49 protein-coding genes (1 of these 49 running past the window's edge) are annotated in these 57671 nt (G+C 62.2%); 35 read left to right on the forward strand and 14 right to left on the reverse strand.

Annotated elements, in window-relative coordinates:
* Positions 1-332 precede the first annotated feature (332 nt).
* On the reverse strand, positions 333-1265 hold the full coding sequence (locus tag BLV20_RS28890; protein WP_092305780.1) for a TIGR03571 family LLM class oxidoreductase: 933 nt from the start codon (positions 1263-1265) through the stop codon (positions 333-335).
* Between the two features lie 246 nt (positions 1266-1511).
* Here BLV20_RS28890 and mrdA point away from each other — a divergent pair, with 246 nt between their 5' ends.
* Positions 1512-3404: a penicillin-binding protein 2 gene (gene mrdA, locus BLV20_RS28895; RefSeq protein WP_092305781.1), complete on the forward strand. Its 1893-nt coding sequence runs from the start codon at positions 1512-1514 to the stop codon at positions 3402-3404.
* Position 3405: 1 nt separating this feature from the next.
* On the opposite strand, the gene BLV20_RS28900 is transcribed toward mrdA, so the two are convergent.
* Complete coding sequence (locus BLV20_RS28900; protein WP_092305782.1) at positions 3406-4392, reverse strand: LysR family transcriptional regulator; 987 nt, start codon at positions 4390-4392, stop codon at positions 3406-3408.
* A gap of 155 nt (positions 4393-4547) precedes the next feature.
* On the opposite strand from BLV20_RS28900, the gene BLV20_RS28905 reads away from it, so the two are divergent.
* Genes BLV20_RS28905 through BLV20_RS28915 form a run of 3 tightly spaced genes read left to right on the forward strand, consistent with a single transcriptional unit; the run spans position 4548 to position 7527 of the window.
* A complete protein-coding gene (locus BLV20_RS28905) occupies positions 4548-5849 on the forward strand; it encodes an MFS transporter (protein ID WP_092305783.1) in 1302 nt (433 codons plus the stop codon).
* Complete coding sequence (locus BLV20_RS28910) at positions 5846-6601, forward strand: class II aldolase/adducin family protein (RefSeq protein WP_009044870.1); 756 nt, start codon at positions 5846-5848, stop codon at positions 6599-6601. The genes BLV20_RS28905 and BLV20_RS28910 overlap by 4 nt, the downstream gene beginning before the upstream one ends.
* Positions 6598-7527, forward strand: coding sequence for a 2-hydroxyacid dehydrogenase (locus tag BLV20_RS28915; RefSeq protein WP_092305784.1), 930 nt, complete (start codon positions 6598-6600; stop codon positions 7525-7527). The genes BLV20_RS28910 and BLV20_RS28915 overlap by 4 nt, the downstream gene beginning before the upstream one ends.
* Here the strand turns inward: BLV20_RS28915 and BLV20_RS28920 are convergent.
* Positions 7521-8456, reverse strand: a complete 936-nt coding sequence (locus tag BLV20_RS28920) for a LysR family transcriptional regulator (RefSeq protein ID WP_092305785.1) — start codon at positions 8454-8456, stop codon at positions 7521-7523. The genes BLV20_RS28915 and BLV20_RS28920 overlap by 7 nt on opposite strands.
* Before the next feature lie 182 nt (positions 8457-8638).
* On the opposite strand from BLV20_RS28920, the gene BLV20_RS28925 reads away from it, so the two are divergent.
* The 8 genes from BLV20_RS28925 (at position 8639) to BLV20_RS28960 (ending at position 19890) form a co-directional block, all read left to right on the forward strand.
* Positions 8639-9943 carry an MFS transporter gene (locus tag BLV20_RS28925; RefSeq protein ID WP_092305786.1) on the forward strand — a complete coding sequence of 435 codons (1305 nt, stop codon included), beginning with the start codon at positions 8639-8641 and terminating at the stop codon, positions 9941-9943.
* A 28-nt stretch (positions 9944-9971) separates the two neighbouring features.
* Complete coding sequence (locus BLV20_RS28930) at positions 9972-11201, forward strand: Zn-dependent hydrolase (RefSeq protein WP_092305787.1); 1230 nt, start codon at positions 9972-9974, stop codon at positions 11199-11201.
* Between the two features lie 10 nt (positions 11202-11211).
* Complete coding sequence (locus tag BLV20_RS28935; protein WP_092305788.1) at positions 11212-12237, forward strand: histone deacetylase family protein; 1026 nt, start codon at positions 11212-11214, stop codon at positions 12235-12237.
* A 285-nt stretch (positions 12238-12522) separates the two neighbouring features.
* Entirely contained in the window at positions 12523-13209 is a 687-nt protein-coding gene (locus BLV20_RS28940; RefSeq protein ID WP_092305789.1) for a cysteine hydrolase family protein, read from the forward strand.
* Between the two features lie 6 nt (positions 13210-13215).
* Positions 13216-14103, forward strand: a complete 888-nt coding sequence (locus BLV20_RS28945; RefSeq protein WP_092305790.1) for a LysR family transcriptional regulator — start codon at positions 13216-13218, stop codon at positions 14101-14103.
* A 161-nt stretch (positions 14104-14264) separates the two neighbouring features.
* A complete protein-coding gene (locus BLV20_RS28950; protein ID WP_092305791.1) occupies positions 14265-15482 on the forward strand; it encodes an EAL domain-containing response regulator in 1218 nt (405 codons plus the stop codon).
* A gap of 143 nt (positions 15483-15625) precedes the next feature.
* Entirely contained in the window at positions 15626-16252 is a 627-nt protein-coding gene (locus BLV20_RS28955; RefSeq protein WP_092305792.1) for a response regulator transcription factor, read from the forward strand.
* Positions 16252-19890: a transporter substrate-binding domain-containing protein gene (locus BLV20_RS28960; protein ID WP_092305793.1), complete on the forward strand. Its 3639-nt coding sequence runs from the start codon at positions 16252-16254 to the stop codon at positions 19888-19890. The genes BLV20_RS28955 and BLV20_RS28960 overlap by 1 nt, the downstream gene beginning before the upstream one ends.
* Before the next feature lie 528 nt (positions 19891-20418).
* Here BLV20_RS28960 and BLV20_RS31235 read toward each other — a convergent pair.
* The 4 genes from BLV20_RS31235 to BLV20_RS28980 form a co-directional block, all read right to left on the reverse strand.
* The gene (locus BLV20_RS31235) at positions 20419-21015 is read right to left on the reverse strand and encodes a DUF1120 domain-containing protein (RefSeq protein WP_139192763.1); all 597 of its coding nucleotides are present in this window, start codon (positions 21013-21015) and stop codon (positions 20419-20421) included.
* Between the two features lie 12 nt (positions 21016-21027).
* Positions 21028-23523: a fimbria/pilus outer membrane usher protein gene (locus tag BLV20_RS28970; RefSeq protein ID WP_092305795.1), complete on the reverse strand. Its 2496-nt coding sequence runs from the start codon at positions 23521-23523 to the stop codon at positions 21028-21030.
* An 82-nt stretch (positions 23524-23605) separates the two neighbouring features.
* Entirely contained in the window at positions 23606-24322 is a 717-nt protein-coding gene (locus tag BLV20_RS28975; protein WP_092305796.1) for a fimbria/pilus chaperone family protein, read from the reverse strand.
* Positions 24323-24486: 164 nt separating this feature from the next.
* Entirely contained in the window at positions 24487-25137 is a 651-nt protein-coding gene (locus tag BLV20_RS28980) for a DUF1120 domain-containing protein (protein WP_092305797.1), read from the reverse strand.
* A gap of 669 nt (positions 25138-25806) precedes the next feature.
* Here BLV20_RS28980 and BLV20_RS28985 point away from each other — a divergent pair.
* From BLV20_RS28985 to BLV20_RS29015, 7 genes are all read left to right on the forward strand, one after another.
* Positions 25807-28356: an autotransporter outer membrane beta-barrel domain-containing protein gene (locus tag BLV20_RS28985; protein WP_175540278.1), complete on the forward strand. Its 2550-nt coding sequence runs from the start codon at positions 25807-25809 to the stop codon at positions 28354-28356.
* Positions 28357-28546: 190 nt separating this feature from the next.
* Complete coding sequence (locus BLV20_RS28990; protein ID WP_092305799.1) at positions 28547-29752, forward strand: EAL domain-containing response regulator; 1206 nt, start codon at positions 28547-28549, stop codon at positions 29750-29752.
* Positions 29749-30186, forward strand: coding sequence for a hypothetical protein (locus tag BLV20_RS28995; protein ID WP_092305800.1), 438 nt, complete (start codon positions 29749-29751; stop codon positions 30184-30186). The genes BLV20_RS28990 and BLV20_RS28995 overlap by 4 nt, the downstream gene beginning before the upstream one ends.
* Positions 30187-30314: 128 nt before the next feature.
* Positions 30315-31064 carry a carbonic anhydrase gene (locus tag BLV20_RS29000; RefSeq protein ID WP_092305801.1) on the forward strand — a complete coding sequence of 250 codons (750 nt, stop codon included), beginning with the start codon at positions 30315-30317 and terminating at the stop codon, positions 31062-31064.
* A 275-nt stretch (positions 31065-31339) separates the two neighbouring features.
* Positions 31340-31756, forward strand: coding sequence for a DUF4398 domain-containing protein (locus BLV20_RS29005; protein WP_256577911.1), 417 nt, complete (start codon positions 31340-31342; stop codon positions 31754-31756).
* Between the two features lie 10 nt (positions 31757-31766).
* Positions 31767-32540: an OmpA family protein gene (locus tag BLV20_RS29010; protein WP_092305802.1), complete on the forward strand. Its 774-nt coding sequence runs from the start codon at positions 31767-31769 to the stop codon at positions 32538-32540.
* A gap of 59 nt (positions 32541-32599) precedes the next feature.
* The gene (locus tag BLV20_RS29015) at positions 32600-33295 is read left to right on the forward strand and encodes an outer membrane protein (RefSeq protein WP_092305803.1); all 696 of its coding nucleotides are present in this window, start codon (positions 32600-32602) and stop codon (positions 33293-33295) included.
* Positions 33296-33456: 161 nt separating this feature from the next.
* Here BLV20_RS29015 and BLV20_RS29020 read toward each other — a convergent pair whose 3' ends face one another.
* A complete protein-coding gene (locus BLV20_RS29020; protein ID WP_092305804.1) occupies positions 33457-33720 on the reverse strand; it encodes a hypothetical protein in 264 nt (87 codons plus the stop codon).
* A 432-nt stretch (positions 33721-34152) separates the two neighbouring features.
* On the opposite strand from BLV20_RS29020, the gene BLV20_RS29025 reads away from it, so the two are divergent.
* From BLV20_RS29025 to BLV20_RS29055, 7 genes are all read left to right on the forward strand, one after another.
* Positions 34153-35538, forward strand: a complete 1386-nt coding sequence (locus tag BLV20_RS29025; RefSeq protein ID WP_092305805.1) for a hypothetical protein — start codon at positions 34153-34155, stop codon at positions 35536-35538.
* Entirely contained in the window at positions 35535-35921 is a 387-nt protein-coding gene (locus BLV20_RS29030) for a hypothetical protein (RefSeq protein ID WP_092305806.1), read from the forward strand. The genes BLV20_RS29025 and BLV20_RS29030 overlap by 4 nt, the downstream gene beginning before the upstream one ends.
* A gap of 21 nt (positions 35922-35942) precedes the next feature.
* Positions 35943-36329 (forward strand): hypothetical protein, encoded by a 387-nt coding sequence (locus BLV20_RS29035; protein ID WP_092305807.1) that lies wholly within the window; start codon positions 35943-35945, stop codon positions 36327-36329.
* Positions 36330-36774: 445 nt separating this feature from the next.
* A complete protein-coding gene (locus tag BLV20_RS29040; protein ID WP_092305808.1) occupies positions 36775-38688 on the forward strand; it encodes a sigma-54-dependent Fis family transcriptional regulator in 1914 nt (637 codons plus the stop codon).
* Positions 38688-40406, forward strand: coding sequence for an ABC transporter ATP-binding protein (locus tag BLV20_RS29045; protein WP_092305809.1), 1719 nt, complete (start codon positions 38688-38690; stop codon positions 40404-40406). The genes BLV20_RS29040 and BLV20_RS29045 overlap by 1 nt, the downstream gene beginning before the upstream one ends.
* A complete protein-coding gene (locus BLV20_RS29050) occupies positions 40396-41073 on the forward strand; it encodes a subtilisin-like serine protease QhpE (protein ID WP_092305810.1) in 678 nt (225 codons plus the stop codon). The genes BLV20_RS29045 and BLV20_RS29050 overlap by 11 nt, the downstream gene beginning before the upstream one ends.
* A complete protein-coding gene (locus tag BLV20_RS29055) occupies positions 41070-42377 on the forward strand; it encodes a flavin-dependent monooxygenase QhpG (RefSeq protein ID WP_092305811.1) in 1308 nt (435 codons plus the stop codon). The genes BLV20_RS29050 and BLV20_RS29055 overlap by 4 nt, the downstream gene beginning before the upstream one ends.
* A gap of 273 nt (positions 42378-42650) precedes the next feature.
* Here BLV20_RS29055 and BLV20_RS29060 read toward each other — a convergent pair whose 3' ends face one another.
* The gene (locus BLV20_RS29060; RefSeq protein WP_092305812.1) at positions 42651-44564 is read right to left on the reverse strand and encodes an amidohydrolase; all 1914 of its coding nucleotides are present in this window, start codon (positions 44562-44564) and stop codon (positions 42651-42653) included.
* Positions 44565-44813: 249 nt separating this feature from the next.
* Positions 44814-46304: an aldehyde dehydrogenase family protein gene (locus tag BLV20_RS29065; protein ID WP_092305813.1), complete on the reverse strand. Its 1491-nt coding sequence runs from the start codon at positions 46302-46304 to the stop codon at positions 44814-44816.
* A gap of 230 nt (positions 46305-46534) precedes the next feature.
* On the opposite strand from BLV20_RS29065, the gene BLV20_RS29070 reads away from it, so the two are divergent.
* Together BLV20_RS29070 and BLV20_RS29075 are read left to right on the forward strand one after the other, a co-directional pair.
* Positions 46535-46927, forward strand: coding sequence for an MliC family protein (locus tag BLV20_RS29070; protein WP_092305814.1), 393 nt, complete (start codon positions 46535-46537; stop codon positions 46925-46927).
* 157 nt (positions 46928-47084) lie between these two features.
* A complete protein-coding gene (locus BLV20_RS29075) occupies positions 47085-47528 on the forward strand; it encodes a hemerythrin domain-containing protein (RefSeq protein ID WP_092305815.1) in 444 nt (147 codons plus the stop codon).
* Between the two features lie 167 nt (positions 47529-47695).
* On the opposite strand, the gene BLV20_RS29080 is transcribed toward BLV20_RS29075, so the two are convergent.
* The 3 genes from BLV20_RS29080 to BLV20_RS29090 form a co-directional block, all read right to left on the reverse strand.
* Positions 47696-49261 carry a methyl-accepting chemotaxis protein gene (locus BLV20_RS29080; RefSeq protein ID WP_092305816.1) on the reverse strand — a complete coding sequence of 522 codons (1566 nt, stop codon included), beginning with the start codon at positions 49259-49261 and terminating at the stop codon, positions 47696-47698.
* Positions 49262-49464: 203 nt separating this feature from the next.
* Positions 49465-49878, reverse strand: coding sequence for a DUF1090 family protein (locus BLV20_RS29085; protein WP_092305817.1), 414 nt, complete (start codon positions 49876-49878; stop codon positions 49465-49467).
* A 125-nt stretch (positions 49879-50003) separates the two neighbouring features.
* Complete coding sequence (locus tag BLV20_RS29090) at positions 50004-50672, reverse strand: HAD family hydrolase (RefSeq protein WP_092305818.1); 669 nt, start codon at positions 50670-50672, stop codon at positions 50004-50006.
* Positions 50673-51064: 392 nt separating this feature from the next.
* Here BLV20_RS29090 and peaA point away from each other — a divergent pair, with 392 nt between their 5' ends.
* The 4 genes from peaA (at position 51065) to peaD (ending at position 55631) form a co-directional block, all read left to right on the forward strand.
* On the forward strand, positions 51065-52645 hold the full coding sequence (peaA, locus tag BLV20_RS29095; protein WP_092305833.1) for a quinohemoprotein amine dehydrogenase subunit alpha: 1581 nt from the start codon (positions 51065-51067) through the stop codon (positions 52643-52645).
* Positions 52646-52724: 79 nt separating this feature from the next.
* Positions 52725-54158, forward strand: a complete 1434-nt coding sequence (peaB, locus tag BLV20_RS29100; protein WP_092305819.1) for a quinohemoprotein amine dehydrogenase maturation protein — start codon at positions 52725-52727, stop codon at positions 54156-54158.
* 1 nt (position 54159) lies between these two features.
* On the forward strand, positions 54160-54483 hold the full coding sequence (gene qhpC, locus BLV20_RS29105; protein ID WP_007921889.1) for a quinohemoprotein amine dehydrogenase subunit gamma: 324 nt from the start codon (positions 54160-54162) through the stop codon (positions 54481-54483).
* A gap of 23 nt (positions 54484-54506) precedes the next feature.
* The gene (peaD, locus tag BLV20_RS29110) at positions 54507-55631 is read left to right on the forward strand and encodes a quinohemoprotein amine dehydrogenase subunit beta (RefSeq protein WP_092305820.1); all 1125 of its coding nucleotides are present in this window, start codon (positions 54507-54509) and stop codon (positions 55629-55631) included.
* A 56-nt stretch (positions 55632-55687) separates the two neighbouring features.
* Here the strand turns inward: peaD and BLV20_RS29115 are convergent, their stop codons facing one another.
* Entirely contained in the window at positions 55688-56086 is a 399-nt protein-coding gene (locus BLV20_RS29115) for a lysozyme inhibitor LprI family protein (protein ID WP_092305821.1), read from the reverse strand.
* Between the two features lie 184 nt (positions 56087-56270).
* Here BLV20_RS29115 and BLV20_RS29120 point away from each other — a divergent pair, with 184 nt between their 5' ends.
* The 3 genes in view from BLV20_RS29120 to BLV20_RS29130 are tightly spaced (at most 49 nt apart) and all read left to right on the forward strand, a layout consistent with a single transcriptional unit that may run on beyond the window.
* Positions 56271-56726: an SRPBCC family protein gene (locus BLV20_RS29120; protein WP_092305822.1), complete on the forward strand. Its 456-nt coding sequence runs from the start codon at positions 56271-56273 to the stop codon at positions 56724-56726.
* 49 nt (positions 56727-56775) lie between these two features.
* Positions 56776-57072, forward strand: coding sequence for an ArsR/SmtB family transcription factor (locus BLV20_RS29125; RefSeq protein ID WP_092305834.1), 297 nt, complete (start codon positions 56776-56778; stop codon positions 57070-57072).
* 15 nt (positions 57073-57087) lie between these two features.
* Positions 57088-57671: the 5' portion of an aminoglycoside phosphotransferase family protein gene (locus BLV20_RS29130; RefSeq protein ID WP_092305823.1), read on the forward strand. The gene runs 235 nt beyond the window's last position; only the first 584 of its 819 coding nucleotides appear in the window; the start codon lies at positions 57088-57090; its stop codon lies off the right edge, out of view.

The raw sequence follows: 57671 nt of genomic DNA on the forward strand, positions 1-57671 counted from the left end.
ATGGTAGTGTGGGGTTTCCCCATGTGAGAGTAGGTCATCGTCAAGATTAAATTCCGAAACCCCAATTGCGAAAGCAGTTGGGGTTTTGTTTTTGCGCGCAGAAAAGCCATTCCCAGCCACGGGGGAGGAGCGCGCTTCGACTCAAGACTGTCTCAAGCCGAAGGCATCCTTAATCTGCGTTAACGCACCAGGCTGCTGTGGCTTAGCCGGGCCACCCATTTGCCATGCTGCTCGCCACTTTTCAACACCAACAGTTTCTGTGGCAGTTGATGGAAGTCGAATTCGATCAGCGGTGCAGGCCAGCGCCTGCGCTCCAGCCCCAGGCGTTGTATTCAGTTGGCATGGTGAAACCTCGGCAATACGAATTCGGCAATTTCCTCGATGGCCTCGGCTACCGGGCGTTCGCTGCGCCGCAGGTGCAGGCCGACATGCTGCACGCCCGCCTCACGTAGTGCCTGCAGTTCGTCAATCAGTGCCAGGCGTCCGCAGTACCCACCAAAACGCAGGCGTTGCATGGGCGCATGCGGGTCAGCGGCGAGGTCCAGGTGGACGAAGCTGATGTAGGGCTTTTCGCCACCGACCTCACGCCAGAGCGCGACGCGCCGGTGGTGCTCCTGCGGGGTGCCCGGGTAGGCCAGCCAGCCGTCCATGTGCTTACCAATCCAAGCTGGCGATTGCTGGCCCAGCCCGGCCACCAGCAGCGGTACGGCTTCAGCGCGCTGCGGCAGCAACTGCGCGCCTTCGGGCAAGCGATCCTGACCCTGGCTGTGCAGCAGCTCGACCGCATCGCGAAAGAGCTCCCCGCGCCGGGCGTAATCGACACCGAACAGCGGATACTCCATCGGCCGGTCACCACTGGCGACCCCCAGCAGCAAGCGGCCGTCACTCAACTCGTCGATGCTATTGGCGGCCTTGAGGGTCAGCCACGGCTGACGCAGCGGCAGGACCACCGCAGCAGTCCCGAGCATGATGTTCTGCGTGATGCCGGCCAGGTAGCCGAGGTAGGAAAAGGTCTCGAAGACCTGAGCGGCATCGCCGAAGTTCGGGTCGTACACCGGCACGTCGCGTACCCACAGCGCGCGAAAGCCTGCCCGGTCCGCCAGGCGGGCGAGGGTCGCGTGCTGCTTGAGATCCGGCACGCCGAAAGGACGACCTTCGGCCTGGCGCAAGCGCTGGCCATCGCTGGACCAGTCGTTGTCCAGGGGCAGTTCCAGGCCGATGGAGAAGTTATTCCTGCCGAGCAGGCGTTGAAAGCGAGGGTGCATGAGAGGCTCCAGCGTCTCGCCGTTTTGCGAGACGATCACAGGGATACAAGGCAGCAGTATCCCCAGGCCCGGACCTCAGAAAAATGCATGAATCGGAACAACAATCTTGAGCGGCCGTCACGAATCGGGCGAATTCTTCATGAAAGCGGTGCAGCGGTTTTTGCTATGGTGCAGCTCGTTTTTCAAGGGACCGACATTGACTCGCATGGATCAGCGCCCACTGTATTTCCACGAGAAGCTGTAGCAATGCCTGAACCGATACCGATCAAGGACCACGAAAAAGAAACGCGGCTGGTCAACAAAAGGCTGCTGGCCTGCGCTCTGTTGGTGGTCGCCATCACCTGCATCCTGATCGGGCGCCTGTACTTCCTGCAGGTGGTCGAGTTCGACTATCACTCGACCGTCTCCGAAAACAATCGCGTGCATGTGCTGCCCATTGCCCCGACCCGCGGCCTGATCTACGACCGCAACGGCGTGCTGCTGGCCGACAACCGCCCCAGTTTCAACCTGACCGTCACCCGCGAACGCGCTACCGATCTCAACGGCGAACTGGACCAGGTGATCAGCCTGCTGCACCTGCCCGCCGAAGACCGCGCCCTGTTCGACAAGGCGCTGAAACAGGCGCGCCATCCATTCGTGCCGGTCACGCTGTTCTATGAATTGAGCGAAGAACAGATCGCCGTGCTGGCAGTCAACGAATACCGCTTGCCCGGGCTGGAAGTCGAAGCGCAGTTCGTGCGGCATTACCCCATGGGCGCGCATTTTGCCCATTCCATCGGTTATGTCGGGCGCATCAACGAGAAGGAAGCCAAGACCCTGGATTCGGTGGAATACCGGAGCACCCAGTCGATCGGCAAGACCGGCATCGAGAAATTCTACGAGCCCGAACTGCATGGCCATGTCGGCTATGAAGAGGTGGAAACCAACGCCCAGGGCCGGGTCATGCGGGTGCTCAAGCACACCGATCCTGTCCCTGGGAAAAACATCGTGCTCAGCCTCGACGTGGCGTTGCAAGAGGCAGCCGAGGCGGCCCTGGGCGAGCGTCGGGGCTCGGTGGTGGCCCTCGATCCACGGACCGGCGAAGTGCTGGCCATGGTCAGCAAGCCGAGCTTCGACCCGAACCTGTTCGTCACCGGCATCAGCTTCAAGGAGTACGCGGCACTGCGCGATTCCGTCGATCGGCCGCTGTTCAACCGGGTGCTGCGCGGCCTGTATGCGCCGGGTTCGACCATCAAGCCGGAGGTGGCGATCGCTGGCCTGGACTCCGGGGTGGTCAACGCCTCGACGCGGGTCTTCGATCCCGGTTACTACCAACTGCCGGACGTCGACCACAAATACCGCAACTGGAACCACAGTGGCGATGGCTGGGTGGATCTGGACGCGGCGATCATGCGTTCCAACGACACCTATTTCTACGACTTGGCGCACAAGCTGGGTATCGATCGCCTGCACGATTACCTGGCGATGTTCGGCCTGGGCGAAAAAGTCTCGCTGGACATGCTCGAAGAAGCGCCGGGGCTGATGCCATCCCAGGCCTGGAAGCGCGCCACGCGGCGCCAGCCGTGGTTTCCCGGCGAGACGGTGATTCTCGGCATTGGCCAGGGCTACATGCAGGTCACGCCACTGCAACTGGCCCAGGCGACGGCGCTGATCGCCAACAAGGGCATCTGGAATCGCCCGCACCTGGCCAAGACCGTGGACGGGCTGCCGCCTGTGGATGCGCACCCGATGCCGAATATCCAGCTCAAGGACCCGCTCGACTGGGACCTGGTCAGCCACGGCATGCAGATGGTGATGCACGCGCCTCGGGGCACTGCGCGCGATGCGGCGACTGGTGCGCAGTACCGCATCGCCGGCAAGAGCGGTACGGCGCAGGTGGTGGCGATCAAGCAGGGCGAGCGCTACAACCGCCTCAAGACCCGCGAGCGGCACCGCGACAACGCCTTGTTCGTCGGTTTCGCCCCGGCCGAGCATCCGCGCATCGTGGTGGCGGTGATGATCGAAAACGGCGAGGCCGGCGGCCGGGTCGCCGGCCCCGTGGTGCGACAGGTCATGGATGCCTGGCTGCTCGATCAGCAAGGCCACCTGAAGCCGCAGTACGCCAGCCCAGGCAAGGGGCCGGACGTGCCTCACGCCTGAGTCATTTGAACATCAGGCTGTCCGGGATCTGCTCACGAATACTGAGCATGTGCTGGATGCTGTTCAGGAACAGGGTTTCGGCCTGGCTCATCTTCTGCTCCCGGTGCCATAGCAGCTGGATATCGAAATCCACCACGCCCTCGTCCGGCGGCAAACGCCAGAGCAGCCCTTGCTCGACATCCCGCCTGACCAGGTGGATCGGCAGGCAGCCGATACCGAATCCCGCGCAGATCAGGCGGTAAATCTCCTCGAAACTGGTGGAGGAGGCGACGATCTTGCCAGTAAAGCCCTGCTGGTCGCGAAACAGCGTCAGCGGTGACAGGTTGCCCCCCAACTGGTCGCTGGTGAAGCTGACGAAGTTCTCGTTGGCCAGTTGTTGCAGGCTCAGGTCCTGCTGGCCGAACAGCCAGTGGCGCTGGCCGCAGAAGTAGGCATACCGCTCGCGAAACAGCACCCGTTGTTCCAGCCTGGGTTGTGGCAGGCGGCACAGCCCGACCCCCAGGGTCGCGGTCTTTTGCAGCAGCGAACTGATAATGTCCGAGCTGCCCATCACCTCGACTTCCAACTCGATTTTCGGGTGGGCTTCATGGAAATCGGCGAGGAACTCGTCGTAATGCGGCGCCTGCACACCGCTGACGGTAAGGATGCGGATCTTGCCCACCACGTCGTCGTTGCGGCTCTCCAGCACCGTGCCCAAGCGCGAAATATCGCCGTAGATATCGGTGGCGATGCGCAGCACTTCCTCCCCGGTCTCCGTCAGCTCGAAGCGCCGTCCGCTGCGCGCGATCAACACGCAATCGAGCTGTTCCTCCAGGCGCTTGAGGGCCTGGCTGACCGCCGACTGGGTGATGTGCAGGCGTGCGGCGGCGCGGCTCATGCTGCCTTCCTGGCCGATCACCAGGTAGGTGCGCAGCAAGTTCCAGTCCAGGCGATCGTTGAGGAAACGCCGACCGACCCAGGGGTTGGAGGTGGAGAGCGGTGCGGGCATGGCGGCTCCATGTAGTAGCAGTGCTAATAGCAAAGATAAGAATTTGAAAATTGACTAATCCTGGCACGACGGCGATAAAGCCCACAAGCGCCAGAGAGCGCCGCGTGATCAGCCTTCCGCACCTGCCCAAAACTACAAATACACAGGGTCCTTGCATGCACAGCACTCCTCAGCCGCGCCGAGCGGCGGCGGCGGCCTTTATCGGCACGACCATCGAGTTCTACGACTTCTACATCTACGCCACGGCCGCGGCGCTGGTCCTCGGCCAGGTGTTCTTTCCCAGCAGCGATCCGGTGATGAGCACCCTGGCGGCCTTCGGCAGCTTCGCCGTGGGCTTTATCGCCCGGCCCATGGCCGGCATGGTGTTCGGTCACCTCGGCGATCGTCTCGGGCGCAAGAAGATGCTGCTGGTGACCATGGCGCTGATGGGCCTGGCCACCACCGGCATCGGCCTGCTGCCCAGCTACGCCAGCGTCGGCATCTGGGCGCCCATCAGCCTGATCGTGCTGCGCATCATCCAGGGCATTTCCGTGGGCGGCGAGTGGGGCGGGGCGGTACTGATGGCCAGCGAACATGCCCCGGCCAAACGCAAGACCTTCTACGCCTCCTTCGCCCAGCTCGGCAGCCCGGCCGGCCTGCTGCTGGCATTGATCGCTTTCCGCCTGGTGACCAGCCTGGACCAGCAGGACTTCCTTGAGTGGGGTTGGCGCCTACCGTTCCTCGCCAGTGGCGTGCTGATGATGTTCGGCCTGATGATCCGTTCCGGCGTGCATGAGTCGCCGGAGTTCGCCAAGGCCCGGGACAACAACGAAACCGCCAAGTACCCGGTGATGGAAGTGCTGCGCAGCTGCTGGAAGCAGATCCTGTTCGCCGCCGCTGCGGTAACCATCGGCTCGGCCGGTTTCTTCTTCACCAACACCTTCATGATCACCTACGTCACCCAGTACCAGGGCATTTCCCGGGCAACGATTCTCGATTGCCTGTTCCTGGTGACGATCATTCAGCTGCTGTCCCAGCCTGTCTCCGCGTTGCTGGCCGAGCGTATCGGCGAGGGGCGTTTCCTCAAGTGGGTGGCGCTGCTGTGCATGGCCACGCCGTACCCGATGTTCCTATTGGTCGGCACTCAGAACATTGTGCTGATGACCCTTGGCATCGCCCTGGCGGTGGTGATTCTCTCGGCGTTGTACGCGGTGATCGCCGGCTACATGACCCAGGCCTTCCCGGTGCACCTGCGCTACTCGGGGATTTCCATCGCCTACCAACTGGCCTGTGCGGTCGCCGGTGGCAGCACGCCGCTGATCGGCACCCTGCTGGCCAGCAAGTTTTCCGGACAGTGGCTGCCGCTGGCGGTGTTCTTCAGCCTGCTGTCGGCCCTGTCATTGATTGGCGTCTGCGGCCTGGCCCGGCTGCGCGCCAACCCGCCTGTCCACCACGCTGCCAAAGAGGTGTATTCGTGAGCAAACCCGAACACATGAGCCCGATTGAATGGCAGGCCCGCTGCGAGCTGGCGGCCCTGTATCGACTGGTCGCGCACTTTCGCATGACCGACCTGATCGACACCCACATCACCCTGCGCATTCCAGGGCCCGAGCATCATTTTTTGATCAACCGCTACGGGGTGATCTTCGACCGCATGCGTGCCAGCGACCTGGTGCGCATCGACCAGGAGGGGCGCATCGTCGACCCGCACTACGCCGGGCACCGGGTCAACGCCGCCGGCTTCGTCATCCATTCGGCGATCCACATGGCGCGCCCGGACCTCAACTGCGTGATCCACACCCACACCGCCGCCGGCATGGCGGTGGCCGCGCAGAAGCAGGGGCTGTTGCCCATCAGCCAGCATGCGCTGAAGTTCTACGGCAAGCTGGCGTACCACACCTATGAAGGCATTGCCCTGTCCCTGGACGAGCGCGAGCGCCTGATCGCCGACCTTGGCCCGCACAAGGCGATGATCCTGCGTAACCACGGCCTGCTGGTGGGCGGTGCCAGCGTCGCCCATGCGTTCCAGGAGATCCATTTCCTCGAGCGTGCCTGCCAGGCCCAGGTCCAGGCGCTGGCCGGCGGTTGCGAGCTGAACTACCCGTCGCCGCAGGTCTGCGCCCACACCGCCGAACAGTTCGAACGCGACGACGCCGACCACATCATCGAGTTGGCCTGGGAGGCCGCCTTGACCTTGATCGAGTCCCAGCGCGAGTCCTATCTGTCATGAGCATCGTGGTGCTGCTGTCCCGCGACAGCCTGTTGCTCAAGCAATTGCAGGCCGCCTTCGCCCGCTGCGCGCCACAGGTCCAGGCGGTGCTGGCCGACGATCCGCGTGCCGCTCAGGCGCAGGTCGCCGCGTGCTGGTTCCCACCCGCCGGCAGCCTGGGGCGCTTGCCCAGCCTGCAAGTGATTCATTCGGTGGCGGCGGGCATCGACCACTTGGAACACGACCCTTCATGCCCGGACCTGCCGGTGTGCCGGGTGGTGGACCCGGGGCATCGCCAGGGCATGACCGAGTACCTGCGCTGGGCGGTGATCCACTATCACCGCGGCTTCGACCGGGTGCTGGAGCAACAGCGCGAACGGCACTGGGAGCGGCCGCTGCAACGGCCGGCGCGGCAGTTCAAGGTCGGGGTCATGGGCCTGGGTTCCCTGGGCAGCGCCATCGCCCTCGACCTGGCCGCCGCCGGCTACGACGTGCGCGGTTGGGCTCGCAGCGCCAAGTGCCTGGCGGGGGTACAAACCTTCGTCGGACCGGGGCAGCTGGAGCCCTTTCTCGACCAAGTGGAACTGCTGATCAACCTGCTGCCCCTGACCGCCGAGACCCGCGGCATTCTCGGGTGCGACAGCTTTGCCCGGCTGGCCCGCGGCGCGGCGCTGGTCAATGTCGGGCGCGGCGGCCACCTCAACCTCGACGACTTACGCCAAGCCCTGGCCAGCGGCCAACTGCGCGGCGCTTTGCTCGACGTGTTCGAGCAGGAGCCGCTGCCGGCCGATCATCCGCTGTGGAGCACGCCCGGGGTCACTCTCACTCCGCACATGGCCTCGGCGGCCTCCCACGATTGCATCGCCGAGCAGGTGGCGGACAACCTGCGGCGCCTGCAAGCCGGCACCGCGCTGTTGAACGAGGTGGACAGGGCCCAGGGTTACTGAGCGCCCAGGCAGCCCTGCAAGGCCTCGATAAAGACCGTCTCGGCGCGGCTCATGCGCTGTTCGCGGTTCCACAGCAGATGGATGTCGACGTCGGCGATACCTTCGTCGGGCGGCAGGCGCCACAGCAGCCCGGCGTCGACATCGGCCGCCACCACATGTTCGGGCAGGCAGCCGATGCCGTAGCCGGCGATCACCAGGCGCCGCACTTCCTCCAGGCTCGGCGACGAGGCGACGATGCGCCCGCTGAAGCCCTGCTGGTCGCGAAAGATGGTCAGCGGCGAGAGCATGCCGCCGATCTGGTCGCTGGTGAAGCTGACAAAATTCTCCCGCTGCAAATCGCCTTCGGACACGTCCTGCTGACCGAACAGCCCATGGTGCTTGCCACAGAAAAACGCATAGCGCTGGCGCAGGAACAGCCGCTGTTCCAGGCGCGGCTGGGGCCGGCGGTTGAGGCTCAGGCCGAGGGTCGCGGTTTTCTCCTGCAAGGCGCTGACGATGTCCGAGCTGCGCAGCACCTCGATCTCCAGGTCGACCCGCGGGTGCTGGCGATGGAAGTCGGCGAGGAAGTCATCGAAACGCTCGGAAAAGATCCTGCTGATCATCAGCAGGCGCACCTTGCCGATCACCTCGTCGGCCGGCTGCTCCAGCACGCCGCTGACCTGGGACATCTGCCCGTAGATTTCGCCGGCCAGGTGGAAGATCTGCTCGCCGACTTCGGTCAGAGCAAAACGTGGTCCGCGCCGGGCGATCAACTGGCGGCCCAATTGTTCCTCCAGGCGCTTGAGGGCCTGGCTCACCGCCGGCTGGGTCAGGTGCAGGCGGGCGGCCGCGCGGCTGATGCTCAACTCCTGGCCGATCACCCGAAAGGTGCGCAGCAGGTTCCAGTCCAGGCGGTCGTTGAGCAGGCGGTCGGGCAGGCGGTTGGACATGGCGCGGGGCTCTGGGTCGAAGGATAGGGCTGATAATAAGCAGCGGTAATAATTAGCATAATAAATAGAAAATTGACTAATTATAGCCTCGCGACGATAAATCCCTCCCAGACAGGCGCCGCCAGAGCGCCTCTGCATTCCCGTTCTCTCCTGCCAGAAAAATAATCAAAGGAGCACGATCCATGAAGCCTTCAGCTTCGCCCCAGCCGCGCCGTGCGGCGGCCGCCGCCTTTATCGGCACCATGATCGAGTGGTACGACTTCTACATTTACGCCACCGCCGCGGCGCTGGTGTTCGGCGCCTTGTTCTTCCCCTCCGACGACAAACTGTTCAGCACCATGGCGGCCTTCGGCACCTTCGCCGTGGGCTTCTTCGCCCGGCCATTGGGCGGCATCGTATTCGGCCATATCGGCGATCGCATCGGGCGTAAGAAATCCCTGGTGATCACCCTGCTGATGATGGGCGTGGTCACGGTGTGCATCGGCCTGCTGCCGACTTATGCACAGATCGGCGCGGCGGCGCCGGTGCTGCTGATCCTGCTGCGCATCGTCCAGGGCATCGCCGTCGGTGGCGAGTGGGGCGGGGCGGTGTTGATGGCCGGCGAGCATGCGCCCAGGGGCCGGCGCAACTTCTTCGCGTCCTTTGCGCAGTTGGGCAGCCCGGCCGGGTTGATCCTGTCGCTGCTGGCCTTCAGCGCGGTCACCCGCCTGCCCGAAGAAGACCTGATGAGCTGGGGCTGGCGCCTGCCGTTCCTCGCCAGTGCGCTGTTGCTGGTGGTGGGCCTGGCGATTCGCCTGGGGGTCAATGAGTCGCCGGAATTCCTCGCCAGCCGCGAGCAGGCACAGAAGAATCTGCGCAAGGAACAGGCGCCGGTGATGGAGGTGCTGCACAGCGCCTGGCGCCCGCTGCTGCTGTGCATCGGCGCCAACACCTTAGGGATTGCCGGGGTGTATTTCACCAACACCTTCATGATCGCCTACAGCACCCAGCAACTGGGGTTGCCGCGCTCGCTGATCCTGGAATGCCTGTTCGTGGTGGCGATCATCCAGTTCTGCATCCAGCCGCTGGCGGCCTGGACCGCCGAGAAGATCGGCGCCACGCGCTTCCTGTGCCTGGTGTCGTTGCTGGCCATGGCTTCGCCGTATCCGATGTTCGTGCTGGTGAGCAGCGGCCAGGCGCCGCTGATCATCCTCGGCATCGCCCTGGCGGTGGTGTGCATGGCGTCTTTCTATGCGGTGATCGCCGGCTACGTCAGCGGCATGTTCGAGACCCGCGTGCGCTACACCGCGATCTCCCTGGCCTATCAGATCTGCGGCGCCGTGGCCGGTGGCCTGACGCCGCTGATCGGCACCTGGCTGGCCCATCAATTCGCCGGCCAGTGGTGGCCGATGGCGCTGTTCTACAGCCTGATCGCGACCATTTCGCTGCTCTGCGTGCTGGCCCTGGCCCGTCGTCACGCAGCCGCCCACCGCCTGGAAATGGCTTGAGTGTTTATCGAATCCGGAGAACCGAAGCATGTTGAAGATCAACGGTGAACGCCTGTGGGCGAGCCTGATGGCCATGGCCGAAATCGGTGCGACTGCCCGTGGCGGCAGCTGCCGCCTGGCCCTGAGCGAGGACGACAAGGCCGGGCGCGAGCTGTTCGCCCGCTGGTGCCGCGAGGCTGGCATGAGCTTGAGCGTCGACCCCATCGGCAACCTGTTTGCCCGTCGTCCGGGCAGCGACCCCGACGCCGCCCCGGTGATGATGGGCAGCCACCTCGACACCCAGCCCGAAGGCGGGCGCTTCGATGGCGTGTACGGCGTGCTCGCTGGCCTGGAGGTGGTGCGCCGCCTCAACGATCTGCGGATCCAGACCCGCAAGCCGCTGGAGGTGGCGGTGTGGACCAACGAGGAGGGCGCGCGTTTCACCCCGGCCATGTTCGGCTCGGCGGTGTTCACCGGGATCATGGACCTGGAGAGCGCCCTGGCGGTGCGCGACGCCGACGGCATCAGCGTCGCCGAGGCCCTGCACGCCACCGGTTATGCCGGCACGCGGCCGCTGGGCGGGGCGGTGGATGCCTACTTCGAGGCGCATATCGAACAGGGGCCGATCCTCGAAGACAACGCCAAGAGCATCGGCGTGGTCAGCGGTGGCCAGGCGATCCGCTGGCTCGACGTGCAGGTCGAAGGCCTGGCGGCCCACGCCGGCACCACACCGATGCCGCTGCGCAAGGATGCGCTCTACGGCGCCGCGCAGATGATCCTGGCGATCGAAACCCTGGCCACGGATTTTACCCCCGAGGGCCTGACCACTGTTGGCGAGCTGAGCATCGCCAAGTCTTCGCGCAACACCATTCCCGGCCTGTTGCAGTTCACCGTCGATCTGCGGCACCACCGCGACAGCGCCATCGCCGCCATGGAGCAGGAAGTACGCACGCGGCTTGCTGCCATCGCCGGACAACGCCAGCTGAAGGTGACCATCAGCCCGCACTGGATCAGCCCGGCCACGCCCTTCGATGCCGACTGTGTGGCGACCGTGCAGCAGGCGGTGGATGGCCTGGGCTACGCTCAGCAATCGATTGTCAGCGGCGCCGGCCATGACGCGATTCACCTGGCGCGGTTCTGCCCCACGGCCATGGTCTTCATTCCGTGCGTTGGCGGCCTGAGCCACAACGAAGCCGAAGACGTATTGCCCGAGGACGTGCGCCAGGGTACCGACGTATTGCTCAACGCCGTGCTGGCCCGCGCCGGCCAGGTCGAATAAGGAGAAGGTCATGCGCAGTTTTTTCCACCCCGAACAGCTGCTGCACCATCCGCGCAGCTATTACTCACGCGGCCAGATGCGCACGCCACAGGAAGTGCCCGAACGCGCCCAGCGCCTGGTCCAGGCCGCGCACTCCCTGGGGTTTGAAGTGCAGCAACCGGAGGATGCCGGCCTGCAACCGTTGCTGGCGGTGCATGGCGCGGCGTACCTGCAATTCCTCAAGGAAGCCCACCTGCGCTGGAAGGAGATTCCCGAGGACTGGGGCGACGAGGTGATGTCGAACATCTTCGTCCGCGAGCCCAACGCCCTGCGCGGCATCCTCGCCCAGGCCGCGCGTTACCTGGCCGATGGCAGTTGCCCGGTGGGCGAGCTGACCTGGCGTTCGGCCTACTGGTCGGCGCAAAGCGCGATTGCCGGCGCCCGTGCCTTGCTCGACGGTGAACCGGCGGCCTACGCCCTGTGCCGCCCGCCGGGCCATCACGCCCGGGCCGAAGCCGCCGGCGGTTTCTGCTACCTGAACAACGCGGTGATCGCCGCCCAGGTACTGCGCGAAAAATTCGCCCGGGTCGCGGTGCTGGACACCGACATGCACCACGGCCAGGGCATCCAGGAAATCTTCTACGAACGCGACGACGTGCTGTACGTCTCGGTGCACGGCGACCCGACCAACTTCTACCCGGGCGTCGCCGGTTTCGCCGACGAGCGCGGCAGCGGCGCGGGGCAGGGCTACAACCTCAACCTGCCAATGGCTCACGGCGCCAGCGAAGCCGATTTCCTCGCCCAGCTGGAAACCGCCCTGGCGGCGGTGAAAAGCTTCGACGCACAAGTGCTGGTGCTGTCCCTGGGTTTCGACATCTACGAGCTCGACCCGCAAAGCAAAGTGGCGGTAACCCGCGCAGGTTTCGCCCGCCTCGGCGAACGCATCCGCAGTCTCGGCCTGCCGTGCCTGATCGTGCAGGAAGGCGGCTACCACCTGGAAAGCCTGGAAGACAACGCACGGGCGTTTTTTGCCGAGGCGGGGGACTGGAAGCTCTGATGGAGGGGATTGTGAAATCGCTTCGCGGGCAAGCCTCGCTCCTACGCAAGCGCAGGCGTCGCCGTCCGTAGGAGCGAGGCTTGCCCGCGATGGAGATCAACGATAACGCGCGGCTCGCCCTTCATGGGCGGTGCTTCGGCAGACGGTGAACCACGCATATTGCAGATTGCCGAACACTCCCATTTGTGCGAAAACCGCACAGGTTCTGTACGGCCTGCACTGTGTTCGAGCTTGAGGTATTTCCCTAGCATTTGCTCATTCACTCGACCGAAGAAGGAAATACCCATGCAACGTTTTACCCGTCGTTTTCTCGCCGCTTGTGCATTTTCCGGCATTGTGGCCAGCAGCGCTGCCCTGGCTGAAGGCCATCCGACCATTCGCGCCATGTCGGGCGCCACGCCGGTCAGCGAGTTGCCGGCCGGCAAGTCCGCGCTGGTGGTGATCGACTTCCAGAACGAATACTTCACCGGCAAGATGCCGATCCCGGACGGTGCCAAGGCCCTGGCCAATACCCGGGAGCTGATCAAGTTCGCCGACAGCCACAACCTGCCGGTCTATCACGTCCAGCACGTTGCCCCGGCCGGTTCGGCGGTGTTTGCCATCGATGGCGAAACCGTGAAGTTCCACCCCGACATGCAGCCGCGGGCCAAGGACAAGGTGCTGCAGAAAAGCACGGTCAGCGTCTTCGCCAGTACCGATCTGGACAAGCGCCTGAAGAGCGCCGGCATCGAGAACCTGATCATCTCCGGCCTCATGACCCACGCCTGTGTCGCCGGTGCCGCCCGTGACGCCGCGCCCCTGGGCTACAAGGTCATAGTCGCCTCCGATGCCTCGGCCACTCGCGACATCACCCGCGTCAACGGTGACACGATCGACAAGGACGCCTTGCACAAGGCCGCGCTGGCCGAGGTCGAGGACACCTTCGGCGACGTGATGACCACCGCCCAGATCCTCAAATTGCCGGTGCGCTAAACCGCTATGAATCAGATGCTCGCCATGCGTGTGTTCCGCTGTATCGTCGAAGCCCAGGGGTTTTCAGCCGCCGCCGAGCGGCTGGACACCACGCATTCCTCGGTGTCGCGACATTTGCAGCAACTGGAGTCCACGCTCGGCGTGCGTCTGATCAATCGCAACACCCGGCGCATGAGCCTCACCGCGGCGGGCGAGCGTTATTACACCGCCTGTGTGGACATCCTGGACCGCGTCGATGCCGCGTCCCAGGCCGTGGCTCAGGAGCGGGAGCGCCCCTCCGGGCTGCTGCGCATCAGTGCACCGCTGGTGGTCGGCACCCTGGAGCTGGCCCATTGGCTGCCGGCGTTCCAGCAGCGGTATCCGGATATCCAGATCGACCTGTCCTGCTCGGACCCTTTTGTCGATCTGGTGGCCGATGGCTTCGATGTGGCCATCCGCATCTGCGGTCCCTTGGCCGACAGCAGCCTGGTCGCGCGCTTGCTCACCGTCTCACCGATGGTGATGGTGGCGTCATCCGCCTACGTATTCAGGCGCGGCCTGCCGCGCAGCGTCGCCGAACTCAACGAACATCGGTTGCTGACCTTTGCCTCGGCCACTCCCTGGTCGCTGGTCAATGAAACGGGCGAATCGGTTTCTGTGATTCCCGATAGCAGCTTTCATACGGACACCATCAGCGCGCTACACGCCTGCGCCTTGGCTGGCGGAGGCGTGGCGGCGTTTACCCTGGCTACCGTGCAGGACGACCTGCTGGCGGGCAGGCTGGTGCGGATTCTTCCTGAATACACCCTCGGCGTGCGTCATTACTACGCGCTCTATCCCCATGCCCGGAACCTGCCCGCCAAGGTCAGGGTATTTGTCGATTTCATGGCTGAGTATTACCAGCGCAAGTCATGATCATCCGAGGCCGTCAGCTCCTTGTGTCCGGACGCAACAGGTTCAGCCCCTTGGCGCTAGGTCGCTGATTCAGCTTGAGAAAATTCCTACAAGTCTCTGGGAACCTCCCTGCTCAACACTGAGCCCTCAGCCAGCAAAATGCTTTCCCTGGCTCCGTGGCAATGGCAGACGAACTGATGACCGCCCTGCGTATTCTGGTTTTAGAACAACACTCCGCTCAACGCAGCGCGGTGGTCGCTGCGCTGCAGCAAGTGGGGGTTTTCGATATTTTGCAGGCCAGCAGTGGGGAGCAGGCGTTGGCCTTGATGCAGCGTCAGGGCAGGGTGGATGTCGCCCTGTGCGACCTGGCCCACATGGGCATGGACTGCCTGGACTTCCTCAATTGCGCAGGCCAGCTTTCGACAGTCCGGGCGGTGATTCTCTATTGTGATTTCCAGCCGCAGTTACGCCGGGCCATTGAGCAGATGGCTTCGTTCTCGGGGGTCGAATTGCTGGGAACCCTGAGCACGCCGATACAGGCCAAGGCCCTGCAAAAGATCCTGCAGCGTTACCAGCGCCAATGTCAGGTGATGACCTCGATGCCTACGCCAGTGGCTACCTTGCCCAATGAACAGGATATTCGCCGCGGGCTCGCCCTGGGCGAGTTCCGGGCATTCTTCCAGCCCAAGTTCTTCCTGGCCAATGGGCAGGTGGCCGGGGCTGAAGTCCTGGCGCGTTGGCAACACCCGTCGAAGGGTTTGCTGCTGCCCAAGGATTTTCTCGCGGCGATGCTGGCCTACGATCTGATCGATGAGATGTTCAAGCAGTTGCTGGAGCAGGGCCTGAGCCTGCTCAGCATGCTCCAGCGCGATGGTCGCCCGTTGGAGATGTCGTTCAACCTGCATGCTTCGCAATTGCTGGAAGCGGGCTTGACCGACCATATTCGTCAGGCGTTGAAGCGCCATCGGGTATCGGCGGCGGCCCTGACATTCGAACTGGCGGAAAACGGTCTGCTGGAGATCCAGCCCAGGATCCAGGAGAGTTTGTTGCGCTTGCGAGTCATGGGCTGCGGGCTGTCGATCGATGATTTTGCCGTGGGCTTTTCCTCGTTGAAATTGCTCTGCCAGTTGCCTTTCAGCGAGATCAAGCTGGACGGTGAATTTGTCCGCAGCATTCACGAACCGCGCAGCAAAGCGGTGATCGCCAGCACCGTGGCCTTGGCTCGCTCGCTGAATATGACACTGGTGATCGAAGGCGTGAGCAATCAGCAAGAGTGCTATTCGCTGATCAACATGGGATGTGAAGTGGGTCAGGGTTTTTACTATGCCCAGCCAATGTCTTCCCATGAACTGTTAACGTGGCTGCGGGCGCCCTCCATCGCTGGGCAAGAAGAGGTTTAGCCAGCGCTTCGCCTCGGCCAAAACACGCCGCGCGCGGTCTTGTAAAAGCTCATATATGCTAAAAGCCGTAGCGGGATATCAGGCGCTTTGCGTGTGGCGCCATGATGCCTTCCCGACTCGATTTCCCATTTCCAGAGGCTCCTATGCTCAAAGCCGTGATTGTGGACGATCACCCGTTCATTCGTTCGACCGTGAGAATGATTCTGAAGCAGGAGCAGTACGAGGTCGTCGCTGAAACCGACAACGGCGCGTCGGCCGTCCAGTTGACCCGCGAACATCAGCCCAACCTGGTGCTGCTGGATATCTCCATGCCGGGGGTCGACGGCCTGGATGCCCTCAACCGAATTTCGGCGTTGAAGCTGCCGGTGAAGGTCCTGGTTTTGACATCCTTGTCCCCGGTGTTCTTTTCGATGCGCTGCATGCGGGCGGGGGCGGCCGGCTACGTGTCCAAGGCCGATGATCTGGATGAGCTGGTAAAGGCCATCAACGCCATCAAGTCCGGCTATACCTTCTTCCCTGACCTGACCCTGAACTCGGTGCGCCGAGGGGACGTGGAAGCCTCCGAGCAGGCATTGATCGAGAGCCTCTCCGACAGAGAACTATCGATCCTGCAGCAGTTGGCCAAGGGCCTGAGCAACAAGCAGATCGGCGACGACATGCTCCTGAGCAACAAGACCATCAGCACTTATAAAGCCCGGTTGATCGAGAAGCTCAATGTGAGCTCGCTGGTGCACCTTTCGGAACTGGCCAAGCGCAACAACCTGATCTGATGAAATACTCACTGCGCGTGTGCCTGGCCCTGCTGGTGTTGCTGGCGCCGCCATGGGCGGTGGCGCAGGCCGCCGATGAGCCCGAAGTGGAAACCCTGCAGTTGCTTGGGCGCTCCGGGCTGGGCGAACACCAGGTCGGGTTGGCCGAGGTGGACTGGAGCTGGTTGCGCAAGAAAGGCACGTTGTACCTTGGGGTTTCGGCGCCGGATTACCCGCCATTCGACGTAACCGGCAACGGTCGCGATTACGAAGGCCTGACCGCCGATTACGTGGGGCTGCTCGCCCAATTACTGCATGTCCAGGTGCAGGTGCGCCGCTTCCCGTCCCGCACGGATGTAATCCGTGCGTTGAAAGACGGTGAAATCGACCTGCTGGGCACCGCCAACGGCTTCGAAGAAACCGACCCCGAACTGGTCATGTCCACCGCCTATGCCGACGATCAGCCGATGATCGTCACCCGCAACGATGATGGCGCTTCGTTTACCGCGGATATGGCCGGGAAAAAGATTTCCATGCTGTATCACTACCTGCCACCGCAGAGCGTCAGCCGCGTCTATCCCGATGCGCAATTGCAACTTTACCCTTCGACGCTGAGCGCAATCGGCGCCGTGGCTTTCGGCAAGGCGGATGCTTACCTCGGCGATGCGATCAGCGCCAACTACCTGATCGGCATGAACTACCTCAATAACGTCCAGCTCACGGACTTTTCGCGGATGGAGGGCAGCCGCTTTGCCTTTGCCTTGTCGGCAAGCAACACCCGGCTGCTGGAGATTATCAATGCCGCCATCGCGGCGATTCCCATTGGCGAGCGCATGGCGATCCTGCGGCGCTGGGGCTCCTCGGAAATGAATATCCCGGGGCAGAATCGCCTGCACCTCACGCCCAAGGAGCAACGCTGGCTGGAAAAACATCCACGGGTCACGGTCACCGCGATGGAGAACTTCCTGCCGCTGTCGTTTTTCGACAAAAAAGGCGCGCTGCGTGGCGTCAGCGGCGATGTGCTGGCCAAGGTCAGCCTGCGCACCGGCTTGAAGTTCGACGTAGTGCGCGGCACCTCGATGGCCCGGCAGATCGAAAGCCTGCAGGAGGGCAAGGTCGATCTGCTGGCCGCCTTGACCCCGAGTGCCGAGCGGGAAGGGCAGATGCGCTTTACCCGGCCTTATCTGACGACTCCGTATGTCCTGATCAACCGCATCGGCCCGCAGAGCCCGGCGACCCTGGATGACATGGCCGGCAAGCGCCTGGCGATCATCCGCGGTGCGTTCCTCACCGACTACATCGCCAGCCGTTTTCCGCACATTCAGATCGTCTATGCCGACAACGCCGCCCAGGTCATGGCGATGGTCGCCAAGGGGGAGGTCGATGCCGGCGCCAACTCCCTGCTCAGCGCCCGCTATATGATCTCGCGCCAGTATCGGGACCGTTTGCAGGTCACCAGCACCGTGGGCATAGAACCCGCCCGGTTCGCCTTTGTCACCAATCGCGGCAACCTGGAGCTGTACGCCATCCTGGAAAAGGCCCTGCTGAGCATCTCGCCCGAAGAAATGGCCGAGATCACCGGTCGCTGGCGCAGCGAGGTGGTAATCGACGACAACTTCTGGCTGCGTAATCGCAGCGCGATCATCCAGGGGTTTTTTATCGCCGGTGTATTGCTGCTATTGGCGTTCGTCTGGATCGCTTATCTGCGCCGCCTGATCCATAGGCGCGAAGTGGCCGAGCGGGCGCTGAACAACCAGCTGGAATTCATGCGAGCGTTGATCGACGGCACGCCGCATCCAATCTACGTGCGTGACCTTGAGGGGCGCATGCTGATCTGCAACTCCAGTTACCTCGAGGTCCTGGGCCTGAGCCTGGAGGAGGTCAAAAACAAACGCGTTGCCGATCGCGGATTTGTCGACAGTTCCGAGGCTGCGGCTTTTCACGCCGAGTACCAACAGGTGATGCGTGACGGCGTGGCGAAAGTCCAGGATCGCTTTCTCGTGCGGCCGGATGGGCAACGGCTGACGATCTACCACTGGATGCTGCCGTACAAGGACAGCGAAGGGGCCATTGCCGGCATGATCGCCGGCTGGATCGATGTCAGCGAGCGTGAGCAACTGCTGGGCTTGGTCCAGGAAGCCAACCGGGCCAAGACCACCTTCCTGGCGACCATGAGCCATGAAATTCGCACACCGCTCAATGCGGTAATCGGCATGCTCGAACTGGCCCTGAAAAAGTCCGACCAGGGCGTGCTCGACCGGTTTGCCATCGAGGTCGCGTCGGGGGCCGCCCACGGTCTGCTGGACCTGATCGGCGACATCCTCGACATCGCCCGCATCGAGTCCGGCAAGCTGTCGCTGACCCCCGGCCGGGCCAATCTGCGCGAGCTGGTCAGGTCGGTGGCGCGGATCTTCGAGGGCCTGGCGCAGCAGAAGCATCTGAAGCTGGAGCTTGCGCTCGATGCCCGCGCCGATTGCGATGTGTCGATCGACCCGTTGCGGTTCAAGCAGGTCGTTTCCAACCTGGTCAGCAACGCTATCAAGTTCACCGCCGAGGGCGAGGTGCGCCTGTCGCTGGAGGTGCTGGCCGACACCCCCGGCGAGCCGCTGTCGATGCGGCTGCGGGTCGAGGACAGCGGCCAGGGTATTTCCGTGGAGGACCAGCAGCGCCTGTTCAGCCCCTTCACCCAGGCCAGCAACAACAACCAGTCCGGGCGCAGTGGCTCGGGCCTGGGGCTGGTCATCAGCCGCACCCTCTGCGAAATGATGGGTGGGCAACTGCATTTGAGCAGCGTGCTGGGCGAGGGCACGCAGATCGAAGTGTTGTTGCAGGTTCCCGTCCTCGAGCCGCTGCCCGCCCAGACGCCTGCCACGGTCGACGCCGCCCAGCAACGCGAGCTGAACATATTGGTGGTTGACGATTACCCGGCCAATCGCTTGCTGCTGTCCAAGCAGCTGGGCTACCTGGGCCACCGCCTGGTCGAGGCCCAGGATGGAGCCCATGGCTTGCGCGCCTGGCGCCAGCAGCGCTTCGACGTAGTGATCACCGACTGCAATATGCCGATCATGAACGGCTATGCCCTGTCGCGCGCGATTCGTGTCGAAGAAGCGGACCGTCGCCTGGCGCCGTGCCTGATCATCGGCTTTACCGCCAACGCGCAACCGGATGAAAAGACCCGTTGCCTGGAGGCCGGCATGGACGACTGCCTGTTCAAGCCCATCAGCCTGGAATCGCTCAAGCAGCGCCTGGACCGGTTCGAGCCGGTCGTCGTGGAGGCGCCGGCGGATCAGGCCGCCGAGGAGCAGGTCGACGACATCGACTTCGCCGCCCTGGAAAAACTGGTCCGCGGCGATCAGGCGGCGATGCGCGAGCTGCTGAACGACCTGGCGCAGAGCAACCAGCAGGACATGGCCCGGCTCCGCGAAGACTGCTCCACCCAGGACTGGCAGGAACTCTCCGACCTGGCGCACAAGGTCAAGGGCGGCGCGCGCATCGTCAAGGCCCGACGCCTGATCCTGGCCTGTGAGCAACTGGAGGCCGCCTGTGAGGTGAAGTCTGACGGGCAGGCCCTGCGGCGGGCGGGTGCGGCGTTGAAAGAGGAAATGTCCGCGCTGGCGATGGCGTTGGACACCTACAGCGGATCATTTGAGACTCGTTGAGTTAGAGCCGAACGCCTGCCCTGTCAGTAACCCCGCCCATAGTTCGAGTCGCTGGACGCGGTGATTGGCTGGAGCTGGCGAATATCTACCTTCAAGGCAATGGCGGGCACAGTGTTTTTTGATCTGGCCTGCCTCGGTCTGTTTTTCAATTTTGCTGGACAGATTTGTAGGCGGTAGGGAGAGGCAAGCCCCCCGCTATGGTGGCTTGCCTCACAATCGCAGTGCCAATTAGAGAAGGGCTCTTTCAAATCCTCGGCTGAGGATCAAGACGCAGATGCACGCAACGCCATTCGGGGCGAGTTAAGACGCGGCACCATGAGCCTTATCCCATCGTGGGTCATGGCTTGCTCGAAGGGTCATGGGGTATTTCAACTACTACGCAGTACCAGAAATCCTGATACGTCTTGTGAGGGCGGTTGGTGATATTTCGGTAATGAAGACAAGCATTTCAGGCGGCGAGAGGTGGCAAGTAACGGCCATTCCTGCCGCACCTCAAAAAACAGAGGCGTTATGTTGAGTAGCGTTTAATCAGTAGGTTTCCACTTCAAACTGGCCACTACCACTCCATACTTCTTCTGTCCGAACTCTCGCGGCTTCGGAATCTATATGAGTCTCCACTTCGATCAGGATACTAAGGCGCTCACCGGCCTGGGTATGCATTCCATCGTAAGGAGCGACACTTTCTCCCGGACGTAGCTTTTGCTCGTTCGCGTTGGCGGAAACCGTCTGTGTTGGGCGCATACGAATAGACTTCCCATCAAGCTGCGCGCTCAGTATTTTCAAGGTGAAGGCGCCAGTGCGGGCGAAGCGGTAGCTATCGCTGCTGGCGGCTTCCCCCCTGAAGTACAAAGCCATATTGGATTTACCGTCACAAACAGCGGAAAGACTAATAGTGTTTTTTCCGAGCAACGCATTGCGTACTGGTAATCCACTTGGGGATAATTGAGTACGATTAACCTGGCCATAATTAATTAATGGTTGGCTGATTTGAAGCGCGCAATCATTTTCAGAGCTTGCTATGGTGTGAGAGCTTAAACCCATAGCCGTGAAAATGAAAAGTGCTGCTGGAAGTTTGCCGAGTGTGGCTTCTGCTCGGGCTTCTGATTTTATAAAAAATTTGAACATTTTTATCACCTGTTAAATAGGCGCGCAAAGCGCGTCGACAGCTTCGAAGTAAGTAGATGTATCCGCTTTCTCCGCAAGCTTATAGTTCAATGAGCAGCTTTTACCGTTAGCCAGGGAAACAACTAGTTGGGTTCCAGGCTCTACGTTTGACAAAAAGATCTGGCCATTACCCACCACGGTGGAAAGGTATTGTTTCTGGCTATCAAGCACTATAAGCCCTTTTTCCAGCGGTTGGCCGTTGAGATCTTTGGCGGTCATAAGAACTCGACGGCTGGATATGACGCCGAAATCTACTCGTTTGACTGCTCCACGACCGGTTTGGACTTCTTTAAATCCGTTGATGATGTCGACATTGCGAGGCAGGCTGCTAGGGGCAATCTCCAAGCGGTTGTTGCTATAAGCCTGAAGGCTGGGTGCAACGGCTTTACCCGAATAATCTGTCCATACAGGGCCTTGCGGCGTGGAAATCTTGACGCCTGCTATATCACCTACGGACAAAATACTGAATGTATCGTCAACGGCATAAGGGGTGAAGGTAACACCATCATTATGAGCAACGATGCCACCGCTCAGACTACCGTTGTAAGTAGTCGAATCTTTACCGCTGCGGGAGTAACCCAAGGTCGCCTGTGTATAGCGTGGAAGGATATTGGTCATTACTGACATATCAGTTTCCCGATCAGACATGTCTCGCTCGGCTTGTAACCGATAACCAAATGTGTCATTTACTTGTTCGTTATAGCTTGCACCAGTTCGTGTGCTGTTGTTATCCGAATTGACATAAGTTCTTACGGTCCGCCCACCAATAGGCATGCTCACCGAGAGGTAAATAGAGTCTCCCGTGTCGTAAGGGCCTCTATCCCCCATGCTCTTTTGCACGTTCAAGGACACATTTGCGTGCTTGAAATTCTTCGACCAAGAGCCGACAAGGCGTTGGGTGGAAGTATCATCGAAGAGGGTTGAATAGGAATGTGAGAGGCGAAATCCGCCCAGCTTCTTATTGGTCCATCCCATGGAGGCCGTGTATTGATTGCGGTACCGCGACTTGAGCCAGTCAGACTCATCGGGATAGGTCGTATCAACCAGGTCGCGATAGCCTTCTGTGTTTTGAGTGGCACTAAAACTCAACGACAACTTGTCGTTAACCAGAGTGTTGAGAGAAGCACTAACCTGGGTGCCTCGAGCATTTTCTTCATTCGCGCTAGAAACGACCTGACGTAAACCCAGGGTGGTGTCTGGTGTTAAGGCATGATCAGTCGCCCAGCCCGCAGCCTGATAGTCCGAGGCCCCCATCAAACCTGCAGTGAGGTTTGTCTTGCTGTCTAGCTGCCAAGTGCCGGTTCCTGTCAGCAAAGTCGGTTTTTTGTTATCGATGTCGCCATAGGGACGATATTGGCCCGCGGCAAAGGAATAACCTGGTGTGGATCCCAGAGTACCACCGCCAAGGCTTGCCGCAGGAATGGAGAAAGTCTGCCTGGAGCCATCTGCCTCGATCACGGTAACGTCGAGGTCGCTATTACTGCTGAGTAACTGCAGATTGGTCAGGCTGAAGGGGCCAGCAGGGACTACTGAAGTATGAATCAACGCATTGTTCTGTCGCACTTCTACCCGTGCAGTGGAGTAGGCGATGCCTTCCACTGTTGCACCACTTCCTTGCGAGGCCTGGTGCAGACCTGCCTCTGGCACAACTTGTACACCGGTAATTGGATCACCCGCAAAAATTGAATTGGTGATGTTGATCTGTCCACCTTGAACAATCGAGCTGATTTCAGCGAATGTCTTCTGTCCATAGGCATAAAGGTGTTCAACCCGGCCTTTGTTATTTTGAGATGTATAGGTTTGCCGGCTGCGAAAAATCCAGTCGCCGGCATTAAAACCCGCCACCGTATCTACCGAGCGAAACTCACTGGACCCGCTTGAGAACTCACTATTGACCCCTATCAAGTTATAGTTGAGCAGCGCCGCTGTACCGCCACTGTCGTACTGGCCAACGTCCAGTGCATGAGGCCTCAATGTCTCGGTAGGAACAATGAGATGAACTTCTTCTTTTCCAGGTTGCAACTGCACGACTGTGTTGGGGAAAGCCTTAATAAAGTCGTAGGTTTCCGAGTCCGGTGAGTCTTTCGGGCGGCGAAAAGCCGCGGCAGGGGAAATCAACTGAGCTTTGTCGAGCAGGGGTTTATCGAATATCAATTCGCCTTGTGAATCAAATAACGCGTTCGCCTGTCCTTTACGCTCTCCGTTAACAAACAGAGTGACTACATGCGAGCCTTCACGGAAACGAGGTGCTTCAGCAAAGTAGGCGGCAAGTTTGGGGTCGATGCCGCGTCCTTTGAGCATATCCAGATCGAAAGAAATGGAGGCCGTCTTCTTATCTTGTGAAACGAGTGCAGAGTCAGCTGGCTCTGCCCGCAGCGGTGTGATTGCAAAGACACTTATCAGAATTGAGAGTGTGCGCAAAGTATGGTTTCCATATGCATGGAAGTTTCGATTCGAAAGCTTGGTCATATTGAAAAAAATCCATGCATATAGGCAGTAACAAGGCACGCCTGTACTGGTGGTTTTATGTCATGAGGTATGAGTGAGAGGCTTATTTTGAAAGCGGTGCTTCGTAACTTTCCACGGCGAACCCATAAACCGTCGCAGGATAAAGTTTGATAGCTGTTGCTCCAGCTATTTCATTGGGCAGCGCAATAGTTATTTTTTCACCAGGCAGTACATAGAGTTTTGGTAAATTTACTAGCGAGTTGGAAGGCAATACATTTACCGATTGCCCGAGCCTCACTACATAGGCGCTGGGGTTTTCGACCGTCAGGTTTTTACCTTGAACGGACCACTTCAGGTGAAGCCAGGGCTCACGATCTTTTTCCAACCCTTTAGGGTTGATAATCACAGGCAGATTTTGCCGGACATTCATGCCAATCCTGGCACCTGGCGATTTATCCTTTGGCAGAATTCCTTCAAAGGTGACTCGACGCAGGCGTTGTACCTTGAGTGGAGTGGGTGAATTTAATAGAAATCGAACAGCTTGAGTTTCTCCCGGCTCAACACGTGCTACGGGTGGGGTGAGGACAACAAGGTTTTCTTGGTCATCTTCTAAGTTTTCGATAGAGCTATACAGAAGAGCGGGTGAGTTGTCGGAGTTCTTGATATTGATCGTTGCTTCACCCACTTCTTCATTAAGGATGATAACTGAAGTTTCCGGAATCATGCCGGCAGAATATGCGGCGTGGGGAGCCAGGAGAACAAAGGTGAACGCAATAAATGTAGCAATAGTAAGTCTGTGGCGATGGGGTTTTAGAAGCATGATCGTATGGTTCCATACTTGAAGTTAAGTTGGGCTTTCTCGCTTGGGATTAAAGTTGATGTGCTTTTTCGTGAGGCTGCGTTGTCAATGGTTCTAGCGACATTACAGATGAAACGGTCCCCGGAGTTGGGACCGTCTCTAAACGAAGCCATTAAGTTCGAGCGTTATGGGTAAACAACTTCAACGGTGGTCAGACCATCAAGGATGATGTCGTTGGTCAGAGGAAGGGTATCGGCTGGAGCAATAGCCGTAATTACGGAGATGTCCGCGGTAATGGTCGTGTGAGGGGCGGGGTTGGCATTGGCTCCGTTAGTAAACCCAATGAGTTGGGTCCCGGTGTTACTAAAACGACCATTCCAGATGCCCCAGGTAGTCCCACCGTCAATGCTTTGGGTTCGCGATGTGATGCCGGTGTCTGCGACGCCGCCAGTGATTTGCACGGCGTAAGCGCCGATATTGGCCCCTCCAGGGGCGGCTCCCAGACCGTAGACTGCAATAGCTGTTGTGCCGGTAGGTAACACGCCTGTGGCTACGGTCGCAGCACGTTCATCCGCCGGTTTCAGATAGAAAGTCGTGGGAGCATCGCAAGTGATATTAATGGTGGTTGTCTTCACTGGAAGATCTGTTTTGGAGGTTTTATTAAGGGTACCCGCTGGAATATTGCCGTAGTCGATAGTCGCTCCGCCGGCGAAGTTGGGAACGCATGCAGCCGGGGTGATGGTACCGATCACCTTCAACTCGGCTTTCGCCGCGTGAGCGTTGACTGACGACAATGCCGCAACAGACAGCAAACCTACACCAATAATTCTTTTCATTTATTAAGTCCTAATACAATTAAATTTCTTTCACTTTGGCGTGGGTTTCAAGCGCAAAGCTTCGAACTCTCAGGCCAAACGATTTGCTTGCTTGCGAATTGCCAGGAAGCGATTGCTAATTTAAGTGTGCATGCCAGAACGTGGAGCAGGGTGGATCGCAAGCAGCTGTAGGAAATTTCCCAAGCATTGCTGTGCACGAAGTTGACTAAGTTTTTTTAACTGAATGCATGCGTGGGAATTTTCCTACATTGCACTGGGAAACTCCCGATACGGGTGATCTTTCATTTACTAGAGAGTTGTCTTTCCTGCGCTCTAATAATTATGGAAGGGACCCTCATGTTGTATGCACCTGGTTTTCTACTTTCCTTGTCAGCCAGCCTGGTTCTATTTGCACTGGGCCAAAGTACGGCATCAGCAGCTCAACCGGATTTGAGCTTTGACGGTGTGGTCATCAATAGCGCAGAAGATAGCCGACCAGGTATCAGCCTTGCTGGCAGTAACCTTGGTGTGTTGATCAATGACAGTACCGTTACGACCGATGGGCAATTCAGCCATGGTGTGGTGTTATCTGGCGCCGGCACAGATTTGCTTGTTAGAGGTTCCAGCTTCACTACCCTTGGCAATTTAAGTCATGGCATGAGCTTTGCCGGGGCAAATAACACGGGGGAGTTGAGTGATTCACGGATCAATACTCGTGGCGACAACGCCTTTGCCTTGAATCTGCAGCGCGGCGCGCAAGTTCAACTCGATCGGGTGGCCATCGACACCAGCGGGCAATTTTCCTCGGCCATCAATTTGCTCGATGATGGCGTGATCAATATCCGTGCAAGCACGCTGCAGACTTCCGGCGACAACGCACACGGTATCTATCTGCTTGGATCAAATGCCAGTCAGCGCGCACTCGGTACAGTCGACAATACGAGCATCCATACCGCGGGTGACAACGCCATTGGCGTCAACGTCAACCGCAATGCCACGGCGACACTCAGGGATGCGCAGATCGTCACCACTGGGGCCAACGCCTATGGTGTCTGGGTACCTGACGCCGACAGCCAGTTGCAGGCCAACAACCTCAGCATCGACACCCAGGGCGACAACGCCATTGGCGTCTTTACCCAACTGGGCGGCAAGGCCAGCCTCGACGGTGGCCGCGTGCACACCCAAGGGCGCCAGGCCTATGCGCTCTATGCCGGCAACGTTTCGGCCATCGAGGCGCGCAATCTGTCGCTGCAGGTCGGGGCCAACAGCGTTGGCGCCTTTGCCAGCGACCGTTCGCAAATCACGCTCGAGAACATCGACCTGAGCAGCGAGCAGACGGCGATCGGCCTGGCGGCCTATTCCGGCTCGACCATCACAGCCGCCGACTCATCGATCACCCTCAGCGGTAGCGAGGCGCGGGCGGCCCAGGCCAATAACGGCGGGACCTTGCGCCTGGATAATCTGAACATCGCGGCCGCTGGCGCCGACAGTATCGGCTTGCAGTCATTGGCCAGCGCTGGCGTCAGCAACACCTTCGAGCTGAAGAACACCCAGTTGCAGGTCGCCAATGGCCGTGCCATCAGCGTCCAGGGCGGCAGTGCGCGGATCGACCTGAGCGGCTCGACCCTGAGCGCGGACACCCTGTTGTCGGTGGATCAACGGACCCTCGCCGATGGCCGCGTGCTCGACAGTGAGGACGTGCTGATCACGGCCAGCCAGTCGAGCCTGAGCGGCGCCATCCAGGCCAATGCGCGCAATTCGCAACTGCTGCTGGACGATGGCTCCAGCCTGACTGGCACGGCCCATGGCTTGAATGTGCTGACCTTGAATCAAAGCGCCTGGGACATGACCGGCAGTTCGCAGGTCGGGCAGTTGAACCTCGATCAAGGGCAGGTGCGCTTCAGCGGTCCTGCGCACAGCGTGCTGGCCATCGACGGCGACCTTACCGGCAACGGCACCTTCATGATGAACAGCGACCTGGCCAGCGAGCAGGGCGACCTGATCAAGGTCGGCGGTTCGATCGAAGGCGCCCATACCCTGGTGGTGGAAGATTCCGGCCATGAGCCGGCGGCGGCCAACGGCAAGCTGATGCTGGTGGATGGCAACGGCGGCGCGGGGGGCTTCAGCCTGTATGGCGGGCATGTGGACGCCGGCGCGTTCCGCTACACCCTGGAGCAGCGGGCGAATGACTGGTACCTGGTGAACACCGCGGGCGTGCCCCCGGTGGATCCTCCAGTCGACCCGGTTGATCCTCCAGTTGATCCGATTGATCCGCCAGTCGACCCAGTTGATCCACCTGTCATTCCAGTAGACCCGGCCCCGGAGCATCTGTCGGCGGGGGCCAATGCCGCCATCGCCTCACAGACTGCGGCCGCCACGTTGTGGAATGCGCAGATGAATACCCTGGTCAAACGCCTGGGCGAACTGCGCCTGGGCAAGGATGAGGGCGGCGTCTGGACGCGGGCCATCGGCAGCCGCTACAACATCGCCGAGCATTCCAGCCGGGCCTTCAGCCAGAACAACACCGGGGTCGAGATCGGCGCGGACAAGGCCATTGCGCTATCCAGCGGCAAGGTCTACGTCGGCGGCATGCTCGGTACCGCCAAGTCCGAGCTGAACTTCGGCGAAGGCGCGTCCGGGCAGATCGACAGCCGGATGCTGGGGGCCTATGCCACCTACCTGAATGACAACGGTGTGTACGTCGACAGCGTCCTCAAGTACAGCCGTTTCGACAACGACCTCAAGCTGCCGACCAACCTGGGCAACGCGGTCAAGGGCTCCTACAGCGCCAACGGCTACGGTGTCGATGTGGAAGTGGGCAAGCACATCAAGCTCAAGGATGGTTGGTTCGTCGAGCCGCAGGTCGAGCTCAGCGCCACCCGTACCACGGCCGCGAAATACACCGCGAGCAATGGTCTGCGGGTCGACTCGGCGGCCATGGATTCATTGCAAAGCCGTGTTGGCTCGCTGTTCGGCCGCAGCCTGGAACTGGGCAATGGCATGCAGGCCCAGCCTTATGTCAAGGCCTCCTATATCGCCGAGCATGCTGGCGACAGCCATGTCAGGGTCAACGGCCACAAGCTCAAGTCCGAGTTGCCGGGTAATCGTGCCGAATTGGGTTTTGGCGGGATCCTGCAAGTCAGCGAACGCAGCAAGCTTTCCCTCGATGCCGAGTTCGCCAAGGGCAATGACATTGAACAGCCATGGGGCGTGACGCTCGGTTATCGCTACCTCTGGTAAAAGGTGTTCCCTCCTTTGCCCAGCCTTGGCTGGGCTTTTTTTTTGCCTGGGGTTTTTAGCGCGCGGCGCTGCGGTTTATCCGGCTGGCATTGCTTGGGAAATTTCATACAGCAACGGAGGACGTTACCTCGGTTGTTTCCTGGGGCACTGACGCAACATGAGCTACAGCTCTTTTCGTGGGTGGGTCCCAATGCCTGTTTCTACTTTGCGTGTCATCGTCCTTGAAGATCACTCGTTCCAGCGCGCCATTGCCGTGAGCATGTTGCAGCAGATGGGCTGCACGCAGGTGTTCCAGGCCGCGGACGGCGCGCAGGCGCTGGCGGTATTGAACGAGGTCGGCCCGGTGGACATCGCCCTGTGCGACCTGCGCATGGATGGCATGGACGGCCTGGAGTTCTTGCAGGCGGTCGGCCATTCGGGGCTGGTGGGTTCGGTAATCATCAGCAGCTCGCTGTCCGCCGATCTACGGCGCACGGTGCGGCAGATCATTTCCCTGTTGAACCTGGAACTGCTCGGCGATATCGGCAAGCCGCTGCACTACGAAACCCTGGAGCGCTTGCTAAAAAAGCACTGCGCTGTGCCGCGTATCGCAACCCCGCCCGAACCACCGGAAGTCTTTCCGGATGAGACTCAAGTGCGCGAGGCCCTGGCGGCTCATGAGCTGTGCGCTTTTTTTCAACCGAAATTCATCCTGGAGACGGGGGACATCACCGGGGTCGAAGTGCTGGCGCGCTGGCGGCATGCCTCTGGCAAGGTACTGTCTCCCGCTTGTTTCCTGCCGGTCCTGGAGCGTTACGACTTGCTCGATGAGCTGCTAAATCAGCAGCTGCACCAGGGGCTCGCATTGCAACAGCAATTACGGGCGTTGGGGCATGACCTGAATTTCGCGTTCAACCTGCACGCCGGGCAACTGTCCAACGGCACTCTTGCCTCACAAATCCGCGGTTTGCTCAATGAGTACGGCGCGCGGGGCTCGAGCCTGACCTTCGAGCTGACCGAGAGTGGCCTGCTGCAAGCGCCGGAGACCAGCCTGGAGTGTCTATATCGTTTGCGGATGATGGGTTGCCGATTGTCGATCGACGATTTCGGAACCGGCTTTTCTTCACTCCAGCGTTTGCTTCAATTGCCCTTCAATGAAATCAAGCTGGACGCCGGTTTCGTCCAGGCGCTGACCCAAGAGCCGCGTTGCCATGCGGTGGTCAGCAGCACCCTGGCCCTGGGTGAAGCCCTGGACATGGCGGTAGTGGTGGAGGGTATCGAGACCGACGAGCAACGCCAGCACCTGCTGAGCATGGGCTGCACCCAAGGGCAAGGGTATTGGTACGCCAGGCCCATGAGCAGCGGCGACCTGCTGCGCTGGCTCGAGGGCGGGCAACAGCGGAGCCAGCGCGCATGACCAACAAAGCCTTGCGCATCCTGATTGCCGATGAGCGCCACGAGCAGTTGCTGCATATCGAAAAGCTGCTCAATCGCCTCGATTACTACCGCATCGCACCGATCCGCACCTTCGATGAACTGGCATTGCTGACCAGCGGCCCGCAGCCGTCGTTCGATCTGCTGATCGCCAACAAGGCCCTGGCGTTGCCCTATGGCATCGACATGCGGCAGTTCTGCCGCGCCCGCCCGCACATCTGCCATGCGCTGTTCTACGACAGCCCGGAGCCATCGCTGGAGCTGATGCTGCACAGCCCGGAGCAGCCGGTTCGTGCCTGCCTGGCCGGCACCCCGGACGCCAGCTCGCTGAGCCTGCTGATGAGCATCATCGATCCACCGGCCCAGTGGGCCAGTCTCACAGCGCTGCCCTGGTTGCGCGCGCCCGTTCGAGCCTGACCCGTCCCACAGGCCAATTGCTCCATGAACCGTCAGTGAGCCGTCGGCATGGGCGCAAGGGGATGCGCCTGTAGATTCGTGTCAGCCGAACCTATCCAGTTATCAAACGTTGATGAGGCACCCTGAACGTGTTTATTCGTCCTTTTTATCTGTTCGGCCCTCTGTGCCTGTCGCTCTCCAGCCTGTCCGCGACCGCGGCCGATTGGGCTTACCAGGGCGATCATGGCCCCGCGCACTGGGACAGGTTTGGCAGCCAACTCTGTGCTCAAGGCACCCAACAGTCGCCCATCAATGTCGAACTGAAAAAGCTTCGACCCCTTGAAGGTCACTCCTCGGATCTGAAAATTGACTATGGAGCGGCTGCCCTCAAGGTCGTCAACAATGGCCACACCATCCAGGCCAATGTCATCGATAAAGAAATCGTGACGTTCAAGGGCACGGCATACCGCTTGAGGCAGTTCCATTTTCATACGCCCAGCGAACACCAGATCGATGGCCTGTCTTATCCGCTCGAGATGCACCTGGTGAACCGAGACCAGGACGGCCGCTTGCTGGTTATCGGCCTGCTGGCCAAGGAAGGGAAAAGGAACCGGGAGCTGGCCGCGTTGTGGGAGCAACTTCCTGACGCTGAAGGAAAAACCCTGACCCTGAAGGCAAAGGACGCGCCTGATCTCGGCTCACTGGTGCCCGCTGCCAGCCACCATGTCTTCTACAAGGGTTCGCTGACCACGCCTCCCTGCACAGAAGGGGTGCAGTGGGTTTTGTTCGAGCAACCCATCGAGCTGTCAAAGGCGCAGATCCAGAAGATCCGCCAATTGTTTCCCGACAACCATCGTCCGGCGCAGCCGCTCAATGAGCGTGAGGTGGACGAGGACTGACGCCTTCGGAAATTTCATACAGCAACTCAGGCCATTGCCTCGGTTGTTTGCCTGGGTGGTCACGCAAGATGGGGTACAGCTCTCCAGCGCTGGCCGATGGGTCAGACGCTGATTCGCTGAGCGTGCCGATGAGCGACATCGCTCCACCGGCTCAATAAATCATGAGTAGCAGCTGTGCATTGCCAGTGGGCAATGCGCTTGTGGATTTCCATTGCCTCTCACTTGGGTGAAGAGGGCTGCAAGCATTAGTTGGCAGAGAACATCTGGAGAACTTTATGAGTACTAAGCATTCACGTCGGCGAGCCATTTTCTGGGCCTCCCTGCTCACCGGCATGGTATTGATCAGCGCCTGCGCCAGCGTACCGGCGCCTGATGAACAGGTTTCCCTGGCACGCAATGCCCTGAGCCGTGCGGTATCCGCCGGGGCGACCCAGTACGCGCCGGTACAGATGAAGACCGCGCAAGACAAGACCATGTTGATGGACCGCGCGCTCGGTGAAAAAGACTTCGGCAAGGCCAAGGGCCTGGCCGAGCAGATCGCTGCGGATTCGGCGCTGGCCGAGCGCATGGCGCGCACCGCGAAACTGCAGAAAGAACTGAAAGACGCCCAGACCGGTATCCAGGTCCTCAAGCAGGAAATGCTGCAGGCCCCCGACTCTGGTTTGAAGCCAGCCCCCACGCTTTCCAACTGAGGAATTTTCCATGCGAACTTCGTTGATCTTCCCTTCGCTGTGCGCGTTCGCGCTGGTCTTGACTGGTTGCGCCGCGACCCCGGAAAACCCGCAACTGGTCGAGGCCCGCGAGCTCTACTCGCAGCTGCAGAGCAAGCCTGAATCGAGCACCCTGGCGGCCCTGGAAACCCAGGATGCCTTTATCGCCCTGGGCAAGGCGGACATGCTGTCCATCCAGGATCGTCGTGCTCCCGACATCGACCAATACGCCTACCTGGCCAAGCAAAAAATCGCCCTGGCCGAGCAGACCATTCTCGGGCGCAAGGCAGAGGCCGGCTTGAGCACCATCGATGTGCAGCGCACCCAGGTGCAGCTGGATGTGCGTACCCAACAGCTCAAGGCCCTGCAGGCGATGAAAGCCAAGCAGACGCCACGTGGTGAAGTGGTCACCTTCGGCGACGTGCTGTTCGATACCGGCAAGGCCAGCCTCAAGCCCGGCAACCAGCGCAACGTCCAGCAACTGGCTGACTTCCTGCTCAACAACCCCGAGCGCAAGGTGCGCATCGAAGGCTTCACCGACAGCGTGGGCAGCGATGCCTTCAACCAGAAACTCTCCGAGCGCCGAGCCGAAAGCGTGGCCTTTGCCCTGGAACGCCTGGGCGTGGACATGACCCGCATCAAGACCCAGGGCTACGGCAAGGAATACCCGGTGGCCGATGACGCCTCGGCGCAGTCCCGCCAGTTGAACCGTCGGGTCGAGGTGATCATTTCCAACGGTGCGGCGGCGGTCGATAGCCGCGGGTAACTGCGCCGCTGGATCAAGGCTGTATCGCTTTCCCTTAAACATTAGAGATAAAACTTGGCATGAAGACTCTTACAAGAATCTCCGCTGTGTTGCTGCTCGCTCCTGCGGTTTACACCTCGTTGGCTTCGGCCGCTCCGGCCGAAGCAGAGGGTTATTACGGGGTCGCTCGGGTGATCAGCGCCGAGCGCAAAGCCCGCAACATGGATGCCAGCGCACGTCCCGGTATTGGTGCATTCGTGTCTGGCGACGACAGTCAGAAGGACATGACCGGCTCGATCGGGGTCGGTTACCGGTTCGGCAATGGCTGGCGCGTGGAGGGCGAGTTGTCCCTGCCGCAAAAGGACACATTCACCAGCGGCTCGACTACCTTCCCCACCAGCCTCAACGAGCACCACATCGAGTCCAGGCGCGTGATGCTCAACGCCTATCGGGACTTCCGTGTGACCGAGAAGCTGTCGCTCTACGGTTCCGCCGGGCTGGGCCTGGCCCAGCTCGAGTCCAAGGGCTGGCAGGGTAACGAGTCGCGCCAGTACGGCTCGGCGACCCAGACCAACCTGGCCTGGTCCGTCGGCGCGGGCGTTGCCTACGACGTGACCGATCGCCTGGCGCTGGACCTCGGCTACCGCTACGTCGACATGGGCGACACCGAAAGTGGCTGGAACAACTTCCCGAATGCCCGCGGCCTGCAGGACGAGAAGATGAAGGCCAACCTGGTCTCAAGCGAGTTCTCGCTGGGGCTGCGCTGGGCTTTCTAGTTCGGTAGCAAGACCGCAATCGCGAGCAAGCTCGCTACAGAAGCGCCATCGTCTGTAGGAGCGAGGCTTGCCCGCGATGGATGTCAACGATAACGCCCAGCCTCCGGGCTCCCCCGAACCGAACGGTTCAGGGGGAATGCGGTGATCGCGCAGCGCTGACGTTAGCCTTGCAGCGCCTTGCCTTGCGCCACATCCAGCAAGGCCACGCCATCGCTCAGCAGCAGCGAGGCGATATCGGCGATCTGGAACAAATCACTTTCATCCGCTGTACGCGCGGTCATGCAAGACAGGCTGTTCATCAGTTTGTGAATGGCGCGAACGCGCCGGTCGGCGCAGACCAACAAGTCCACCAGCGAGGCGCTGGAATCGATCAGCAGGACAGGATGCTCGGTGGCAGTGCTGTGAAGCGGGATATATCCGTTCATTGATGTAGCTCCATGCAATAGAGGGCTACCTCCAGACCCTCCTACAAGCTGGATGGCAGCAAAAAAGCACCCAGAAAAAGCTGGGCGCTCGTGCACGGTGCGATTCCCGGGCTCCTACACCCGGCCGCTGATTTTGCAGCGACCGACGCAGAGTAATGAGGCGCCTTCATGAGCGCAATCCCGACTCAATGACTGAACGTAACAACAGAGTAGGCGACCAATACGCCATCTCAGACCTTGATCCGGCTCTAGCGTCAGACAAGTTCAGGCACGCTTGTAGGACTCTCCTGAAATACACGGTTTTACCCTGTTCAAGTGCTCTATTCGCTTGAGCCGACAGATGACGGCCAGCACCATCCCCCCGCCTTATCAATAGCGCCAACACGCTCAACGGCTTGCTTGGACGCGTCGTTTATCAGGGAGGAGGGGGGTATGTGGCTGCGCCTTATTCGTCGGCAAGACCGCGAGCGTGAAGGAGTTGGTTTCAACAGCATCGAGTCGCCATTTTTTGCCCGGTTCGAAGTTCAACAGGCCCTCGGGCGGTACGGCAACAGAATCGACGGGCTGGATGATTTGCTTTATGCCCACGGCAGTTCGCATGGCCATCTATCGAGCGATGATCTGTGCAAAATCCTGGTGAGCGTAGAACGGGGCGATTGGTTGCTGGTCTCGAATGACCCGTTCAGCCCTTTGAGCGGCGACACCTTCGGCAAGTATTCACACATCACCGGAAAGGGCTGGACGGCGAGTTCCCTGGATCATCGCCTGCAAGAAGAAAACAAGCCCGCGTTGCCTGATACCGAACCTGTCGTAAAACCTCAACAGCAAGAGCCGGGCTTTTACGTCGTGCCTAAAAGCATGAGCCGTGAACAGCTTGAGTCGGTGCTGTTCACTTCTCGCAACCCAGCCGTGATGAGCAAATTTGAGTCGCTGAACCCCGGCCTGAGCGACGTTAAAGCGGGCTCGATGATCGTGCTCAGCGATCCCGGCAACCTGCAATGTACTCGCGAAGAAGGGTTGCTGATGGAGGCCGCAGCCAAGACCAATGACGCCCTCAAACCGCTTAGCGCGGAAGAAGCGAACTTCATGGCCAGGCACCGAGACGAAATCGAAAACTTTCTGGCACAGGGTTCGACGGCTATCGGCATCGGTGAAGCGATGTTTGCCAAGAACCTGGAAGACGTCAAAACCACGCTGCGTGATATCGAAGCGTTGCATCAGCGCACGTTCCAGAAAGACGGCCACCTGCGGTCGCCGGAGTTCTTTGCTGAACGTAAAAAACTGCTGGCACAGCTCAATACCCGACTAACCTCCATGACCCGAAAAGGCATTGGCTTCCCTGATCATCCGAACTTGAAAAGTGCCCTGGGGATCTCCAGCCGCAGTCTGGTTCACCGTTGGACCAAGGCCGGGGCTGCGGAGCAGATCCCAGGTTATGCCACGCACATCGAGGGAGTGGCCAAGGCGGCTAAAATCGTCAAATATGGCGGCTGGATCGGTACGGCTCTTGGCGGTGGAGCTTCCTACATGAAGGTTCAAGATGTGTGTGCAGCGGGTAACACCGAGGCATGCGAGAAAGTCAGATTCACTGAGACCGGTAACTTTGTCGGTGGGGTCGGAGGAGGCGCCATCGTCGGAGCCTTTTTAACGACGCCTATTGTCGGAACACTGTGCGTCGCACTGGGTGTTCCAACTGCTGGCTTAGCCTCGTTGGCTTGTAGTGTCGTGGTTGTAGGAAGTGCTTCTTTTACGGCTGGTGTCGTTGGTAACTCTGCCGGGGAAGCAATGGCCGAGAAAATTTATGAGGCGGTCAAATGAGCCTGAATACGGCGGACAAAATATTTCTGGTGGTCGGCCTTATCGATTTTGCAGGGATATTTATTGTGCTTGGTATCTGCTTGCACATGGCCTACACCAAGATGGATTTGATGTTGGATCATCTGAAGAACAGTGCTGTGCTCAGCACGCTGACCACGCTCAGGCACGGAGGTCCGTGGGGGAAACTGATTCTGGTCGGGAGTATTTCCGGTTTTGTGACCTTTCCCCATTTTTACCTTAAGCGTGGCTGGGTCAGTACCGAGGACTTGCTGGGTTTTCCTGCGGCGCTTAAGCGCAAGTTGGTCGTGCTGCAGTGGAGTGCGCTAGGGCTGATAGTGGTCATGACGGGCCTTGCGGCAGTGGTCAAGCTGGGTGTTGTTTGAGGTTGTTTACGAGAGCCACAAATGAGTACCCCTGAGATCGTTTTCGGGTATCTGGGCGGAGTCGTGATTCTCGGTGCATTTGTCTGGATCGGTGTCGCGTTGCACATGGCTTATACCAAGCTGGATGAGCTCTTGGACCACTTGAAAAACTGTTCCGCCATCATGGCCCGCGCTCCGTTAAAACACGGCGGTCCCTGGGGGAAGCTGTTGCTGATTGGGGGGATCTCCGGGATCGTGACGTTTCCCGGTTTTTATCTCAAAAGGGGGGAGTTGAGTGCCGAGGATTTGAACAATTTTCCCGCGCCATTTAAACGAAAGCTGGCCGTGTTGCAGTGGAGCGTTATCGGGCTTCTGGGCTTTGCTGCTCTCCTATGGGTGATTGGCAAAATTGTAGGTTGGCACCAATAAATCGTGTGTATTTCGGCCTGCCTGCAAAGCAAAGTAGCAGTGACCTGTCAGGTGCGCCTGTCTCGGCGAATGCATCTGTAGCCTCGGTCTGGAAGTTCTGATTGCTGTGGTTGTGAGATCGCTTCGCGGGCAAGCCTCGCTCCTACGGAAATAGCAGCATTTGTGGGGTGGCTGGGCGGTGCTCGATTGCCTGCAATGGGCGATAACGTGGGCGTCTTTTTTGCGCCATACGGCACTTGCCATCCGCTTTACGTTAACGTCAAGATGCTCCGGCGCAGTTTGCCGTGGCGCAGGTTTTGCTTGTGCAAGGGCAGGGCCGGCCATGGGCCAAACTTCCCTTTACTGCCTTCTGAACCGGGTGTAGACATTGCCCATGGCTTGCGTGCCCCTCGCAATCCAGGGAATGGACCGGGGAGGTACCGGGCGGACCGATTCGGAGCGCTTGATGACTCTTATAAAAACAACGGGCAAGCAGCAGGACCAAGCGGGGCTGGCCCGCAGAAAGCTCCATCTGGAAGGCGAAGTCCCCGATGGCGTATTGCGTGCCGAAATCGACGCCTCGTGGCGGCGCAGCCTCAGCCATGGCGTGCATTTCAACGGCCAGCCGGAACTGACCCTGGAGTCCGGCGCCAGCCTCGAGATGCTGCTGGCGAGCAACCGCCTGCTGCTCGACGCGGCGGTACCGGCCATCGACTACCTGGCCGAGCGCCAGGGCAAGGATGGCCTGATCATCCTGGCCAATGCCGACGCCACCATCCTGGCGGTCGAAGGCCGCGCCGACCGGCTCAAGGGCAGCGGCGTGCAGGACATCACCCTCGGCGCCTGCTGGAGCGAAGCCACCCGTGGCACCAATGCCCTGGGTACGGCGCTGGTGGAAGCACGCACCACCCTGATCGACTGCGGCGAACATTACCTGGATCGCCTGAGCCATTTCTCCTGCACCTCGGTGCCCATCCATTGCCCCCAGGGCGAGATCCTCGGCGTGCTCGACCTGACCCGCGAAGGCCCGCTCGGCCGCGTCCACGACAGCACCGCGCTGCTGAGCATGGCGGTCAGCCAGATCGAGAGCCGGGTGTTCCACAACAGCTTTCCCGAGCAGATCGTCCTCGCCTTCCATAGTCGCCGGCAGTATCTCGAATCGCCGTGGCAAGGCTTGCTCGCGGTCAGTCTCGGCGGGCAGATCCTGGCGGTCAGCGCCCAGGCCTGCCAGCTGTTGCACGCCGAGCGTTCGGCGCTGGTGGGGCGGCGCTGCGAGGAATTTCTCGGCGTGGATGGCGTGCAATTGCTCAGCCGCTTGCAACAAGGCGGCATCGGCAGCCTGCAAACCGCCAAGGGCGAGTTTTTCTACAAGACCCTGCGCGCGCCGCAACGCTCGATCAATGTCAGCAGCGTGCCACGCGGCACGCCGAAAAGCGCCGCGAACCCTGCGCCGCGCGACCCGCAACTGGACACCCTGGCCGGCAGCAACAGCCGTTATGCCCGCGCCCTGCGCATGGCCCGGCAGGGCCTGGCCAATGCCTTGCCGGTATTACTGCTGGGGGAAACCGGCACCGGCAAGGAAGTCGTTGCCCGCGCCCTGCACATGGCCGGCAGTCGCGTCGGCAAGCCCTTTGTCGCGGTCAACTGCGCGGCGATCCCCGAGGGCCTGATCGAGTCGGAGCTGTTCGGTTATCGCGAGGGCGCCTTCACCGGCTCGCGCCGTGGCGGCATGATCGGCCGCCTGCAACAGGCCCACGGCGGCACGCTGTTCCTCGATGAAATCGGCGATATGCCGCTGGCCTTGCAGGCACGCCTGCTGCGGGTGTTGCAGGACCGCAAGGTGGCGCCGCTGGGCGCCGGCGAAGAGCAGGACATCGACGTCGCGCTGATCTGCGCGACCCACCGCGACCTCAAGCAGCAGGTGGCCGACAAGCAGTTTCGCGAGGACCTGTTCTACCGCGTCAACGGCATCAGCGTGATGCTCCCGGCGTTGCGCGAGCGCGAGGACTTCGACGCGCTGCTGGACGTGCTGCTGGCCAAGCTTGGCAGCCCCGGCGTGGCCCTGGTCGAGGACCTGCGACGGCTGCTGGCCGGCTATCACTGGCCGGGCAATATCCGCCAGCTGGAGATGGTCCTGCGCACGGCGCTGGCGATGCGCGAGACGGATGACGCGGCCCTGGGCCTGGAGCATTTGCCCGACAGCATGCTCGACGACCTCAACGCCAGCGAGCGCCCGGCCAGCGGCAGCATCCGCGAGAACCAGCTGGAGCTGATCCGCCAGGCGCTGGACAGCCACCAGGGCAATGTCTCCGCCGCCGCCGATGCCCTGGGCATCAGCCGCGCGACGCTGTACCGCAAGCTCAAGCAGTTGCGCAATTGATGGCGCGCCTGCTCAGCCGGCTGGTGGACAGCCCCGACCCCGTGGCCCTGCAAGCGGCCCTGCGCTGGCTGTACGGGTTTGTCCGCCCGCAGCGCCTGGCCATCGCCGGGTTGCTGGCGCTGTCGGTCTGCGCCTCGTTGCTGGTGCTGGTGCAGCCGTGGCTGATCAAGCTGCTGATCGACGACGGCCTGCTGGCGCGCAACTTCCCGATGCTGGCGTGGATCGCCGGGCTGATGATGCTTGCCGGGCTGCTGGGCACCGCGCTGTCGGGCATCAACCGCTACCTGCATACGCGCCTGTCGGGGCGGATCCTGTTCGCCCTGCGCGACGACCTGTACCGGCATTTGCAGCGCCTGTCGCCGGGCTTCTACGGCCAGCGGCGGATCGGCGACCTGATGTCGCGGCTCGATGGCGACGTCGCGGAGATCCAGCGCTTTGCCGTCGACTCGCTGTTCTCCGCGGTGTCCAGCGTGATTGGCCTGGTGGTGGCCGTGGCGCTGCTGGTGACCCTGTCCTGGCAGCTGTCGCTGCTGGCGTTGTTGCTGATTCCGCTGGACGTGCTCTGGCTGCGCTGGATGCGGCGCAAGGTCGAGCGCGACGTGCGGCAACTGCGCGAGCGCTCGGCGGACATATCGTCGTTCATGGTCGAGACCCTGCCGGTGATGAAGTTCATCCAGAGCGCCGGCCAGCAACAGCGCGAAGCGCGGCGCCTGGAGCAGCTGGGGCAGGGCTACATGAGCCAGTTGCTGCGCCTGCAGGTCACGGAGTTCTTCACCCAGGCGGTGCCCGGCACCCTGACTTCGCTGTCGCGCGCCTGCGCGTTCCTGATCGGCGGCTATTGGGTGGTGCAGGGCACCTGGCAGCTGGGCGCGCTGATCGCCTTTTCCACTTACCTGGGCATGGCCGTGGGCCCGGTGCAGAGCCTGCTGGGGCTGTACGTGGCGATCCAGCGCATGACCGTCAGCCTGGGCCGGGTCATGGAGCTGCGCGGCGAGCAGCCGAGCGTGACCACGCCGGCGCAACCGCTGCCGATGCCCAGCGGCGGCGAGCTGTATTTCCGTGACCTGCACTTCAGCCATCCGGGGCGACCGAGCACCCTGCGCGGCATCGAGGCGCGCATTCCCTATGGCCTGAAGGTGGCCCTGGCGGGCGGTTCCGGGGTCGGCAAGTCGACCTTGATCGACCTGCTGCAACGCCATCACGACCCGCAGGCCGGGCAGGTGCTGCTGGACGGTATCGACCTGCGCCAGCTCGACCTGTTCGAGCTGCGCCGGCGCATCGCCGTGGTCAGCCAGGACATTGTGCTGTTTCGCGGTAGCCTGGCCGACAACCTGGCCTACAGCGTGCCCGACGCCCCGCGCGCGGCGGTGGCCGAGGTGGCGCGCCTGGCGCAACTGGACAGCCTGATCGAGTCGCTGCCCGAAGGCCTGGACAGCCCATTGGGCGAGCGCGGCCAGCAGCTGTCCGGCGGCCAGAAACAACGCATCGCGATTGCCCGCGCGCTGCTCCAGGACCCGCTGATCCTGGTGCTGGACGAAGCCACCTCGGCGGTGGACGAAAGCACCGAGCGCGAAGTCATCGAGGCGATCGACCGGCTGTTCGCCGGGCGCACGCGGATCCTGATCAGCCATCGGCCCTCGACCCTGGCCGACGCCGACCTGCGCTTCGAGCTGGTGGACGGCGTGTTGCAATCCTCGAAGGTGATCCATGAAGCCTGAACTGCGGATCGGTGTGATCGACAGCGGGCATGCGCCCGGGCAACGCCCGCGGGTGGTGGCCGGGCGGCGTTTCTACCTGGTCGAGGGCGGCGTGGGCGAAGGCGACTTGCGCGACGACCCGCTCGGCCACGGCAGCGCGATCATCGAGGCGATCGGCGAGCGGGCGCCCGGGGCGCGTTTCTGCGTGGCCCAGGTGTTCGACCAGCGCGGGGTGACCAGCGCCTTGCAGATCGCCAGCGCCCTGGACTGGCTGGTGAGCCAGCAGGTGCGGCTGGTCAACCTCAGCCTGGGGTTGCGCCAGGACCGCAGCCTGTTGCGCGAAGCCTGCGCGGCCGCCCTGGCGCGCGGCGTGCTGTTGTGCGCCTCGACGCCGGCCCAGGGCGAGGGCGTATACCCGGCGCGTTATCCGGGCGTGCTGCGGGTTACCGGCGATGCCCGTTGCACCCCCGGCGAATGGTCGTGGCTGGACAGCCAGCAGGCCGACTTCGCCGCCTGCGTGCAGGGCAGCCATCCCGGCCAGTCCGGCGCCAGCCTGGGCTGCGCGGCTTTGAGCGGGCATATCGCCCGCTATCTCGGCGAACACCGCGACGCCGACAACCCGCAGGTGGTCCAGTGGCTGCAAACCCATGCCCGTTACCACGGCCCCGAACGGCGCGGCTGGGCATGAGGCCGATCCTGGTGCTCGGCGCCGGCCCGGCCGGGGCCGCGGTGGCCCTGGGCTTGCGGCGCCTGGGCCATGAGGTGGCGCTGGTCAGCGAATGGCGGCGCTTCCCGGCGCTCGAAGGGGTGTCGCTGCGGGTGCTCGAGGCCTTGCGCGGCGTCGGCCTGGGGCGTTCGCTGGAGACGGCGTTGCAGGCCTCGCAGCGCCAGGTGGCGTGGAACGGCCAGGCCCATGCGCAGAACGTCGAATACCTGCTGGATCGTCCGCGCTTCGATCGCGGCCTGCGTGAGGATTTGCGCGAGGTCGGGGTCGAACTGATCGAAGGCCGGGTGCTGGAGGTGCGGTCGACGGCGAGCGGCCATCGGCTGCGGATCGAGGGGCAGGCCGAGCGCTGCGCCGATTTTCTGGTGGAGGCTCGGGGGCGCCAGGCGCCTGCATTGAGTAAAGAACTGGGCAAAGGCCTGCGAGGCCCGGAAACGCTCAGCCTGCTCAACCGCTGGCAGGGCGCGCCGGGCAGCACCGCCAGCGCCGTGCACAGCCTTGAGGATGGCTGGGCCTGGATGGCGCGCCAGGCCGACGGCCAGTGTTACTGGCAACTGACGCTGGACGTGGCCAGCGCCGCGTTGCCGGGCAAGGCGCAGTTGCTCGACTATTGCCGCCAGCGGCGCCAGGGCTCGGTGCTGGCGCGGGAGTTTTTCGGCGCCGCGCCGGAGCACGATCTGCAGCTGCATGCGCGCAGCAGCACGGCGATCCTTTGCCCGCAGGTATGCGGGGAAAATTGGATTCGCGTGGGCGACGCGGCCATGGCCGTGGACCCGTTGTCGGGCAACGGCATCTTCCAGTCGCTGTCTTCGGCGTTGCAGGCGCCGGCGGTGATCAACACGCTGTTGCAACGGCCCGAACGCGCGGCCCTGGCCCAGCGCTTCCACCGCCAGCGGGTGGAGCAGCTGTTCCTGCGTTTTGCCCGCATCGGCCGGGACTTTTACGCCGACGAGCAGCGCTGGGCCGATCAACCGTTCTGGCAGGTGCGCCGACAGTGGCCGGACCATGAACCGGCGCACCGCGTGGCGGATTTTGCTGCCCTGCGCATCGAACGCGCCCCGGTATTGCGCGACGGCCTGGTGGACGAAGCCGAGGTGGTGATCGCCCCGGACCAGCCGCTGGGGATCTGGCATGTGCAAGGGGTGGAACTGGCGCCACTGCTGCGCCGCCTGCACCACGAGCCGGCGCAACAGGTGCTGGCGGGGTTGAACGCCGAACAGGACAAGGCCGTGCGCGGCTGGTTGCTGGGGCAGGGATACCAGCCTTGATGCGACGGGGGCGGCTTTTGTAGCCGCTGCCGCAGGCTGCGCTCGGCGGCGCTGCCGCCGCAAAGGCGTCGGTGGTCGATCGTCGGGTGGGTGGTGTTTGGGCGATTGATCGCGGGCAAGCCTCGCTCCTACAGAAGATCACAGCCCCCGTAGGAGCGAGGCTTGCCCGCGATCCGCGCAGCGGCCACCCAAACCTGATACTTCCTGGCAAAGCGCCGACCAACACCGGCAAGCCGGGGCCTGGGCAGGCACCCGGTGTGCTTTGGCTAGCGGTCAGCTAGCGGAATTGACGTACACCCGCTGACCGCCTTTCCAGGTTTCGCAGACCGTGATGTCCCTGATGCTGGTGGCCGGCACCGTTTCGTCGAGCGGGTCTTGCCCGAGAATCACAAAATCCGCGAAATGGCCGTCCTGCAAGGACCCGCTCCAGCCTTCGGCGTGGCACTGCCAGGCGGCGTCATAGGTGATGGCTTTCAGGGCCTGTTTGCGCGTCAGGCACTCGGCTTCATTGAGGATCGGTTGCAGCCTTGGGTCATGGACGAACCGCCCCTGGGCATCGCGAATGCCTTCCATCTTGCGGGTCACCGCCTGTTCCATCGAGCGCAGGGGCCCCAGCGGCGTTACCGAACAGTCGCTGTGCAGCGAAATTCGCAGGTCGTGGTCCAGGGCCGATTGGCACAGGTCGAGCATCTGCTCGGCCTTGTTCTGGAAAATCGCCTGCTTGAAGACGTAGCCCCAATAGCCGACATGACCGATCAGGAAACTCGGCGACAGGCCCAGCAGTTTCATGGTTTGCAGGCTGTCTTCGTTCAGCAGCGAGCAGTGTTCGATGCGGTGGCGTTTTTTCAGCGCGCTGCCGCCCTGCAAGGCATCGGCATAGGCTTGCAGGGTGAACTGGACGGCCCGGTCGCCGTTGGCGTGGATCATCAGCGGCCAGCCCGTGTCGATGGCGTTTTGCACAAGGGCCTTGTAGGCCTCGGGAGTTTCTACCGGGGCCGGCTGGTGCTCGTCGCAGAAATTGAAATTGCCCCGTGAATGCCCGAAGTCCGTCTCGCAGCAGTAGCGCGTGCTCTGGTAGCCCGTCAGCCCCTGGTTGGAACCGTCGGACACCAGCTTGACCGAGCCCTGGTAGATACGCTTGGCCTCCTCCCGGCTGGCGGCCCGGTAGGGCGGCAGCTGGCCGATGCTCTTGGCGGTGCCGTCGCAGGCCGCGGCGTAGCCGATCCGCAGCTTCCTGGGGCGGGTCAGGAAGTAGGCGCTCAGCACCAGCTTCGACATGGGGTCCATCATGGCGTCGTAGAGCAGGGTGATACCGCGGCGGGCGGCGGTGTCGAAGTAGTTCTCCAGGTGCTTGAAGATCTTCAGTATGTCCAGTTGCTGCTTGAGGGGGATGGTCTTGATGGCGGCCAGCACTTCGGCTTCTTGCAGGACACCGTTCCTGGCGCGGATGCCGGTCTTTTTGTAAACGGCATCGCTCGCCGCGGTGTTCAGGTAGGCGGTGTGCATCGACGCGCTGATAAGCAGCATCGGGTGCTGCTTGTCGATGGTGTCCAGGTTGCCGATTTCGTCGCCGGGGCCACAGTGCAGGGTCAGAAGTTTGTTCAGGTTGCCGGGCACGATCTCGAAGGGCATCAGCGCCGGGTCGACCATGTGCCCGAGGATCCACGCCGTGCTGTCCTCGGGCAGGTTGTCGCGGATCGTGGTTTTCAACCAGGACCAGTCATAAAGAGGCCGTAGCCGCTGGTTCTTGTGCTCGTCGAGGCTGTCGCTGTCGATGGCCCCCAGGTTCAGCCAACCCTCCATGGCGCAGCTCTGCACGATATGGGCGTGGGGCTCGATCAGGCCGGGCAGCAGGGTCCTGCCGTTCAGGGACTGCTTCCGGTAGGCGATGCCCAGGGCCTGCATGCGGGCTTCGACGGCGGCCAGGGTGCCGGCGGCGACCACATCGCCAGCATGGATGCCCAGGGCCTCGACCCGTTCGTCCATGTTGCCGTCGCGCAGGGGGTAGATGGTGCCGCCGGTAAAAACGATGGATTCGCCAACCGCTTCAATGGCCTGTTGCTGTTCGCTACGTGACTGGCTGGCGACGGTGTGGCCGACCGGGTCGAGCCTGTCCTTCAGGGCGTTCCAGACGGGGTTGTGGCATCCGCACTGGACGTAGTCGTGATCACTTCCATTTGATCCCATGGTGCTTTCCTCAGGTTTTCGGTGGTATGAGGCGGTTCATGAGCCAGGCCCGCAGGGCTGCTGTCGAGCCGGCTCGGCCTGAGCGTAGCAGCCGTTTTCGGGCGGAACCGGGCAGCCGTCCGGCAGCCCCCACCGGTCGTCGGGGGACGCCGAAGCCCCAGCGAAGCCACCCCGGCGCGGCGGGCGGGGGCGGCTTCGGGTATCGAATGGGCGCTGGCGCAGCGCCCCGCCAGTGCCGGTTTTCACCGCTCAGAGCTTGATCAGCACCGATTTCAGCTCGGTGTAGTGCTCGATCGCCGCATGGCCCATTTCCCGGCCCACGCCAGACATCTTGTAGCCGCCGAAGGGCAGCGCCGGGTCGAGGGCGCTGTGGCAGTTGACCCAGACCGAGCCGGACTGGATCCGCGGGATCATCCGGTGCACCGCCGCCAGGTCGTTGGACCAGATGCTCGCGCCCAGGCCGTAGGGGCTGTCGTTGGCCATGCGCAGGGCATCGGCTTCGTCGTCGAAGGGAATGGCCACCAGCACCGGGCCGAAAATCTCTTCCTGCACCAGCGAATGCTGCTGGTCGACGTCTACGATCACCGTTGGCTTGACGAAGTAGCCGGGGCCGAACTGCTCGCCGCCGCAGGCGAGGGTGGCGCCGCTTTCCCGGCCCATCTCGATGTAGCGCCAGACCCGCTCCTGCTGCCGGGCGGAAATCAGCGGGCCCATGTCGACGCTGGTGTCCAGGCCGCTGCCCAGCTTCATGGCGTTGGCGATGCCGGCGATATCGGCCACCACATTGTCGAAGTGCTTGCGCTGCACATACAGCCTGGAGCCGGCGCAGCAGACCTGGCCCTGGTTGAAGAAGATCGCGCTGGCGGCACCGGCCGCGGCGCTGCCCAGGTCGGCATCGGCCATGACGATGGTCGGTGACTTGCCGCCCAGTTCCAGGGTGACCCGGGTCATGGAGTCCATGGCGATCTTGCCGATTTCCTTGCCCACGGCGGTGGAGCCGGTGAAGGTCAGCTTGTCCACCTGCGGGTTGTGGGTCAGGGCCGAGCCTGCGGTGAGGCCGGTGCCGGTGACCACGTTGAACACGCCGTCGGGGTAGCCGGCTTCCTGCACCAGTTCGGCGAGCTTCAGCGCGGTCAGCGGGGTTTCGTCGGCCGGCTTGAGCACCACCGTGCAGCCGGTGGCCAGGGCCGGGCCGAGTTTCCAGCAGGCCAGCAGCAACGGGAAGTTCCAGGCGACGATGGCGCCGACCACGCCGACCGCCTCGCGACGGATGTAGCTGTGGAATTGCTGGTCGGGCATCAGCGGCAGGGAAACCTCGACGCTGCTGCCTTCGATCTTGGTCGCCCAGCCGGCCATGTAGCGCAAAAAGTCGATGGCCAACTGCACGTCCATGGCCTGGGCCACCGCGGCGCTCTTGCCGTTGTTAAGGCATTCCAGCTGCGCCAGCAGCTCGGCGTCGCGCTGCATCAGGTCGGCGAGTTTCCACAGCAGGTTTTGCCGTTCCCGCGGGCGGGTGCGGCTCCAGGGCGAATCGTCGAAGGCCTGGCGCGCAGCCAGCACCGCGCGGTCGACATCGTCCACCGTGGCGCGCGGCACCACGCACAGTGGCTCGCCGGTGGCCGGGTTGTGCAGGGGCATGGTCTGGCCGTCGGCGGCCTCGACCCATTGGGCGCCGATCAGCATGCGCGGGGCGCGCTGGATAAACGCGGTGGTGGCGGGGAGCAGGGTTGCAATAGCCATGACAGCACCTCTTGTTATGCGTGAGGCGAGGGCTTTCGCAACCGCTGTGCCAGTTTTCGCTGGCGCTTAAGTGGCTGATTCCATATGTGTTTTTTCAGGGCTTCGGAAAAGCCCCGGCAACCGGTTGTCGCAAATTGCGAATGCCTTGAGACACCGCGGCCTGAACTTATGGGAGCCTGGTTCGTCGTAAAAGGGCTGCCACACAGGTGCATTGAACAAGGAGCTGTAGATTGAAGATTGCAACGATTCTGGGAACCGCCTTGCTGCTGGCGCCGTTATTCGCCCAGGCCGCCACCACGCCGGCGCCAGCCGAGCCGCAGCAGCCCGCCTTCCAGAGCAGCCTGGCCAAGTACCGCTGCGAGGGTGGGGCCGAGGTGCAGGCGGCGTACCTGAACATCGAGAACGGCGCCTCGTTCGCCACCTTGTATTACAAGGGCCAACTGATACCCATGCACATCGCCCGCGCAGGCTCCGGCGCGCTGTACATCGCCGATGACGAGCAGAACAGTTACCGCTGGCACACCAAGGGCGACACCGGCGTGCTGAGCTTTCTGGAAGCCGACCACACCGCCAAGGAACAGATGCTGTTGAAGGACTGCAAGGAGCAGGCCGAGGCGCAGTAATCCGCTGCGGGAGCAGCAGCCATTCGCTGGCTGGCTGCTCCTGCCGGCAGCGGCCCCACGGATATTTCCGGTGCGGCCATCTGCGGTTGAACTGCCGTCGCGCGGCCAGTGTCTAGCGAAGACCAGCCGGTATCGGCCCAACCGTGAAGAGGTGCCCGTGAACATATTCGAAGCCTTGCGTGAGAGCCACGAACGCCAGCGCAGCTATGCGGCGCAACTGCTGCGCACCTCGGGGGACAGCCCCGAGCGCAGCGAGGCCTACGCCCAGCTCAAGGCTGAAGTGCAGGCCCACGAGACAGCCGAGGAACGCTTCTTTTATTTGCCGTTGATGACCCACGACAACGGCGTCGACCTGAGCCGGCATGCGATTGCCGAGCACCATGCCATGGACGAGTTGATCGAGGCGCTGGACGACACCGAGATGTCCAGCCCGGCCTGGCTGGCCACGGCGAAGAAGCTGGTGGACAAGGTGCATCACCACCTGGAGGAGGAAGAGCAGAAGTTCTTCCAGATGGCCGGCAAGATCCTCGACGACAAACAAAAGGACCGGCTGGCCAACGGTTACGTGAAGGAATACCAGCAGCAGCTGGCGGCTGGTTGAAGCCGGCTGCGAGGCATAAAAAAGCCCGCGCAATGGCGGGCTTTTTTATGCGTGGCGGGTGGGCGAGGGCCGCCTTCTCGATCGCGGGCCAGCGCGCTCCGACCATGGCCGGTGCTCCTTTGCAGGAGCGAGCGTGCTCGCGATAAACCCGCCCAGGCGCCCCGAGCCTAGCGGTTGAACCGCTCCACCAGCGAATACTGGGTGGTGGCGGTCTGGGTCAGTTCCTTGCTCAGTTCGGCCGAGTGACGGGCCTGGTCCGAGGTCTGGTCGGCCAGTTGCGCGATGGTGCTGATATTGCGGCTGATCTCTTCGGCGACCGCGCTCTGTTCCTCGGTGGCGGCGGCGATCTGGGTGGTCATGTCGGTGATGTTGGCCACCGCTTCGCTGATGCCCAGCAGCGCCTGGTCGGCCTCCAGCACCCGGGCCACGCCTTCCTCGGCCTGGCGCTGGCCACTTTCCATGCTCTGCACGGCGTTGTGCGAGGAGGCCTGCAACTGGGTAATCAGCTCGTGGATCTGCTGGGTGGACTGCGCGGTGCGCTGGGCCAGTTGGCGCACTTCATCGGCCACTACGGCAAAGCCGCGGCCCATGTCGCCGGCGCGGGCCGCTTCGATGGCAGCGTTGAGCGCCAGCAGGTTGGTCTGGTCGGCGATGCTTTTGATCACGTCGACCACGGTGCCGATCTCGTTGCTGTCCCTGGCCAGTTGCGCCACGTTCTGCCCGGTTTCGCCGACCACCTGCGACAGGCGTTCGATGGCTTCACGGGTATCGCGCGCCACCTCGCGGCCGCGCCCGGTCAACTGGTTGGCGGCCTGGGTGGCGTCGGCGGTGCGCTGCACGTGGCTGGCGACTTCCTGGGTGGTGGCGGCCATCTGGTTGACCGCGGCGGACACCTGCTCGGTTTCCACCCGCTGGCGGTCCAGGCCACGGGAGCTGTCGCCGGCCAGGGTATCGGAGCGGCTGGCCAGGGCGTTGAGTTGCTCGGCGCTGTCCTGCAGGCGGGTGAGGCAGGTTTTCAGCCGGGCGTCCTGGCTGATGAAGGCGGTTTCCAGGCAGGCCTGGGGGCCGTGGGCGTCGCTGTACATCTGCGCGATCAGTGGGTCGCTGGTGGACGAGTCGGCCAGTTGCAGCAGGCGCCGGGCGGCATTGCCTTCACGCTGGATCGCCAGCAGCGCCAGGGGCACCGAAAGCCCGGCGGCCACCGCCAGCGCCAAGGGTGGCGCCAGCCAGATGCCGCTCAGACCGCCGGCCAGGGCCGTGGCCAGGAACGGCAGCCAGCGCAGCACGGCCGGTTGCCAGCGATGCCGACGGGGGATGGCCGGCTGCTTGCGGTTGAGGCGTTGGTAGAGGTCTTGCGCGCGACGGATCTGTTCGGCGCTGGGTTTGACCCGGACCGATTCGTAGCCGACGATCCGGCTGCCTTCGAAAATCGGCGTGACGTAGGCGTTGACCCAGTAATGGTCGCCGTTTTTCGAGCGGTTCTTGACGATGCCCATCCACGGCTTGCCCTGTTTCAGCGCCGCCCACATATGGGCAAATACCGCGGGAGGGACATCAGGATGACGGACGATGTTTTGAGGTGCGCCGATCAGGTCGTCGCGGTCGAAACCGCTGATATCGACGAAGGCGTCATTGCAGTAGCTGATGACGCCATGGGCGTCGGTGGTGGAGATGAGTTTCTGGTTTGACCCTAAAGCCACTTCACGTTGTGTAACGGGCTGATTGTTTCTCATTTCCAGATTGCTCCCTGTGTCCTTTCAAAACATCGGCACGAGTCAGAACAATCTTAGCTGTATTTCAGAAAATTCCTTGCATAACAATTAGTTGCATTCCCATTCGCAAGAAATCCTGGGTGCGTCTCGGCGGCCATCGCAGGTTATTGAATCGCTTGGAGAAAGTTTGGCGCCGAGGTGAGCCGGCGAGGCCGTTCGCGCGCTCAGCCGCCATGTGCGCCGAGGGCGTACTGCAAAACTTGCAGGGCGTGGGTCAGCCGCGCCTTGCGTTTTTCGATGATGCGCGGGTCGCCATAACGCTGCGCGGCGTCGAGCTCCATCTGGCGCAATATCACCTGGTATTCGGCCTGGCGCAGGGGCGGGTTGTGCTCGAAATGCAGGCCGTCGCAATAGTCGCTCAGGGGGTCCAGCGCCCGTTGCAGGCCAGCCAGCTGGCGATACTCGGCGTCGGGCAGGAGCTTTTCCAGGCTGCTTTTGATCGCCTCGCCCCGGCTCAGGCAACTGCTGGTGGCTTCTGGCGGGGCCGGTTCGGGGTCTTGCTGGGCGTGGCCCGAATTGGCGGCAAGGCCAAGCAGGGTCAGCAGGGCCGGTAGGGAGAAACGGTTGAGGGCGCTCATGAAAGTCCTTGGTGCGGCAGGCGTGCGGGGCGCTATCTTCAAGAGCCAACGCGCGCCGGACCATCAGACGTAACTGAAAAGCCTCGGCTTGTTTCTGAATTGCCCGGCGGAACGGGCCTGACGGGCTATCGGCGGGGGCCGTGCATCCGCTCGATCACGGCCCACAACTGCGGGTCGTTGAAGTCCTCGACCACCAGATGCGCGCCGGCGGCGAGCAACGCTTCGGGGCGCTGGCTGGTGGCCAGGCCGACGGTGAAGATCCCGGCGCCGACCGCGGCGGTCAGCCCGGGGATCGAGTCCTCGAAGGCAATCCCGGCTTCGGCCCGGGCACCCAGGCATTCCAGGCCGGTCAGGTAAGGCAGCGGGTCGGGCTTGGCCCGCGGCAGTTCCTCGGCCACCAGCACAGTCGCAAAGCGTTCGCTTAGCCCGAGCACGGCCAGCATGTGCTCGGCATTGGCCCGTGGCGCATTGGTCACCACGCAGGTGCCGATGTTCTGTTGCGCGGCGAAATCCAGCAGCCGCAGCAGGCCCTGCATCGGCGTCAGTTGCGGCGACAGCTGGCGAAAGCGCGCCTCCTTGCGGTCGGCAAACGCCTCATGCTCGGCCACCGAGCGCTGCGCAAACAGATAGCGGCACATCGCGGCATTGGCCTGGCCACTGACATGGGCCTCGAACTCTTCCCGGGTAAACACCCGGCCATCCTCCTCCAGCAACAACTGCTGCAACGCCAGCAGGTGCAGTTGGTCGGTGTCGGTCAGAGTGCCGTCGAGATCGAAAAGCAGGGCGTTGAGCATGGCGCGATTCCTGTCATAGCCAATGGCTGAAGCGGTTAAGCCAGGCATCGTAGCAGCTGCTGAGGGGGACGTTCGAGCCCTGCCACGGTAGTCGGCTGCCTTGCTGTCGGGATGTCATCTACGCTCGTCTCAGAGTGGAACAGTTGTCGCGAAATTAAACGCGTCAGGCAGTCGATTGCCTGGGAGAGGTGCTCTGGAACTCCAGCAAGCCATTGATAAAAAACATCATTTATAAGCTGGCACGCTCCGTGTATTGCTGATCTCGAACGTTTCTCTTGCCTCCGGGCCCGGCGCGACGGGCTTGGCAGAAACCATAAAAAACGACGCACAACAATAAGAAAGCTCGCTAATAAAAAGCTCCTGATAAAGAGCTCCGTGGAGGTCCGACCTTGATCAAGAGAACACTCCGAGCAGGCACGTCCAGCGGCCTGCTGGCGCTGGCGGTCTGCGCCGCCTTGCATTCCCCTCCCAGCCTTGCCGCGCGCGATGCCCAGGCCATCCTCAAGGAAACCTGCCAGGGCTGTCACACCCCGGAAGCCGAGGGTGGCCTGAGCCGCATCAGCCATCAGCGCAAGACTCCGGAAGGCTGGCTGATGAGCATTGCCCGCATGCAGATCATGCATGGCGTGCAGATCGGCGACGACGACCGCCGCACCCTGGTCAAGTACCTGGCCGATACCCAGGGCCTGGCGCCGAGTGAAACCGAGGGCGTGCGCTATGCCCTGGAGCGGCGACTGAACACCGTGGAAACATTCGACGTACAGACCAGCCAGATGTGCGGCCGCTGCCACTCCGGCGCGCGGGTCGCCCTGCAACGGCGTCCGGCCCAGGAGTGGGAGCGCCTGGTGCACTTCCACCTTGGTCAATGGCCGTCCCTGGAATACCAGGCGCTGTCCCGCGACCGCGACTGGTTCGACCTGGCGCGCAAGGAGATGGTGCCGCTGCTGGCCAAACGTTATCCGCTGGACAACCCGGCCTGGGCCAAATGGCTGGCCAGCGCGCCCAAGGCCGAGGCCCTGGTGGGCGACTGGAGCTTTAGCGGCCATTTGCCGGGCAAGGGCGAACTGGCCGGGGTGATGAGCGTCGCTGCCGACGGCAACGACAGCTTCAAGGTCGGCATCAAGGGCCAGTACGCCGATGGCAGCCCGTTCAACGGCGAGGGCAGCGCGATCCTCTACAGCGGCTACGAATGGCGCGGCAATGTCAGCATCGACGGCGTGCCCCTGCGCCAGGTGTTCGCCGCCCAGGGCAATGCATTACAGGGCCGGATGTTCGAGGCCGAGCACGACGAGCGCGGCCTGGACTTTATCGCCGCCAAGCAGGGCAGCAGCCGTTTGCTGGCGGTGCAGCCGGGTTACCTGAAGGCCGGCAGTGAAGCCGAAGTCACCCTGATCGGCAGCGGCCTCAGCGGCACGCCGAGCTTCGGCAAGGGCGTGCAGGTGGTCGACGTCATCGAGCAGGGCGCGAACCGGATCAAGGTCAGGCTCAAGGCGGCGGCCGATGCCCGACCGGGCCTGCGCAACGTCACCGTCGGCAGCCTGAACGGCGCGACGCTGGCGGTGTACAGCCAGATCGCCGAGGTCAAGGTGGTGCCCGAGTTCTCGGTGGCGCGGGTGGGCGACGGCGGTAGTTCGACGCCTAAGGTCCAGGGCCGCTTCGATGCCGAGGCCTGGGGCAAGGGCGCCGATGGCAAGCCGTACCGCATCGGCGTGTTCCCGGCGCAGTGGAAGGTCGAGCCTTTCGACGAGCGCGCCAGGGAAGACGAGGACGTCAAGTTCGCAGGCCAGATGCAGGCCGACAGTGGCGTGTTCATTCCGGGCGATGCCGGGCCGAACCCACAGCGCAAGATGTCCACCAACAACGCCGGCAACCTCAAGGTGATCGCCGCCGTCGACGACGCTGGGAAATCCCTGACCGGCGAAGGCCAACTGATCGTCACCGTGCAACGCTGGAACAATCCACCCATCCCTTAAGGCGCGGTCCGCGACTGACCCCACCCTTTTGGAATGACCGCGGGCCCCGCAAAAAGAGGGCCGGCACAGGAGGTTTGCAATGGGCGCCATCTTGAATCTGGTCGAACGCAACCTGCACGAAGTGCAGGTCGATGCCGACCGCATGCTGTTTCACATTCCCAGCAGTTCGCTGTTCGCCAGCGACGCCCTCACGGGCAGCATCATCGATGCCTTGCGCGAGGCGGGCTGTTCTTCCAGCGATCTGCTCCAGCGGCTGGGCAGCCAGTACGACGGTGAGGAAATCAACGAGACCCTGCGCGAGCTGATCGCCTTGGAGCTGGTCAGCGACGGCTCGCCGCTAACCCCGGAGATCGCCGTCAAGCGGGTCGAGCGCACGGCCATCAATACCGTGGTGCTCAACGTCAACACCGGCTGCAACCTGAGCTGCACCTACTGCTACAAGGAAGACCTGGACAAGCCCTCGGCGGGCAAGAAGATGGACGTCGAGACGGCCATCGCCTCGGTGGAAATGCTGCTCAGGGAGTCCCCGGACGAAGAGCGTTTCACCGTGGTGTTCTTCGGTGGCGAACCGCTGAGCAACCGCAAGCTGATCGAATACATGGTCGACTACTGCGAGAAGCGTTTTCGCGAGTCGGGCAAATTCGTCGAGTTCGTCATGACCACCAACGCCACGCTGCTCACCGAAGAAACGGTGGACTACCTGAATGCCCATCGCTTTGGCTTGTCGGTGAGCATCGACGGGCCGAAGACCGTGCACGACCGCAACCGCATCACCGTGGGCGGGCAGGGCACCTACGACGTGGTGCGGCGCAAGGCGCAGATGCTGCTGGCGCGCTACGACAGCCGCCCGGTCGGCGCGCGGGTGACGTTGACCACCGGCGTCACTGACGTGGAAACCATTTGGGATCACCTGTTCAACGAGCTGGGTTTCGCCGAGGTCGGGTTTGCCCCGGTGACCTCGGGCGATATCAGCAGCTTCAACCTCACCGGCGAAGAACTGGTCGAAGTCTTCGCCAGCATGAAGCGCCTGGGCCGGCGCTACCTGGAGGCGGCGCTGGAGCATCGCAATATCGGTTTCTCCAACCTGCACCAGCTGATCACCGATATCCACGAAGGCCACAAGAAGGCGCTGCCCTGCGGCGCCGGGCTGAAGATGCTGGCGGTGGACCACAAGGGCGAGCTGAACCTGTGCCACCGCTTTACCGGCTCATCGCTGCCGACCTTCGGCAACGTGCGCGAGGGCGGGGTGAAGCAGGTGGAGCTCAACGACTTCCTGTCCCAGCGCCTGGACCGCAGCAACACCGGCTGCGACAGCTGCCGCATCCGCAACCTGTGTTCCGGCGGCTGTTACCACGAGAGCTACGCCCGCTACGGCGACCCGGCGCACCCGACTTATCACTATTGCGAACTGATGCGTGACTGGGTGGATTTCGGCATCGAGGTCTACAGCCGGATCATGGCCCGCAACCCTGCGTTCATCAGCAGCTACATCACTCCGCGCAAGGCTCACTGACATGAAACATCTCAAGCCGATCAATAACAAAGCCCAGAAGCTGGAACAGGCCGCCGACGAGAACCGTATCGAAGAGGTGGTTGCCATGAGTTCGGTGGCCGGTTGTGCCTCGACCACCGACCCGGGCTGGGAAATCGATGCCTTCGGTGGCGTGTCGTCGTTGTGCCAGCCGATGGAGGCCGACCTCTACGGTTGCTCCGACCCTTGCTGGTGGCCGGCCCAGGTGCCGGACATGATGAGTACCTACCCCGACTGGAACAAGGACGCCCAGGCCTCTAACGAGAACTGGCGCAACCTTGGCACCGTGTTCCCTAAAGACAAGTAATCGGTCAGTAGAAGGATTCCAGCATGCTTCGCAAAAATGCCTGCGGCCTGGCCGCTTCCGCCGTCCTGGGGGCCTGTTCCCTCGGCGTCCTGGCCGATGACAACAGTGACAAGGCCCTCAACGCCGGCCATGAATACATGGTCACCACCAATTACCCGAACAACCTGCACGTGATCGACCTGGCCAGCGACACCCTGTACAAGACCTGCAAGCTGCCCGACGCCTTCGGCCCGGGCACCGTGCAGCTGGCGCCGGACCGCAAGGTCGCCTACGTGCTGAACAACCATTACGCCGATGTCTACGGCGTCGAGCTGGACAGCTGCAAGCAGGTGTTCCACGCCAGCATCACCCAGCAGCCGGGGGAAAAGGCGCGCTCGATGTTCGCCTTCACCGTCAGCCACGACGGCAAGGAGCTGTACACCGTGGCCAACCCGACCCAGATGCTCAACGACCGCTATGAGGTCAAGCAGCCACGGCTGGACGTGTATGCCACCGACGCCGGGCTCAAGGCCAAGCCGGTGCGCAGCTTCCCGGCGCCGCGGCAGCTGACCATCATGCAGAGCGGCGACGACGGCTCGCTGTATGTGGCCGGGGCGGATGTGTACAAGGTCGACGTCAAGACCGGCAAGTTCGACGTGCTGATCCCCAGCCGCCACTGGAAACGCCCGAACTACAGCGCGCCGGACGTGCTCTACGTGTGGAACCAGCAGACTTACCGGCATGATTTCTCGCTGCTCTACACCGCCGCCAAGTTCAAGGACAAGCAGCAGGACCCGGCCACCGCCGAATACCTGTACGGCCTGTTCAGCATCGACTTGAAAACCGGCAAGAGCGAAACCACCGACTTCGGCCCGCTGACCGAAATCTACTTCAGCGGCATGCGTTCGCCGAAGGACCCGAACCTGATGTTCGGCGTGCTCAACCGCTTGGCCAAGTACGACATCCAGCAGAAAAAACTGCTCCAGGCCGCCATCCTGGATCATTCCTACTACTGCATTTCGTTCAACAAGGCGGGCAGCAAGATCTACCTGTCGGGGACCTTCAACGACGTGGCGATCTTCGATGCCGACAGCATGAAGCAGATCGGCAGCATCAAGCTGCCGGGCGGGGACATGGCGATCACCACGGCCCAGGTGTTCGTGCGCTAGTCGCCGATGCCGGCCCGACGAATTCGCTCCCGCAGAAGATGCGCGAGCGAACCTCATCAGTTCCCCGGCACCGGGCAGCCCAGGTCGCCTTCCTGGCACTTGAGGTAGCTCTTGAAGGCCTCGACCCGGGCCTTGGTCAGCTCGGTGGTGCAGTTGCTGTAGAGCAGCGGATAAACGCTGCCACCGGCCACCCCGGAGGCAGCGAACCCGCACTCCGCATCCCGGAAGGCCACCCAGGCGCGCTGCGCACCGAGCAGCAGCTTCTTGCGGTCCGGGTTGTCCTCCAGGCGCTGGTTGATGCGCTGGTAGAGCGTGTTCAGTTCCTTGTCCGCCGCCTTGTGTTGCTCGGCGGCGCACTGGTTCATGGCGGCCTGGGTGGTGGCGTTGGCGCAATCGTCGGCCTGGGCCAGCGGGGTGAGCAGGAGGGGCAGGGCGAGGAGCAAACGTGGGTTCATGGCGGTTCTCGCGATGGAAAATAAAAGGCGTCGATGATGTTTCGCCGGCCAGGGATGCGGCTGGCGTTTAGTCCGTGGCGTGCATCCTAGCCGCCGACCGCATGTCTGTCTTTGCTTGGAAAGTGCAACTTTAAGGTTGCTCTTTGCCGAAGGCGAGCTAGGGTTTCATCACTGGAGGTGACCCATGAACTCATCAGATCGCATCGAAAGAAAGATCCTGCTCAATGCGCCGCGCAGCCGTGTATGGGCCGCGCTGGCGGATGCCGAGGCCTTTGGCAGTTGGTTCGGCGTGGCGCTGGAGGGCCAGCGGTTTGTCGTTGGGCAGCGCACCCGCGGGCAAATTACCTACCCCGGTTATGAACATCTGGTCTGGGATGTGCGGGTGGAAAAGCTCGAGCCCGAACATCTGTTCGCTTTCAGCTGGCACCCCTACGCGGTGGAGCCGGGCGTCGATTATTCCGGCGAGCCCAGCACCCTGGTGCAATTCGAACTCGAAGACCTGGACGGCGGTACCTTGCTGCGGGTGGTCGAGTCGGGGTTCGACGGCATTCCCCCCGAGCGGCGGCTCAAGGCGTTTCGCATGAACAGCCGCGGCTGGGACGAACAGATGAACAATATCGAGGCCTACCTTGGCCCCTGATTTCCTTTGCCCATCTCTGCCCATGGCGGCGTCACTGGGCGGCCCGGCCATGATCTTTGCGGCACTGGGCGACGAGACCCGACTGCGGCTCGTCGTCCTCTTGTGCGGCGGCGGCGCCTTGTCGATCAGCCAGCTGACCCTCGGCACCGACATCACTCGCCAGGCGGTGACCAAGCACCTGCGGGTCCTGGCGCAGGCCGGCCTGGTGCGCGACACCAAACTGGGGCGCGAGCGCCTGTGGGCGTTTGAGCCGGACCGGTTGGCCGAAGCCCGGCGTTCGCTGGAGATGATCGGCCAGCAGTGGGACCAGGCCCTTGGGCAATTGCAGGCTTTTGTCGAGTCTTAACGGAAAGAGTCACGGATGTTCGAGTTTTACCTGAAGCGCTGGAACCTGCAGGTCGATGGCGCGCCTATCGTCACGCCCGGCAGCCACCTGTTGCCGGTGCGCCTGGACGGCGCGCCGGCGATGCTGAAGATCGCCCTCGACGACGAGGAAAAACACGGCAATCGCCTGATGGCCTGGTGGGCCGGGGAGGGCGCCGCCCGGGTCTACGCGCACCACGGCGATGGCTTGTTGATGGAGCGGGCCATGGGCCGGCGCTCGCTGATGCAGATGGCGCTGGCCGGCGAAGACGACGAGGTCAGCCGGATCGTCTGCGCCAGCCTGGCGCGCCTGCATGCGCCGCGCTCGACGCCCCGGCCGCCGCTGTTGAGCTTGCAGGAATGGTTCAAGGCCCTGCGCCCGGCCGCCCGGCGCGAGGGCGGGGTTTTCCTGCGCTGCCTGGCCACCGCCGACGAACTGCTGGCGTCGCCCCGGGAGCCGGTGGTGCTGCACGGCGATATCCATCACGACAACGTGCTGGATTTCGACGCGCGCGGCTGGCTGGCGATCGACCCCAAGCGGGTCATGGGCGAGCGTGGCTACGACTTTGCCAACCTGATCTG

It is taken from the genome of Pseudomonas sp. NFIX28 (assembly GCF_900107395.1).
In the GTDB taxonomy this organism is placed as follows: Bacteria; Pseudomonadota; Gammaproteobacteria; order Pseudomonadales; family Pseudomonadaceae; genus Aquipseudomonas.

Excerpts from the sequence above, each read along its gene's own strand:
- BLV20_RS29065 (WP_092305813.1), bottom strand. The coding sequence starts at position 46,304 with ATGGCTATTGCAACCCTGCTCCCCGCCACCACCGCGTTTATCCAGCGC.
- BLV20_RS29030 (WP_092305806.1), top strand. The coding sequence starts at position 35,535 with ATGAGCCTGAATACGGCGGACAAAATATTTCTGGTGGTCGGCCTTATC.
- mrdA (WP_092305781.1), top strand. The coding sequence starts at position 1,512 with ATGCCTGAACCGATACCGATCAAGGACCACGAAAAAGAAACGCGGCTG.
- BLV20_RS29050 (WP_092305810.1), top strand. The coding sequence starts at position 40,396 with ATGAAGCCTGAACTGCGGATCGGTGTGATCGACAGCGGGCATGCGCCC.
- peaB (WP_092305819.1), top strand. The coding sequence starts at position 52,725 with ATGGGCGCCATCTTGAATCTGGTCGAACGCAACCTGCACGAAGTGCAG.
- BLV20_RS29055 (WP_092305811.1), top strand. The coding sequence starts at position 41,070 with ATGAGGCCGATCCTGGTGCTCGGCGCCGGCCCGGCCGGGGCCGCGGTG.
- BLV20_RS28970 (WP_092305795.1), bottom strand. The coding sequence starts at position 23,523 with ATGACCAAGCTTTCGAATCGAAACTTCCATGCATATGGAAACCATACT.
- BLV20_RS29120 (WP_092305822.1), top strand. The coding sequence starts at position 56,271 with ATGAACTCATCAGATCGCATCGAAAGAAAGATCCTGCTCAATGCGCCG.
- BLV20_RS28995 (WP_092305800.1), top strand. The coding sequence starts at position 29,749 with ATGACCAACAAAGCCTTGCGCATCCTGATTGCCGATGAGCGCCACGAG.
- BLV20_RS28950 (WP_092305791.1), top strand. The coding sequence starts at position 14,265 with ATGGCAGACGAACTGATGACCGCCCTGCGTATTCTGGTTTTAGAACAA.
- BLV20_RS28945 (WP_092305790.1), top strand. The coding sequence starts at position 13,216 with ATGAATCAGATGCTCGCCATGCGTGTGTTCCGCTGTATCGTCGAAGCC.
- BLV20_RS29010 (WP_092305802.1), top strand. The coding sequence starts at position 31,767 with ATGCGAACTTCGTTGATCTTCCCTTCGCTGTGCGCGTTCGCGCTGGTC.
- BLV20_RS28990 (WP_092305799.1), top strand. The coding sequence starts at position 28,547 with ATGCCTGTTTCTACTTTGCGTGTCATCGTCCTTGAAGATCACTCGTTC.
- BLV20_RS28900 (WP_092305782.1), bottom strand. The coding sequence starts at position 4,392 with ATGCCCGCACCGCTCTCCACCTCCAACCCCTGGGTCGGTCGGCGTTTC.
- peaD (WP_092305820.1), top strand. The coding sequence starts at position 54,507 with ATGCTTCGCAAAAATGCCTGCGGCCTGGCCGCTTCCGCCGTCCTGGGG.
- BLV20_RS28930 (WP_092305787.1), top strand. The coding sequence starts at position 9,972 with ATGTTGAAGATCAACGGTGAACGCCTGTGGGCGAGCCTGATGGCCATG.
- BLV20_RS29080 (WP_092305816.1), bottom strand. The coding sequence starts at position 49,261 with ATGAGAAACAATCAGCCCGTTACACAACGTGAAGTGGCTTTAGGGTCA.
- BLV20_RS28955 (WP_092305792.1), top strand. The coding sequence starts at position 15,626 with ATGCTCAAAGCCGTGATTGTGGACGATCACCCGTTCATTCGTTCGACC.
- BLV20_RS29125 (WP_092305834.1), top strand. The coding sequence starts at position 56,776 with ATGATCTTTGCGGCACTGGGCGACGAGACCCGACTGCGGCTCGTCGTC.
- BLV20_RS29015 (WP_092305803.1), top strand. The coding sequence starts at position 32,600 with ATGAAGACTCTTACAAGAATCTCCGCTGTGTTGCTGCTCGCTCCTGCG.
- BLV20_RS31235 (WP_139192763.1), bottom strand. The coding sequence starts at position 21,015 with ATGTTCAAATTTTTTATAAAATCAGAAGCCCGAGCAGAAGCCACACTC.
- BLV20_RS29115 (WP_092305821.1), bottom strand. The coding sequence starts at position 56,086 with ATGAACCCACGTTTGCTCCTCGCCCTGCCCCTCCTGCTCACCCCGCTG.
- qhpC (WP_007921889.1), top strand. The coding sequence starts at position 54,160 with ATGAAACATCTCAAGCCGATCAATAACAAAGCCCAGAAGCTGGAACAG.
- BLV20_RS28960 (WP_092305793.1), top strand. The coding sequence starts at position 16,252 with ATGAAATACTCACTGCGCGTGTGCCTGGCCCTGCTGGTGTTGCTGGCG.
- BLV20_RS28905 (WP_092305783.1), top strand. The coding sequence starts at position 4,548 with ATGCACAGCACTCCTCAGCCGCGCCGAGCGGCGGCGGCGGCCTTTATC.
- BLV20_RS28975 (WP_092305796.1), bottom strand. The coding sequence starts at position 24,322 with ATGCTTCTAAAACCCCATCGCCACAGACTTACTATTGCTACATTTATT.
- BLV20_RS28915 (WP_092305784.1), top strand. The coding sequence starts at position 6,598 with ATGAGCATCGTGGTGCTGCTGTCCCGCGACAGCCTGTTGCTCAAGCAA.
- BLV20_RS28980 (WP_092305797.1), bottom strand. The coding sequence starts at position 25,137 with ATGAAAAGAATTATTGGTGTAGGTTTGCTGTCTGTTGCGGCATTGTCG.
- BLV20_RS28890 (WP_092305780.1), bottom strand. The coding sequence starts at position 1,265 with ATGCACCCTCGCTTTCAACGCCTGCTCGGCAGGAATAACTTCTCCATC.
- BLV20_RS29040 (WP_092305808.1), top strand. The coding sequence starts at position 36,775 with ATGACTCTTATAAAAACAACGGGCAAGCAGCAGGACCAAGCGGGGCTG.
- BLV20_RS28940 (WP_092305789.1), top strand. The coding sequence starts at position 12,523 with ATGCAACGTTTTACCCGTCGTTTTCTCGCCGCTTGTGCATTTTCCGGC.
- BLV20_RS29005 (WP_256577911.1), top strand. The coding sequence starts at position 31,340 with ATGAGTACTAAGCATTCACGTCGGCGAGCCATTTTCTGGGCCTCCCTG.
- BLV20_RS28925 (WP_092305786.1), top strand. The coding sequence starts at position 8,639 with ATGAAGCCTTCAGCTTCGCCCCAGCCGCGCCGTGCGGCGGCCGCCGCC.
- BLV20_RS29060 (WP_092305812.1), bottom strand. The coding sequence starts at position 44,564 with ATGGGATCAAATGGAAGTGATCACGACTACGTCCAGTGCGGATGCCAC.
- BLV20_RS29020 (WP_092305804.1), bottom strand. The coding sequence starts at position 33,720 with ATGAACGGATATATCCCGCTTCACAGCACTGCCACCGAGCATCCTGTC.
- BLV20_RS29090 (WP_092305818.1), bottom strand. The coding sequence starts at position 50,672 with ATGCTCAACGCCCTGCTTTTCGATCTCGACGGCACTCTGACCGACACC.
- BLV20_RS29025 (WP_092305805.1), top strand. The coding sequence starts at position 34,153 with ATGTGGCTGCGCCTTATTCGTCGGCAAGACCGCGAGCGTGAAGGAGTT.
- BLV20_RS28935 (WP_092305788.1), top strand. The coding sequence starts at position 11,212 with ATGCGCAGTTTTTTCCACCCCGAACAGCTGCTGCACCATCCGCGCAGC.
- BLV20_RS29035 (WP_092305807.1), top strand. The coding sequence starts at position 35,943 with ATGAGTACCCCTGAGATCGTTTTCGGGTATCTGGGCGGAGTCGTGATT.
- BLV20_RS28920 (WP_092305785.1), bottom strand. The coding sequence starts at position 8,456 with ATGTCCAACCGCCTGCCCGACCGCCTGCTCAACGACCGCCTGGACTGG.
- BLV20_RS29045 (WP_092305809.1), top strand. The coding sequence starts at position 38,688 with ATGGCGCGCCTGCTCAGCCGGCTGGTGGACAGCCCCGACCCCGTGGCC.
- BLV20_RS29085 (WP_092305817.1), bottom strand. The coding sequence starts at position 49,878 with ATGAGCGCCCTCAACCGTTTCTCCCTACCGGCCCTGCTGACCCTGCTT.